This is a genomic window from Antarctobacter sp. (assembly GCF_048262615.1).
In the GTDB taxonomy this organism is placed as follows: Bacteria; Pseudomonadota; Alphaproteobacteria; order Rhodobacterales; family Rhodobacteraceae; genus Antarctobacter.
Genome location: NZ_JBLXFB010000011.1, coordinates 1 through 56021, shown reverse-complemented (window position 1 = coordinate 56021; position 56021 = coordinate 1). Strand labels below are relative to the sequence as shown.

Genomic DNA, 56021 nt, shown 5'->3' with positions numbered 1-56021 from the left:
GATCCCGACGATCTACAACGCAGATACGCTGGGCATCCGCCCCGACCTGATCGGCCGCCCGATCGAGACTTGGGCCGAACTGCTGAACCCCGAGTTCAAGGGCAAGGCCTCGATCCTCGATATTTCCTCAATCGGCATCATGGACATGGCCATGGTCTGCGAGGCGATGGGTGAGATCCAGTATGGCGACAAGGGCAATATGACCCGCGACGAGATCGACAAGACCATGGCGATCTTCACCGAGGCCAAACAGAACGGCCAGTTCCGCGCCTTCTGGAAAACATTCGACGAGTCGGTGAACCTGATGGCAAGCGGAGAGGTGGTGATCCAATCCATGTGGTCGCCTGCCATCACTGCCGTCAAATCACGCGGCATTCCTTGCGTCTACCAACCCCTGAAAGAGGGCTACCGCTCATGGGGCGGCGGCATCGGCCTGTCCTCGTCCCTGACGGGAATCGAGCTGGACGCCGCTTATGAGTACATCAACTGGTATCTCTCTGGCTGGGTCGGCGGCTACCTGATGCGTCAGGGCTACTATTCGGCTGTGCCGGAAACCTCCAAGGACTTCATGTCAGAAAACGAGTGGGGCTACTGGTTCGAGGGCAAGCCTGCCACCGGCGACATCACCTCGCCCGGCGGCGACGTGCTGGCCTCGGCCGGGGATGTCCGCGATGGCGGGTCGTTCGAGGACCGCATGGGCGCTGTGGCCTGCTGGAACGCGGTCATGGACGAGAACCAGTACATGGTTCGCAAGTGGAACGAGTTCATCGCAGCCTGATACCCGTTGCCTCGCGTCTTGCGAGGCGTCCCGGTGCGGGGGGAACTCTCTCCCCGCACCTCGAAAAGCCCGAAATGTAGCGCGAGACGTGCGGAGGCCCGATGGCGGCGAATTATCTGAAAAATCGGCATGTGCTGGGATGGGTGCAGGCCGCGCCGCTGACGCTGGTGCTGGTGGGTTTCCTGATCGCGCCGATCATCATGATCGTGATTGTCAGCTTTTGGGGCGCGACCGAATTTTCGATCTATCCCGCGTTCCTATGGGACAATTACGAATTCCTGTTCTCGTCCCCGGTGACATACAAGGTGTTTGGCGCGACGTTCCGATACGCCTTCATCACATGGGCGCTGACCCTGACCATCGGCTTTACCGTTGCCTATTTCCTCGCCTTCCACGTGCGCAGCCTGACAGTTCAGATCGCGCTGTTCCTGATCTGCACGATCCCGTTCTGGACCTCGAACATCATCAGGATGATCTCTTGGATTCCGTTTCTGGGGCGCAACGGCATCGCCAACCAGACGTTGATCGGTTGGGGCGTGATCGACGAGCCGCTGGATTGGCTGCTGTATTCCGATTTCTCGGTGATCCTTGCCTTTGTGCATCTTTATACGCTGTTCATGGTGGTTCCGATCTTCAACACCATGATGCGGATCGACAAATCCCTGCTGGAAGCCGCGCGGGACAATGGTGCGTCGGGCTTTCAGACGCTGGTACATGTGATCATTCCGCTGACCAAGCCGGGGATCATGATCGGCACGATCTTTGTGGTGACGCTGGTGATGGGCGATTTCATCACCGTGCGTTTCATGAGCGGATCGCAGCGCGCCAATGTGGGGCGCTTGATCTCGAACGATATTGCCTTGTTGCAATACCCCTCCGCCGCCGCCACCGCCGTTGTGCTGCTCTGCACTGTGCTGATCGTGATCGCGATCCTGCTGCGCTTCGTCAACATCCGAAAGGAGCTGTAAGATGGAACGCCGCCCCCGCAGTTTCTACGTGCTTGCCGCCTTCTTTGGCCTGTTTGTGCTGTTTCTCTATGGCCCGATCCTGACCATCGGCATCCTCAGCTTTCAGGGTCCGCAAGGTGGCCTCACCTTTCCGATGAACGGCGTTTCGCTGCACTGGTTCCGCGACCTGTTTCAGGAACAGGCGGTGGGCGATATCTGGGGCGCGTTCCGGCGCAGTTTGGGTCTTGGTCTGTTGGTCATGGTCACCACGGTTGTGGTCTCGGTCATGGCCGGGCTGGCATTTCGCAAACGCTTTGCCGGATCGGCCATCCTGTTTTACGCGGCCATCACATCCTTGGTGATCCCGTCGATCCTTGTGTCGCTGGGCGTCGGGCTGATCTTCAACCAGTTGGGGCTGAGGGTGCATTGGGCGACCTCCGGGTTCGGGTCACAACTGACGTGGACGCTGCCCTTTGGCCTGTTGATCATGTTCGCCGTCTTCAACCGCTTTGACAAAAGCTATGAAGAGGCCGCGCGCGATCAGGGCGCGAACGCGTGGCAGACAATCCGCCACGTTGTCCTGCCGATCATCGCGCCGTCGCTGATTGGGGTCGCCCTGTTTGGCTTTACCCTGTCCTATGACGAGTTTGCCCGGACATTGCTGACCGCGGGCAGCTACAACACCCTGCCGCTGGAAATCTTTGGCATGACCACAAATGTCACCACGCCGGTGATCTTTGCGCTGGGCACCCTGACCACCCTGTTTTCCTTCGGGATCATCGCGGTGTTTGTCCTGAGCGCATGGCTCATGAACAAGCGCCGCGCGCGTCAGGGGTCGGATGCGGGCAAAGGCGTATGAAGATCGTCTATATCAACCCCAATGCGACAGAAAGCATGACACGGGGGATCGTGGCGACGGCGCGGCAGGCGCTGCCCGGGATTGAGATTGTCGGGATGACAAACAGCGATGGTCCGGCCGCGATCCAAGGGGCCGAGGACGGTGATCTGGCGGTGCCAGGTGTCCTGTCCAGGCTGGCAATAGCCCGGTCCGCGGGCGCGGATGCGGTCGTCATCGCCTGTTTTGACGACACCGGCCTTGTCGAAGCGCAGGCGCAGGCCGATTGTCCGGTGCTGGGCATCGGGCAGGCGTCTTACGTGATGGCCGCGTTGCTGGGGATGCGCTTTTCCGTGGTCACCTCGCTTGCCGTTTCGATCCCGGTCATTCAGCAGAATATCGACAGGCTCGGGTTTTCAGGGCTGGCCGCCCCGGTCCGGGCAAGCGGCCTGCCGGTTCTGACCATCGACAAGGGCGCGCCGGAAACGATTGACAGGATCGCCGCCGAGGTCGATCTGGCCCGCAGTGAAGACGGGGCTGCCTGCGCGGTGCTGGGCTGCGCGGGCATGGCCCCGCTCAAGTCCGCATTGGCGGCGAGGACCGCCGTGCCACTGATCGACGGTGTTGCGGCGTCCGCCCATCTGGCGCGGGCAGCGGTCGCCTGTATCGGCGGGACGGCATAGCGGGCGTCTCGATTGCCAATCGCGCCCCTGATTGCCTGACGTCGCGCCCCTCCCACAGGTGCGCACACGGGGGTCATGGTGTTGCGGTCCGGCGTTCGCGTCCGCGATGAGATGCGCCCGATTCAAGAAACGCCTTCGCCGCAGATGGGCACGTCAGGCCCTGCGCGGCAAGCACGCCGGTGACATGTGCGGCGGCGATGCTGGGACCGGCGACACCCGGCCTGTGCCCAAGGTGCGGGCAGGCGCCGAAGTCCGCTGTGGGCAGGGCAAGGTGGGACCATTGGCCCGGCGCGCAACGGGCGTCGCCCTGAACCGCGATCACCGGCGGAAGGGCGGCGGGCCAGACCGGCCCGCCGCGCGCCACGGCAGAGGCAACCACAACCCGATCCGCCAGCGCGGCGATGGCCTCGGCGACCTCTGGCGCGTTCCGGCCCAGCCCCAGCGAGCAATGCACGATTGCGGCGTCGGTGTCGGCGGCCAGCCGCAGCGCCGCGACCAGATCGGCGACCGAGGCCGCAAGACGCCCCCGAAAAACCGGAATGCTGATGATTGCGGCGCCGGGGGCCTCTGACCGGATCGCGGCGGCGATGGCGACCGCATGTTGTCCAGCGGGGCTGCGCAATATTGCCCCCCCGGCAGGGTCGATCACCTCGGCGATGCCGGGGCTGTCAGGGGCCAGCGGCCCGTCGATCAGCGCGACACGCGTCATGATGCGGCCCAGCGTGACAGGTCAACCGTGGTATCGAACCGGCCATAGGCGGCCTCATTGCCGTGGGTGACAATGATCCGCGTCGCTTGGGCATGTCGGGTGTCGAGGGCGGCGATGGTCCCGGCGACAAGGGCGGCATCCACCTCTGACAGCGCCTCATCCAGAATCAGCACGCGGAACGGACGCAGCATCGCACGCGCCACACAGAGCCGTTGGCGTTCTCCCCCCGACAGGGTCAAGCCGTCTTCGCCCAGCCAAGCGTCCAGCCCGCCACGGGCGGCGAAACGGTCCGACAGACCGACAAGGGACAGGACCTCCTGCATCGCGGTCCGCGTGGCGTCGGGCGCGGACATGGCAAGGTTTTCGGCCACGGTGCCTTCGATCACAAAGGGGCGTTGCGGCACAAAGGCCACCGCGCCGCGCAAATCCTGACGCGACAGGCTGCGCAGGTCGCAACCGCCCAGCAGGATGTGGCCCTGTTCTGGGTCGGCATGGCGTTGGAACAGCGCAAGGAGCGTGGATTTTCCCACCCCGCTTGGCCCGGTCAGGCGCAGTTTGGTGCCCGCCGGAATGTCAAAGGTGATCCCGGCGGCGATCTCCCGCGCGCCGTGTGAGACGGCTACATCCTTCAGCCGTAGATCCAGCGGCCCCTTAGGCAGGGGCAAAGGCGTGTCGGGCCACAGCAGGGCGTCCTCGGCCACCATGATCCCCGACAGCCGGTCCAGCGCCGCCTTGGTCCGCGCCTGCGCATGCCAGAGACCCATCAGCGATTGCATCGGGCCGACGAGAAACCCGAGGTAGGCGATAAAGGCAATCAGCGAGCCAAGCGGCCAAGTCCCGTCGATCACCATCAACCCGCCGACAAGGAAAATCGCCGACCGCACCAGCGCCGCCAACCCGGTGGGGACGCCGCGCGTGACCTCTCCCCACAGTTGCGCGCGCATCAGGGCGGCGTTCAGGGTGGTCTGACGGCGGGCGATGCTGCGGGCGACCGGTGCCTCGGCCCGCGCCGCCTGAATGGCCCCGTGCCCGGCGATCATCTCGGCGACCTGCCCGGCGAACTGTCCGCGTTCGGCCCGTGTTTCCCGTGCAAGTTTTTCCGTCCGTGGGCGTGCGAAGGCGAAAAACGCCAGTTCCAGAGGGGCCAGAGACACCGCCAGCAACGCCAGTTTCCAGTTCAGCAGGAACAGCATCGCCGCCCCGCCGACCAGCCGCAACACACCGGAGGAGCCGGTCAGCAGCGCGTTGAAGGCGAATTGCTGCACCTCGCCCGCGTCGCCGTCGATCCGGGCAAGGATTTCCCCCGTCCGCCCCCGCGCGCGCCACGCGGCAGAGCGTTCCAGAACGGTACGTGTCAGCAGCCCGCGCAGATCGGCGAGCATCGCGATAGAGGCCCGCATGTGCAGGACCGAGTTGAAGGCCCCCATCGCAAGACTGGCAAAGCCCACCGCCAGCAACATCAGCGACCAAAAGACCAGCGCCTGCGGGTCACCGGCCATCAGGCCCTGATCAATCACCAGTTTGGTCAGGTAGGGCGGCGCCAGAGCGGCCAGCGCCGCTATCAGGCCAAGACCCAGCAGAACCCCCAGAATACGCAGCCGGGGCAGGAGGATCGGCAACAGCCAACCCGCCGCGCGATCATCGAAAAGGCGCGCCCCGGCCCAATGGCCGAGACGCGCGGACAGCGTGGTGTCACGCCGTTTGATCGGACGTGCCAGGGTCAATCGACCTGCACGACCTGTAGCGTCGCGGTGCCCATGTCGCCGCCCGAGGGCACCAGCATCTCGCCGATCCGCTCCAGCGTTTCGGCATCGTAGACGCCGATATCGTCATTGGTTCCGGCCACATAAAGCTCCTTGCCGTCGGTCGAGATATTGATGACGTAATAGGTATGGGGCAAGTCGACGCGCTTGATCAACTCGCGGGTGTCCACGTCATGTTTCGACAGTTGGGTATAGACGCCGTACAGCAGGTTCTCGGCGTTCGGGTCGCGCACGCCCGAGAACATCAGCACCTCAAGCGAGGCAAAATCCTGCACCGTGGTGTCGCCGGTTTCCAGATCGACAGAGGAAAAGCCCCAGACAAAATCCGCCAGTTCGGTCTGCGTCTCGTCGCTGAACACGGCGGCGGTATACATCAGCATGAACTCTGCGTTTTGGGTGCCGATGGGCCAAAAGGCCAGAACATCCGGCGGGCTGTGCAGGGGGCGGTCCCAGCTGGCGTTGGGAATGGCCACCTCCAGCGTGCCGCTGGCGGGGTCCATGCCATAGATCTCATGCCCGCCGATGTAGACCGTGCCGTCATCGCCGGTCTGCATCACGGTCGACCGGCGCGGGGCAGGGTAGGTGCGCAGCGGCTCTGCCTCCAGCCCGCCATCGGCGGCATAGACGGCAAACTCCGGTTCCATCACCTCGTAGCGATCGACCAGCTTTCGCGTGGGGTTGCGGACGGTGTAGATCTCGGAGCCGTCGGCGGCGACTGCCAGCGACGCGATCGAGCGGCGCGTGACCTCATCCGTCGATTGCGCCGCATAGAACACCTTTTCGCAGGTCTCGATGTCGATCCCGATCACGTCCTGCCAGCGGTTGACCAGCACATAGGCCGTCTTGCCGTCGGGGGACATCTGGATCACGCCGGGGCTCATCTCCGTTCCCATCGGGCAGTCCTTGACCAAGGCGCGTTCCGCCGCGTCATAGACATAGAGGTTGCCGGGCTTGGCGACGGTGACCAGCAGGTCCTTGGCGGCGGCGGGTGTGGCCGCCGCAAGGAGCGCGGTCAGAAGAAATGCGTTTTTCATCATGCGCCTCACGTGTTCGAGTCCTTGGGGAAAACCGTGCCAAGCGCGCGCCAGTCGTCGGCAGCATTGGGGGCGTCCGCGCTCCAGTCGGGGTAGGTGACCATGGTGTCGGGCACCTGCGCGGGCCACCAGCAGGGGTCGGAACAGCCGTAAAGATCGGCCTCCATCGGCTGGCACAGGGCGGCGACGCCACCAAAGGGATCGACCTCCCATCCGGGGTCAAAGGTGGTGGCGCAGCCTGCGGTCACGGTCTGCATGGCGCGGACCTCGTCCATCTTGTCTTCCGCCGCGGCCTGAAGCGTCCGCGCGGCTTTCTGGTTCAGCGGTTTCATTTGTGGTTCGCCTTTCTGGGGGCAATGTGGTCGTGGAAATACTGCGGGTTGGTGGCGATCAGGTCGCCGTAGACCTCGATGCCGAAATCGATCCAGTCCCGCATCAGGTCGCAATAGTGATACGCCGGTTTCAGCGGGTCGCTGAAATGCGCATAGCTTTCGTGGTAGCAGCCGCCCGAGCATAGGTTGCGAATCCGGCACGTGGCACAGCCCTTGTCGGTGCGGTCCAGACGGCTTTCGAGGAAGCCGGCCAGCTTGGGCTTTTCGATCCCTGTCGTCACGTCGCCGAATTTGAGGTCCGTGCCGGTGAACCGATGGCACAGGTTGATGGTGCCGGAATGGTCCACCGCCAGCATCCCGATGCCCGCACCACAGGGCAGCGCCTTGGAGCGGCCCTCCCACAGATCCTGCATCAGCTGGTGCATGTTGGAAAAGCCGATGTTGCTGCCCTCACGTGCCTCGCGGTGATAACGGCGGCCCAGCGATTTCATGCCCTCGAAGACCTCCAGCAGTTCATCGCCGCTGAGGTTGAAGGCGGTCATGTCGCCGGAGGTCACCGGGCTGAAACCAACCTCGGCAAAGCCGATGTCGTTTTTCAGGTGGTCCCAGATTTCCTCAACCTTGGTCACACCGGCTGTCAGCGTCACCCGCGCGCCCACGGGGCGCGATTTGTAGCGTGACAACAGCATCCGCGCCTTGGCGGCAACCGCATCGTAAGAGCCTTTGCCGCCAACGGTCTTGCGGTTGAGGTCATGCAGGGCCTTGGGCCCGTCCATCGACACGGTCAGGCCAAAGCGGTGTGCGTCCAGCCAGTCCACCAGCGTTTCCGTAAGCAGCGTCGCATTGGTGGTCAGGGTAAAGTTCACCTCCTTGCCCAAAGCGGCAAAGCGCGGCTCTGCATGGGCCACCACGTCGCGGATCAGCGGCATGTTGGACAGCGGCTCACCCCCGAAAAAGACGATGTTATAGGCCTCGCGGTCCGGGCTTTCCTTGAGCAGCAGGTCGATGGACTGCACCGCCGTGTCAAAGGCCATCTTGCGCCCGGCGTTGGGGGTATCAAGGTCCTCCTTGTAGCAGTAGGAACAGGCAAGGTTGCAGCCGGTGTTCACGTTCAGGATGATCGTGGACAGGGGAAAGTTCTCGATCTTGATGTCCGGGCGTTCGGCCGTCACCGGCCTGCCATCGGTCAGGATGTCGAGATCCAGCAGCCCTTGCAGCTTTTCGGCCAGTTGCGCGGGGTCTTGTCCCTTGAAACGGTCGCGCATGTCGGCCTCGGCGACATCACCCCGTTCGGCGAAGTAGCCCAGAACCTCTCCATCCAGCGCGTCGAGTTCAAACAACGAGGTGGTGGGGATGTGAAAGAGCAGGTTCCGCTCTTCCACGCGCACCATGTGGGCATTGTGTGGTTGAAAACGTAGGTATCCCATCTGTGTCTCCCTCAGCGGATCGGCGGATCGATGAAACGCTGCACGGTCACGATCAACTGTGCATCGCCGGTCAGACCCGCCGCCTTGGCGACGATCTTGAGGTCCCCCGCGTTGTTGGTCGAGAACGGGCGGTCCGGGTTGGGTCCGGCCACGGCGGGGGTAAAGATCCCGTCGGCGCCGATCTGTCCGGCAAAGGCCGCATCCTTCATCGCCTCGGCGATATCGTTGTGGTTTTCGACGCTCCATTCGGCATCGACGGCACCTAGGCGGATGTCGTCGTCCGTGTCGGGGGTGCCGTCCGGCCCGTTCCACCAGCCAATCGCCTTGAAGCGTGCGGGCACCGGCGCAGGACCCGTGTCAGAGCCACCGCCGACGCGGGCAATGGTAAAGCCGGGTTCGACCGTCAGGCGGTCAAGGGTGTCAAACAGCGCGGCCTTGGCCGTGTCATCGCCAGCGGTAAAGGTGAACCCGGCGCTTTCGCCAGCCAGATGCGCGGTCGCGCCAAAGGCATTTGTCGTGACCTGATCGGCAAGGCCGTTGCTGCCTTCGATCCGCATGTCGTCCAGCCCGGTGCCGACGACCTGAACCGTGGCATCCTGCCCGGCAATGGCCTCTGGCACCACGCCCAGCAGGGCGGGTCCGCTGCCGACCTTGGCCGCTTTCAGTGTCCCGCCAAGACTGTCGTCGTCGCGCAGGAACTGGCGGCCTGCAAGGGCGCTGCCGTCCTCGGACATGGCCAGCACCTGCCGGTAGGCGGTGCCGCCGATGGTCAGGTTGGCGCGCCATTCAAACCCTGTGTAAAGGTTCATCTGCCCGCCAACCGGCGCGGTGGTGCCGTCCGCCAGCGTCATTTCTCCGGTCACGGCGTAAGGCGCGGCGTCGCCCGCGACGGTCAGCGTGCCATAGGCCGGGCCGCTTCCCGGCAGATCGGTCAGCACAACCCAGTCACCGGCCACATCGGGTTTGTCCGCTGCCTGCCACGCGGCCCATGCATCGGTTTCCAGCGGATAGGTTTCGGCCAGCAGCGGCGCGATCTCTTCCGAGGCGATCTTGTACCACTCGCGGTCGCGGCCAAGCGCCTGATATTCGATTGTGGGGAACTGGCCGACGTGGAAATCCATGTGCAGGGACCACTCTTCGGCGGTCCGTCGCTGCAACGCGACCCGCGCGCCGGTATGGCAGCGCGCGCACATCGTTCCCAACGGCTCGTCTATGGCTTCGACGTGGGCGGGGTCCTTTTCAAGCGCATAGCGCCAATCGGCGGTTTCCGACGGGGCAAGGCCCTGTGTGTCGGCAAGGTAGGCAACCAGCTCCGCCTGTTCGTCGACAGAGATGTCCAGACCATGATACATGCGCATCCGGACAATGGTCATCAGCCAGCCCTCGGGTGATTTCCGTTGTCCGGAAATGCGCGTCAGCCCGGCATCGGTCATCGCGTGGCAGGTGCCGCAGGTGGTTTCCAGCAGGTCCTTGCCGTCCTGCGCTTGGGCGAAACCCCCGGCCACGGTGCAAATGGCGGCGAGCACCAGCGCGCCTCCTCGGTTCATCATGTTGTAACCTCCTTGTTGTTCGTTGCCGGTGCGGTCGGAATGCCGCGCTCGGTCAGCCAATCGTGAATGCGACATGCGGTTGCGGGCGGTGCGTCCGTCAGGATGTGACGGGCAAAGGTGTCCTTGTCGGGCAGCGCGCCGTGGCGCAGTCGGGCCAGAACCGGCCCGATCTCGACCCCGCCGACAAATGCGACGCCTTCCGGCTCCTGCGGCGTGATCAGGACGTCTGTCTCGGCCAGCCGACCGCCACGCACCACCACACGGCGGTCAAGAAAGGCGGCGGCGGGCGGGACCGGCTCTGCGGGGATGTCGTCGGGCCAGAGACGACGCGCCTGCCAGAAGGGGCCGTCAAGACCGGCAGCCCGGTAGAAATCGCGTCCGACGCGGGCTTGTCGGTCAAAGGTCGCGACAACGCGGCCTTTGTAAAACCGGCGGGCAAGGTCTGTTTGGCCGCTGAGCAGCGCCTCGGCCAGCGGTGCGGCCATCAAGGCAGAGGCCAGCGCCCAGAACAGCCCGTGTCCGGACAGCGGGTCCATTGCCACGGCGGCGTCGCCAAGGCGCGGCATGTCGGGGTCAAGATCGGGCGCGGACAGCCGCAATTCGGCACCGGTGACGCGTGCCGTGTCAGGCAGGTCAAACCCGGTCATGTCGCGCCAGACCTGTGCGGGATCACGCGCGGCATCGGCGTCAACGGTCACTTGGGTCCAGCCGCGCGCGCCATCGCTGATCCGCCAGATCCAGCCTTTGGCGTGGGCGATGACCTCTGCGCCGGGCGCGCAGGCCTTGGTGGCGGCGGACAGGCTGACAGTCGGCACCCCGCGTTTGCGGCCCGGCGCGGTGCGGGCGCGGCGTCCGCGTGCCTCAAACACCAGTCCCGCCGCGATGCGCCGCCCGTCGGCCAGCAGGATCGCGCCCGGTTGCACCTTGGCCACGGTGCCGTTGACCAGTGTCACGCCTTCCGCCTTGGCCTGTGTGCGCAGCCCGGCGTCAAAAGCGCGGCGCGACAGGATGTGTTCGCGGTTGGGAACCCCGGTCAGGTCGCCCCAGCGGACCCGGCGTTCGACCATCGGGCCCAGACCCTCCAGCGCCAGATCTTGGGCTTTCATGGCAGCCACCAGCCGCGCCCCGGCACCCTCGACCCAATCGGTCCGCGGCGCGCCGTCGACCAGCGTCACCCGCGCCCCGGCACGCGTCAGCAGAATAGCGGCAATCGCGCCCGCAGGACCGCCGCCCGCTATCGCCAAGTCCGGAACGCTGGGGGTGTACTTGTTGATCATGACGCCAGCGTAGAAACAGATTGATGCATTGCATCTGACATTTTCGGACAATTTGCGTGGCGCGTGGCGGCGACACCTTGCGCGCGCGCTATTTTGCGTTCCAATCAAGCGATGCTAAGCTCCCACAGGGGCCAGCCAACTCAAGCGTATCAAGCCGAAATGCCAGAAACCGCTCAAATCGTTGCCACCGCCATTCGCGATCCGATTCGGATTGTGCGCGACCTTGGTGGCGACGTCTCGCAACTGTGCGCCGCCGCGGCCGTTGAGATGCCGGACCTTTTGGCGCGGCCTTCTTCGCTGCCGCTCCGGCAGTTTGTCACGCTGAACCAGATCGCCGCCAGCCGCCTGCATGCCCCGCATTTTGGCCGCTTTGTGGGGGCCAATTTCGACGTCACCAATATCGGAGAGGTGGGCCGCGCGGCGATGGCGGCGCCGACATTGGGCGCGGCCCTGCGGCTGGTCGAACGGGCCTTCAACACGGTGCAGGACGAGACGGATTTTCGGCTGGAGGTCCGTGGCGGTGAGGCCTGCCTGTCCTACCGCATTCTGGATGCGAACATCTGGCCACGGGATCAGGACGCGGAGCTGACCATCGGGGTCTTTGCATCAATGATCGCCCGTGTGGCCGGGGCGGGCTGGTGCCCGACGGAGCTGTGCTTTGAACATCCCGACCAAGGGGCCGATCATCGCAGCGGAGCGGCGGCGTTCAGCCCGGTTATCTATCAGGCGGACACCAACGCGCTGACTTTCAGCGCGGGGCTTCTGGACAGGCCGATGCCCGGCGGGGATCTGCGGCGCTTTCAGATGCGGTCTACAGAGTTGACCGAAGTCGCCATCCGGCTGGAACGCGACTGCACTCTGGTAGAGCGGACAAGGCGACAGGTGATGCTGACAATGGGCAATGGCTGTGCGGATCAGACATTGGTCGCCCGGCAACTGGGGCTGTCACGGCGCAGCCTGCGGCGCAGGCTGGCCGATGAAGGCACCAGCTTTGCCGAGATCCTCGGCCAGTGCCGCGATCTCCGTGCAATGACCTTGCTTGCCAAAACCGGCCTGCCGATCCCTGAAATCGCGGACCGACTGGGCTATTCCGAGGCCAGCAGCTTTGAGCGCGCCTTCCGTCGCCGCACGGGGCAGACACCCGCAGCCTATCGCCGGTCCAGCGCCGATCAGGGGGCCTGAGGTCAACCACGCCCATCGACCAAGTGTTTGAACTTTGCGCAAACTGACCCATTCTTTCGACAGGGCATGGCGTGCGCCATGCGCAACACCGGGGGGAACGGAATGAGCCAGCCAGACAAAATCCGAAAGCTTCAGACGCAGGGCGTGCACCACATCACGCTGATCGGGGCCGACCGCCAGACCTCGATTGATTTCTGGGAGGGGGTGCTGGGCATGCCCTTCATTTTTGATCAACCGAACCTTGATGCCCCGGACGAGGGGCACCTGTACTTTGATCCGGGCGATGGCCGTTTGATCACGATATTCACCAATGAGACCCGCAAGCCCGATGCCACATCCGTGCCAGAGGCGACGGGATCGCTGCATCATCTGGCGCTGAACGTCAGTCAGGCCAGCTTTTGGCAGGCGGCGGCGCGGTTGGATGCGCGTGGCGTGTCGCATTCCGGTCCGGTGGACCGGGGGTTCATGGACTCGATCTATTTCCGCGATCCGCTGGGCCTGCGCATCGAATTGGCCAGCTACAGGTTTGAGCCGCCCGAGGGCTGTCGCCATGCGGATGTGATGATCGAGGCGCATCGCATCCGGGTTGCGCGCGGCGACCACCACATCGACCGAGAGCATCTGGCCGATGCCATCGAATTGCTGGTGGAACGGCGGCAACAGTCCTTGTCGACCGATCGCGGGGCGAAGAACCCGTATTAGGGCAGGGGGTCGCGCTCTGTGTCGGGCAGGCCGGTCCGATTGCCAATCGCGTCGGTCAGCGCATCCAGTCCCCGTTCCAGCGCGGCGCGATCTTCGGGCGACATGGCGCGCAAGATCTCACTCGACCGATGTTCGACTTGTGGCAGCGCCTCGGCGAACAAGGCACGCCCCTTTTTGGTGCAGGTGTAAACCCGCAAACGGCGGTCATCCGGCGCGACCTTCCGGGTGATCAGACCCTTGTCCTCCAGCCGCTGCGACGCGCGGCTGACCTGAACCCTGTCCAAAGTGGATCGGCGGCCCAGGTCGCGCGAGGTGACCTTTTCTTCGCCCGCCAGCAGAAACAGCAGCCGCCACTCCTCACGGCTGAGACCAAATTCGCGGCCATAAACCTCAACCAGATTTCGCGAGAACCCTTCTGCCGCCACCGCAAGGCGATAGGGAAAGAAAGACTCCAACTGTAGGGTCAGCTTATCCATCAGGGGCCTCAATGTTCATCTGTCCGGTTTCGCGGCGGCCTTCAGGGCCGCACCGATCACCTGCGCGTCGCCGATCTGGTTCGCAAGGATCAGGATCAGACGCGCGTTGAAGGCGGCGCTGTCGTCCTCGCTCAATCCGTCGTGGGCTGCGATCAACGCGGCGTAAAAATCGTCCGGACGGTCGAGGTTGGGGGTCAGTGTCAGGTCGGCCATCTGTTACTCCAATCCAACGGCAAGGCGCAGGGCCGCGCGGGTGGCGGCATCGTCAAAGGTGTGCCAGCGCGCGGCCACATGTTGATCCGGGCGGATCAGGTAGACGCCGGATGCGGCCTCGCCCAGATACCGCGCGGCCAGCAGGTCTTTCATGCCATCGGCGGCGGACAGCGCCACGCGGGTCAGCGGTATCCCACCCTCGTCAAGGCTATCCGGGGCCTCGGCATCGATGGTCAGCAGGACAAAGCCGCCGCCCAGCCGGTCCAGCAAGAACCCATCATCCAGAGGCACGTCGGGGCAGGGACTGCCGGGGCGCGTGCGTACGGGGCCACCGGGCAGCGCATCCGCGCTGTTCAGCGGGCCAGCATCATAGGTGCAGGGCACCGACAGGCGGCCGGAATTCACCAGCGGGCGCGCAAATTCATACTGTTCGGCAAGGTCCAGCACAGCGTTGCGGAACGTGTAGCTGATCTTGGACTTGGGGGTGATGAAATCGGTCGACCTTGTGGAGTTCAGGATGTTCTCATCCGCGCCAAAGACGCGTTCTGTATCGTAGCTGTCCAGCAGGCTCTCCGGTGCCTTGCCGCCGACCACCAGACCCAGTTTCCAGCCAAGGTTGTCGACGTCCTGCATTCCGGAATTCGCGCCGCGCGCCCCAAAAGGCGACACCTGATGCGCGGAGTCGCCTGCAAACAGCACGCGCCCGTGGCGAAATTTTTTCATCCGGCGGCATTGGAAGGTATAGATCGAGGTCCAGACGATCTCATAGTCGACCTCACCCAGCATGGCGTCCAGCCGGGCGCGGACGTTTTCCTCTTGCAGTTCTTTCTTGCGGTCCACGTCCCAGCCGATCTGGAAATCGACCCGCCAGACGCCATCGGGCTGTTTGTGCAGCAGGGTCGAGGCACCGGATTTGAAATAAGGTTCAAACCAGAACCAACGCTCGGTCGGGAAGGTGTCGTTCACCATCTTGATGTCAGCGATGAGAAAGCTGTCCTCAAAGACGCGGCCTTCGAAATCCAGCCCCATCATGCCGCGCAGCGGGCTGGAGGCGCCATCACATCCGATCAGCCAATCGGCCTCGATGGTGTACGGGCCGTCGGGCGTTGTGATCTCCAGCGTGACGTGATCGTCGTGGGGGGTGACATTGTCGACGCGGTTCTTGCCGCGCAACTTGATCGGCGCGCCATTGGCCTGCGCCTCACGCACACGCTCTACAAGGAAGCGTTCGAAATAGGGCTGTTGCAGGTTGATGAAGGCGGGGAACTTATGCCCTTCCTCTGGCAGCAGGTTGAACTCGAACACCTTGCGGTCGTCGTGGAACACCTTGCCAAGATTCCAGACCACGCCCTTGTCCAGCATCGGTTTGCCGCAGCCATAGCGGTCGGCAATCTCGAGGCTGCGCTTGGCGAAACAAATCGCGCGGCTGCCCATGCCGATGCCCTCGTGATCGTCCAGAACGACGACCGGAATGCCCTGAAGGCCAAGGTCCAGCGCCGTGGCGATGCCGATGGGACCACCGCCCATGACGACAACCGGATGCCGGACGGGTTGGTCCGTGTCCTGATCGCCGGAGCGTTCGTACGGATAGAGCTTGAAGGCAAGCTGGTATCGGTCGTGGATCATTGGATGGTCCTCTCAGAAGTCGCGCTGATTGCCGGGACGGATGTCGACTAGGGGCATCGGGCCGGGGTAACGGACCCATTGGGGATGATAGCTGTCGAGGCGGATGTCAGCGAAGTTCGTCAATTCGGACTGCACAACCCTGTCAAGATTCCCACCACCAAAGGCCTGTACTTGGTGTTTGCAAAACATTGATCCGTCGAAGGGAAAGAACTCTGGCAGGCCGTTGCTTCGCGAGATTTGGAAACTGGCGGTAAACGACTGGAAATCGCTCAATGTGTCGGTCTCTCTGGGAAGGTCGGCATACCAGCGCCAGGCATTCCAGCATGCGGTATTGGTGGCCTCAAAGGACATCGGCGGCACATCATACCCATATAGCTGAAGGCCATAGGCGTTGAGGTGATCAATCCGTTGGACGTAGTGGAAATCTTCGCCTGTGTGGTTGAACATCCGTGTCAGAACGTCTTGGGAAATCCGGAGTTTTCTGGCGTCCCGTGAAATCATGCCCACCGCCTGAATTGCGATGCCATATGCGGTCTGAACGTCGTCACGCGTGAATTGGCCCTCCGGCAGGACCAATGCAGGCGCGTGAAAACCAAGGCGCGATGTCGGATGCACATAGCGGCTGGACTTCCAGCCTTGGCCAGACCTCGTGTCAAGGTTGCCGCCCATGAAAGCCACTGCACAGGCTGACAGGCACTCAGCGCCCGGATCGACTCGGGTCGTCACTGCATTGTCGTAGATCACATGGGCCATCGCGATGGCCTCGGCAAAGGAACCGCCCGGGCTTTCCAAACATAAGACAACCTGACTGTCGGTTCGGGGGGACGGGAAGTTGTCCACTTTGGCGGTTTCGGATTGCAGGAGCGCCAATAGAGCGTCGGCATCGCCAGACTGGATTTGCCCACTTACCTTAAGGCTGCATCCCAAGGCAGGGTCCGTCTGGATCGGGCCAACTCTTTCAATGGTTGCCGCATGGGCCGTGCCTGCGGTCATCAGGCTGATCAGTGTTGCGCCGAAAATCTTGTACATACCGGCTCCTCCGTTCCGGTGGTGGGAAAGGTGCGCGGAATACGCGCACCTCAATGTGTTTATCCCTGCAACTGCGCCCACATGTCTTTGTCCCGTTGCGCCGTCCAGACGCGTGGCGTGTCGATGCCGCGGGCTTCGTCATAGGCGCGGGCGACATTGAAGGGCAGACAGTGTTCGTAGATCGCGTAATCGCTGAACTTGGGGTCGCATTCGGCGCGGCAGGCATCCCACGCCTCTTTCAGCGACCCGCCACGGGCGACGACCTTGGCCACCGGCTTGTATGTCGAGTTCACGAAATCGGCTGTTGCCGCGATGGCGCGTGCGACCATTTCCTCGCCGACCAGCGCGTCGCCGCGTCCCGGTGCGATGCTCTTGGGTTCGAACATGGCGATGTTGGACAGCGTGTCTTCCCAGTCGCCAAAATGCCCGTCGCCGCAGTAGCAGGCCGAGTGGTATTCGACGATGTCGCCGGTGAACATGACCTCCTGATCGGGCACCCAGACAACCGCGTCACCCGCCGTATGGGCGCGGCCCAGATGCATGATGTCGACGCGGCGGTTGCCAAGGTAGACGGTCATCGAGTCCGAAAACGTCGTGGTTGGCCACGTCAGGCCGGGGATTTCCTCATGCCCCTGAAACAGGCGCGGAAAGCGGTCGAATTCGCTGTCCCAGTCCTCCTGCCCGCGCTCGGCCACCATCGACCGGGCCACGTCGGACATGATGATTTCCCGCGCGCCATAGGCCGAGGCACCCAGAACGCGCACCGCATGGTAGTGAGTCAGCACCAGATGGCTGATCGGCTTATCCGTCACCGAACGCACATGCTCCATCACCTTGCGGGCAAGGCGCGGGGTGGCCTGCGCCTCGACGATCATCACGCTGTCGTCGCCGATGATGACGCCGGTGTTGGGGTCACCCTCTGCGGTGAAGGCGTACAGACCCTCACCCACCTGGGTAAAGCTGGTCTTCTTTTCTGCCATGTCTCCGGCGGATGCAAAGGCCTTTGTCATGTGATCCCTTTCAAGTCTCTGGACGCAAACGCGCCTTTGTGATTCCATCGCAAGTCATGACACATGGCCTGAAACCCGCGCTCATCTTTTTGTTCATCACCGCCGCGATGGCGGTGGTTCTGGTCCTCATGGGGCGCGATCTGATCTGCCCCTGCGGTCATGTCTCTTTCTGGACCGGCCCCGATGCCCCGCCGCGCGAAGGCAGCCAGCATCTGTTCGATCTCTATTCGCCCAGTCACCTGATCCACGGGCTGCTGTTTTTCGGCGTGCTTGCGCTGGTCGCCCGACGTCTGAGCCTGAACCTGCGGTTTGCCATCGCGCTGATTGTCGAGGCGGGCTGGGAGATCCTTGAGAATACGCCCTTGGTGATTGAACGCTATCGCGCGGTGACGGTCTCGCTCGACTACAACGGCGACAGCGTGATCAATTCTGTGTTCGACGTGATCGCGATGGTTGTCGGTTTCTACCTTGCCCGCGCCTTGCCGGTCTGGGTCAGCGTGGCCATCGTGATCGGCCTTGAGGTTCTGACCGCCTTCCTGATCCGCGACGGTCTGGCGCTGAATGTCCTGATGCTGTTCTGGCCGTTGGAGTCGGTCCTTCAGTGGCAGCAGGGCGGCTAGGGTCATTTCCGCCCACCATAGGGATCGTCCAGCGCGGGCAGCACCGTACCGGTGCAGTCGCCAAAACCGACGCGATAGCCATCGCCCTTGGCCGCGCCCCGCAAGGTCAGCGTATCGCCGTCCTCCAGAAAATTGCGCGTCTCGCCGCTGTCCAGCGTGACCGGTTCCTTGCCGCCCCAGGTGAGTTCCAGCAGCGCGCCGCGGCTGTCCTTGGTGGTGCCGGAGATCGTGCCGGAGCCCAGCAGATCACCCACCGACATCGGGCAGCCGCTGGAGGTGTGATGCGCCAGTTGCTGGGCCGAGGAATAGTACATCTCTTTGTAATTCGTCCGCGCGATCACCGTCTCGGGTTTGCCTTCGGGCGCAAGGCCCACCTCCAGCGCGATATCGTACAGCATCGGGCCGGGTTCCTTGAGGTAGTCCAGCAGCACGCGCTCGCGCTCTGGCGTGGAGACGCGGAACGGTTCCAGCGCGGCCTTGGGCACAATCCACGGACTGATCGTGGTGGCGGTCGCCTTGGACTGAAACGGCCCCAGCGGCTGGTACTCCCACGCCTGAATATCGCGCGCGGACCAGTCGTTCAGCAGCACATAGCCAAATAGCATCTCGTCAGCCTCGGTCACCGTGACCGGACCTTCGGAGGGGACGCCGACAATGGCCCCCATCTCCAGTTCCAGATCGAACCGGACACAGGGGGCAAAGCGCGGCAGGTCGTCGTTCGGGCCTTTCAACTGGCCCCAGGGGCGGCGCACATCGGTGCCCGACACCACAACCGAGGAGGCCCGACCGTTGTAGCCGATCGGGATCGACAACCAGTTCTGCGGCAGCGCGTTTTCCGCGCCCCGGAACATGGTGCCAACATTGGTGGCGTGGTTCTTGGAGGCATAGAAATCGGTGTATTCGGCCACCATGAAGGGCATCAGCATCCTGGCCCCGGCCTGCGGGACCAGATAGGCGGTCAGCGCCTCGGCGTCCGGCGCACCCTTGGCCAGCATCTCTGTCGCCGTCGCACGAAAGGCGGCCCATGCGGCGGGGCCCAGCGACATGAATTCTGTCCAGTCGCCAAAGGCAAAAACCGTGTCCTCATCGTCCATCTGGACCAGGCCATCGGCCTCCAGCGTGGTGACGTCAAGGATCATGTCGCCGATGGCGATGCCGCAATGGGCCTCGCCGTCCTCGGCGCGAAAGCTCCCGTAGGGCAGGTTGTTCAGCGGGAAATCCGTGTCGGGGGAGTTCGCACTCTCTACCCAAGATTTAAGAAGCGGCATTCAGAGGCTCCGGTCGTCTGGTGTTTCGATGTGTGGACAGGGGGCTGGCCCCCCTTGTCCCCTACTTTTTGCCCGGCGTGCCGTCGAATTTCTTCTCAAGGCTGTCCCAGCAGTCAATATAGTCGTCCTGCAACGGGGCCTCCTGTCCGGCGAATTGCGTCAGATGCTGCGGGAAACGGGTCTCGAACATAAAGGACATGGTGTTGTCCAGCTTGTCCGGCCCAAGATTGGCGTTGGACGCGCCTTCAAAGGCGTTTCGGTCCGGCCCGTGGGGTAGCATCATGTTGTGCAGGCTCATCCCGCCGGGGACAAAGCCCTGCGGCTTGGCATCGTACTGGCCATAGATGTTGCCCATCAGTTCGGACATGATGTTCTTGTGATACCACGGCGGGCGGAAGGTGTTTTCCGCCACCATCCAGCGTTCGCGGAACAGCACAAAGTCGATATTGGCCGTCCCCGGCACGCCAGAGGGCGCGGTCAGCACGGTAAAGATCGACGGGTCCGGGTGGTCGAACAGGATCGCGCCCACGGGGCAATAGGTGCGCAGGTCGTATTTGTAGGGGGCGTAATTGCCGTGCCATGCGACCACGTCCAGCGGGCTTTGCCCGATCCGGGTCTCATGAAACTGACCGCACCACTTGATCGTCAGGGTCGAGGGCACCTCGCGGTCCTCGAAGGCGGCGACGGGGGCCTTGAAATCGCGCGGGTTGGCCATGCAGTTCGCGCCGATGGGACCGCGCCCCGGCAATTCGAATTTCTGCCCGTAGTTTTCGCAGACAAAGCCGCGGCACGGCCCTTCCAACACCTCGACCCGGTACACCAGGCCGCGCGGCAGGATGGCGATTTCCTTTGGCTCGACGTCGATGATGCCCAGTTCGGTGCAAAAGCGCAGACGGCCCTCCTGCGGGACCACCAGCAACTCGCTGTCGGCGGAAAAGAAATAGGCGTCCTGCATCGACTCGGTGATCAGGTAGATATGGCTGGCCATGCCCACTTGGGTATTCACGTCGCCTGCGGTGGTCATGGTGCGCATGCCTGTCAGCCACGTCAGGCCCGCATCGGAATGCGGCACCGGATCCCAGCGGTACTGGCCAAGGCTGGTGACATCCGGGTCCACATTGGGCGCGGATTTCCAGTAAGGCAGGTCGATCTTGGTGTAGCGCGCGGAATGTTTGACCGAGGGGCGGATGCGATAACACCATGTGCGCTCTGGCCGCACATCGGTGAAGGCGGTGCCGGACAGTTGTTCGCCGTAAAGTCCATAGTTGCACTTTTGCGGGCTGTTCATCCCTTGCGGCAGCGCGTCAGGCAATGCCTCTGTCTCAAAGTCATTGGCCCAGCCCGGCATGTATCCCTCATGGGGGCCGGTGGTGTTGGTCGCGCGGATCATGCCCTGCGGCAGGTCGTGACGGGTCATGGTGTTCCTCCCAGATGTCGGTCTGAACCGGATTCGGACTTGCGGGTAATATTCATTGCATCTGCAATGAAGTCAAGGTTATCGTTGCAAGTGAAACAAGCGTGCTCTTTTCTTTTGGGGGCGCAGGGGGGACATGCCATGATCCGATTGTTTGACTATTGGCGGTCATCGGCCAGCTACCGGGTGCGTATCGCCTTGGGTCTGGCCGGGGTGGACTGGGAAAGCGTGCCGGTGGATCTGGTCGAGGGGGCGCAGCAATCGCCAGAGCATTTGGCGCGCAACCCGCAAGGTCTGGTCCCGGTGCTGGAGATCGACGGGCTGCGGCTGACGCAGTCGCTTGCGATTGTCGAGTATCTGGATGAGACACGGAACCTGGGGCTGTTGCCGAAGACGGCCGCCGGGAGGGCGCGGGTGCGGGCGCTGGCGCAGGCCACGGCGGTCGATATCCATCCGGTCTGCAACCTGAGGGTCGCGAAACACGCGGTCACGCAATCGGGCGGGGTGATTGCGATGGAGGGCTGGATGCGGGCCTTTATCGCTCCGGGTTTGGCGGCGGTCGAAACGTTGCTGGAAGGTGGCGATTTCTGCCACGGGAACCGGATCTCCCTTGCCGATCTCTGCCTTGTGCCGCAGGTGTACAACGCCCGAAGATGGGGGGTGGACATGGACGGAATGCCCAAGGTCCGGAGGGTCGACGCGGCGCTGGCCGAAATCCCGGCTTTTGCCGCCGCGCACCCGGACAGAACGCCAAGGTAAGGCCCGTTTCGGCAAGGGTCGGGGCCCGAGGCCCCGGATCAGGTCCGGGGCGGGTGGTCCGCCCTGAAGCAGTCCGCGTGTGTGGGACAAGGTCAACTCTGCGCCGTCAGGCCAGCATCCAGCGCGGACAGGATCGTCCGGACGTGTCCTTCGGTCAGGATCAGCGGCGGTGAGAAGATGATATTGGGGCCAGAGACCCGGACCATGGCGCCGTTTTCATAGGTCGTGCGGTGCACGTCGCCGATGGTCTTTTTGTCGATAGGCGTCTTGGTCGCGCGATCAGACACCAGCTCGATGGCGCACATCAACCCGTGCCCACCCCGCACGTCGCCAATCAGAGCGTGTTTCTCCTTGAGCGCCAGGAGACCGTCGTAAAGCTGTGCGCCGCGCGCGGCGGCGTTGTCCTTGACCTGCAACCTCTGGGTTTCCTGCAAACAGGCGATGGCCGCCGCTGCCCCAACCGGATGGCCGGAATAGGTGTAGCCCGATCCAATCGCGCCCTTGCCGCTGGTGTCGCCCTCAAAGACCTCGGCCACCGCGTCCGAGATCATGACCGCACCGAAAGGGAAATAACCGTTGGTGATGGCCTTGGCGGTACACATCAGGTCGGGTTGCACCCCCCAGTGACGTGAACCTGACCAACTGCCGGTGCGGCCAAAGGCGGTGATGACCTCATCGGCGATCAGCAGGATGCCGTGACGCGAACAGATCTCGCGCACGCCGGGCATAAAGCTGGGATGCGGCGGGATCACGCCGCCCGCGCCCAGCACCGGCTCCATGATCATGGCGGCGATGGTGTCGGCCCCCTGAAAGGCGATCTCATCCTCCAGCGCGGCAAGGCAAAGCTGGGCCAGCCGCGCGGGGTCTGTCTCATTGAACGGGTTGCGATAGGTATAGGGGGCCGGGATGTGATAGCAGCCGGGCATCATCGGTTCATACTGCGTGCGGAAATTGGCGTTGCCGTTGACGCTGGCCCCCAGCGTATGGGTGCCGTGGTAGCCCTTTTTCAGCGAAAGGTATTTCACCCGCCCGGCCTCGCCCCGGACCTTGTGATACTGGCGGGCAAGGCGCAGCGCGATCTCGACGCTGTCGGACCCGCCGGAGGTGAAAAAGGCGCGGCTGAGGCCATCGGGCGCAAAGAAATCGCGCAGCATGGTGCTGAGTTCGATCACCGCATCATTGGTGGTGCCGCGAAAGATCGAATAATAGGGCAGGCGCTCCAACTGGTCGGCAATGGCCGCCTTCACCGGGGCGCAGGAATAGCCCAGATTGACGTTCCACAGTCCGCCCACCGCATCGACCGTGCGGTGGCCGTCCACATCGGTGATCTCGACCCCGTCGCCGCCGACGATGATGTCGGGCGGATTGGCAAGGCTGTCGGCCGGATGCGCCATCGGGTGCCAGAGGTGGCGGGCGTTGTTTTCGATCAGAAAGTTCGAATCTTTCATGTCAGACCTCGTTCGGCTGGGTATGGCGGGGCAGGGGCGTTTCCCACAGCGCGGCATGGCCGCGGGGCAGGGTGCCCCCGGTTGAAATGGTGGCCTGCCGGATCGCTCCGCGCAGGGCGCTCAGGATTGCCGTCATCTTTTCGCGTGAGACGCGGACCGCAGGCACTGCCACGGCAAGCGCGCCGATCGGCGTCCCCTCGGGGCCAAAGATCGGCCCGCCGACAGAGGACACCTCGCGGTCAAACGCCTGATCGAGGCTGCACAGCCCGCTCTGCCGGATGTCATCCAGCACAGAGCGCAGAAAGGCGGGATCGGTCAGTGTCAGATCGGTATAGGCCTTCAGCGGTTGCGACAGGATGCGGTCGATCACGTCAGGCGGCGAAAACGCCAGCACGGACAGGCCGGAAGAGGTGGCGTGCAGCGGCAACATCTCACCTTCGTCGAAGTGGACCTGCGTGCCGTGCACCATCGGATCGGAATGAAACAGCGGTGAAAGCATATCGCCTTGCAAAAGCGAGGTGTGGCACAGTTCCCCGACGTCGGCGGCCAGACTTTCGATGATGGGGCGCAGGATGCGGCGGGTCGGATGGGTCGCCTCGCGCACCGCCGTCAACCGCAGGATGGCCGGTCCCAGCCGATAGGCGCGGGTCAGCGGGTGCTGTTCAACGAATCCATTTGCCTCAAGCTCGACCAGGTGCCGGTGCACCGTTGCCTTGTCCCGACCAACCATGCGCGCGAATTCGACCAGCCCGATCTCGGGCTTGGTACGTGAGAAATAGTTCAGCAATTCAAGGGCTTTTGTGACCGTTCCCATTGGTGCCGCGCGACCTTTCGAAACTCTTTCAGGGTATCCACGAAAGAAACGTTGACAGAAATTCATCGCAAGTGCAACAATTAATGCACCACAGGTTCATATAGTGAACCGATCAACAGGAGGATGACATGAAGGCTCTATTGAAAGCGAGCGCCGCGCTGCTGGCTCTTGCGCTGCCGCTGGCCGCTCAGGCCGAGTATCCCGAGAAACCGGTGGAGTTTGTTGTGCCCTGGCCGCCGGGCGACCTTGAGGATGTGCTGACCCGGCTCATTGCCGAGAAGTTTCAGGAGACCTACGGCGTGCCTGCGGCGGTGGTGAACAAGCCCGGCGGCGGTGGCGGCCCGTTCCCCGGTGCGGTTGAGGTCGCGCAGGCCCCGGCGGATGGCTATACGGTCGGCTCTTTCGTGATCGGCGTGCCGCTGATCGGTCCCGAAACCGGCATCCCGGCGCTGAACCCCAACCCGTTTGAGCCGGTCGGCATTTTCCTGACCTATCCCTTTGTCATCGCCGCTTCCGGCGACGCGCCATATGGCACGATGGAGGAACTGGCCGAATACGCGCAGGACAACGATGTGGCGCTGGGCCACTTCGGGTCGTTCCTGATCCCGACACAGGTGACATTCGCGCTCGCAAAGGAAATGGGTTTTGACTACGCGGCAGAGGCGGCGTTTGACGCGCTGGACTGCAACACGCTGGCCTCGGGCGACGTGGATGTGATCAACACCACGCTGCAACTGATCAAGCCCTGTCTGGACGATCTCACCGTGCTGGCCTCTATCGGGTCGCAGCGCACCGCGCTGACGCCGGACGCGCGCACAGTGGGTGAGATCGCGCCCAATCTGGACATCTCGCTGTGGAACGGGCTGTTTGTGCACAAGGACACCCCCGCCGATGTGCGCGAGAAAATCGCCGCCGTAGCACAGGAGGTCGTCACCTCGGACGCGGCGCAAATGCTGGCCGCAGAGACCGGCGCGCTGATCTACTGGCAGGACGCAAAGGCGTCCATGGCGCAGATGGACAAGGACGCGGTCACACTGGGCACCGTGTCCGAGCTGATCGGCGACTGATCCTGGCCGGACGCCCCCAACGTGGGGGCGTCCTATAACCTTGGGGGAGCGCAGATGCGCCGGTTCCAGACCTTTCAGGACCTTTTCAAACGCTACCGGCGACCCGGCGACCTTGTCTTTGCCGGTCTGTTTTGCCTCTTGGCGCTGTTTCTGTTCGTGATGCTGCCGCAGGAAACCCAATGGGTGAAGCGGACAAAACTGTTTGCCCAACCCGCCTTTTGGCCCGCCGTCTCTGTCGGGGCGATGCTGCTGTTCAGCCTGCTGCATCTTTTCGGCGCACTGGTGTCCGACCGTATCCCCGGCCGCGGGGCCGAGGTGCTGGCTTGGCTGAAGTCGGTGGAATACGCCGGCTGGTTCATGGCCTATGTTCTGATGGTGCCGGTGGTTGGCTACCTCGCCGGATCGGTGGTGTTTGCCTGCGTGCTGGCGTGGCGGCTGGGCTATCGGTCGGCGCGCTGGCTGCTGACGGCCACTGTGTTTGCCGTGACCGTGGTGGTGGTGTTCAAGTCGCTATTGCAGGTCAAGATCCCCGCCGGACAGGTCTATGAATTGCTGCCCGCCGGTGCCTTGCGCACCTTCCTCATGACATACCTCTGAAAGGGGCTGAGCGATGGACACCTTTCTGTCCGGACTGGAGATGCTGGCGCGTTTCGACGTGGTGCTGGCCTTGCTCATCGGCTCTATCGGCGGGGTCATCATCGGGGCAATTCCCGGCGTCGGCCCGCCGGTGGCCATCGCGATCCTGCTGCCCGCGACCTTTGCGCTGGACCCTTTGGTGGGGCTGACCATGTTGCTGGGCATCTACGGGTCGTCGATGTTCGGCGGTGCGCTGCCCGCCATCCTGATCAACACGCCCGGAACGGCGGTCAACGCGCTGACCACCTATGACGGCCACCCGATGACCCAAAAGGGCGAGGCGCTGCGCGCGCTGGGGCTGGCCTATGGCGCGTCCTTCGTGTCGGGCATCCTGTCGATTGTGGCGCTGATCCTGCTGTCACCGCTGCTGGCGAAAATCGCGCCGATGTTCGGCTCACGCGAGATATTCCTTGCCGCCCTGCTGGGGATCGTTCTGGTGATCCTTGCCCACCGTGGCCAGACCTTTGCCGCCGGGATGCTGGCCGCCTTTGGCATTTTCCTTGGCACCGTCGGGCTGGAGCCGGTCAAATACACCCAGCGCTACACCTTTGGGCAGGATTGGCTGGTCGGCGGTTTCGACCTGATCGTGGTGGTGCTTGGCCTGTTCGCCCTGTCACAGGCCTTTCAACTGCTCAGCGAAGCGGACAGCGCCCCCGATACCCAGCCCATCCGCGGCTCCATGCTCCGCGCCATCGGCGAGGTGTTCCGGTTCAAGCGTATCGCCGCTGTCGGCTCCGGCTTTGGCGTGCTGATGGGGATGATCCCCGGCGTGGGTGAGTTCACGGCGCAGTTCCTGAGCTATACCTACGCGCAGAAGACCTCGAAAACCCCCGAGGCGTTTGGCAAAGGCTCACCCGAGGGGCTGGTGGCCTCGGAGTCGGCCAACAACGCGGTTCCCGCCGCCGCGATGATCCCGCTGTTGGCGCTGGGCATCCCCGGCGAGGCGCTGACCGCCATGATGCTGTCGGTGTTTTACGTGCACAACGTGACACCCGGCCCGGCGCTGTTCCAGAACCAGTTGGACTTTGTCTATGCGCTGTACATCGCGATGATCCTGCTGAACGTGATTGTCATCGTCTTCATGATCTTCTCGTCGAACCTGCTGCTGCGCATCATCCGCATTCCCACCCGCTTTCTGGGTCTGACCATCCTGATCCTCAGCTTTGTCGGCGTCTATTCCCTGCGCAATTCCATGACCGATTGCGCGATTGCCGCCGGGTTCGGCCTGTTTGGTTTGATCCTGAAACGGCAGAACCTGCCGGTGGTGCCGATCATCCTTGGCATGGTTCTGGGCGGCATCATGGAGGTCAAGCTGCGCAGCGCCATGGCGCGGGTGAAAACGCCGCTGGATTTTGTCGACCGCCCCATCGCCGCCTGTATCGCCCTCGCCATTATCGCGCTCATCGTGCTGCACGTCTGGGGTGTCTGGCGGGAACGAAAGGCCGGGCTGAAAGACTCCGAACACGATCACGACATGCACGACACGCAAGGAAACTGAGACAATGCTGGATCTTTCGCGGATCGAAGAATTGCGCAGGGCGGATGTGCCGCCGGCCCGCCACCTGATCGACGGGGCTTTTGTCGCCGCTTCGGACGGGGCAGAGATGGAGGTGATCTCGCCTCTGGACGGCAAGGTGCTGACGTCCCTTGCGCGGGGCACAACGACCGACGCCGAGGCCGCGGTGGCAGCGGCGCGGCGCGCTTTTGACGATGGGCGCTGGGCGGGGCTGCCACCTGCCGCGCGCAAACAGGTGCTGTTGAAATGGGCTGACCTGATCGAGGAACAGGCGCTGGACCTTGCGGTGCTGGGCGTGCGCGACAACGGCACAGAGATCGGCATGGCGCTAAAGGCAGAGCCGCTGTCGGCGGCGGGCACGATCCGCTACTACGCCGAAGCCATCGACAAGATCTATGGTGAGATCGCGCCGACAGGGGATGGCAGCCTTGGCCTTGTTCACCGTGAGCCTGTCGGCGTGGTGGGGGCCATCGTGCCGTGGAACTTCCCGTTGATGATCGGCGCGTGGAAACTGGGCCCGGCGCTGGCGGCGGGCTGTTCGGTGGTATTGAAACCTGCGGAAACGGCCTCGCTTACCCTGCTGCGGATCGCGGAACTGGCGCAACAGGCGGGTTTGCCGGACGGTGTATTGAACGTGGTCACGGGCGAGGGCGCGGTGGTCGGCGCGGCCATCGCCGAGTCGATGGATGTGGATGTGCTGGTGTTCACCGGATCAGGGGCCACGGGGCGGCGTCTGCTGGAGGCCTCGGCCCGGTCGAACCTGAAACGGGTCTATCTGGAACTGGGGGGCAAGTCCCCGAACATCGTCTTTGCCGATGCGCCCGACCTGAAAGAGGCGGTCAAGGTTTCGGCCAACGGGATCTTCCGCAATGCGGGGCAGGTCTGCGTGGCCGGGTCGCGTCTGTTGGTCGAACGGTCGATCCACGATGCCTTTGTCGCGGACCTGACAGAATATGTGCGCGATATGAAGGTCGGTGATCCTCTGGACCCCGCAACCTCTGCCGGGGCGGTCAACAGCCTGCGCCAGTTGGAGCAGAACCTTGGGTTCGTGGCAGAGGCGCGGGCGCTGGGCCGGGACATCCGCATCGGCGGCGCGCGCACTCTGCAAGACACGGGCGGCTATTTCATGGAGCCGACCATCGTGACCGGCGTCGACCCCGCCGACCGGCTGGCACGCGAAGAGGTGTTCGGCCCGGTGCTGGCGGTGATCCCCTTCGATTCCGAGGAACAGGCGGTGGCGATTGCCAATGGCACCGATTACGGTCTGGCAGCGGCGGTCTGGACCTCAAACCTGTCGCGCGCGCACCGGATGATCCGACGCATCAAGGCGGGCATCGTGCATGTGAACACCTATGGCGGCTCCGACATGACGGTGCCGCTGGGCGGTGTGAAACAGTCAGGCAACGGGCACGACAAGTCGCTGCACGCCTTTGACAAATACCTCGACCTCAAGACCGCGTGGATCAAGCTATGAGCGCAGACCGCACCATCCTGATCGTCGGCACCTTTGACACCAAGGACGAGGAGCTGACTTACCTTGCCCAAGTGATCCGGGGGCAGGGCGGCGGCGTGCTGACGATGGACGTCAGCGTGCTGGGTGATCCATCGCAGCCAACGGATTTTTCCAAACAGGACGTCGCGCAAGCGGGCGGGCACACGATCCGTGAGGCTGTCGATGGCGGGGACGAAAACCTTGCGATGCAGATCATGGCCAAAGGGGCGGCACTGTTGACGGCGCGCCTGCACCGCGAGGGCCGGATTGACGGGGTGATCGCGCTGGGCGGGACGATGGGCACCGATCTGGCGCTGGATGTCTGCTCGGCGCTGCCCATCGGGGTGCCGAAATACATCGTTTCGACGGTTTCCTTTTCTGCGTTGATCCCGCCCGATCGTCTGCCTGCGGATGTGCAGATGATCCTCTGGGCGGGCGGGCTTTATGGTTTGAACTCTGTCTGCAAGGCGTCGCTGTCTCAGGCGGCGGGGGCGGTGCTGGGGGCGGCGCGCGCGGTTGAGCGGGGCGATCGCCGCCGCCCGCTGATCGGCATGACCAGCTTTGGCAAGACGGTGCTGCGCTACATGGTGGCGCTGAAACCGGCGCTGGAGGCGCGGGGCTTTGAGGTGGCGGTGTTCCACGCCACCGGCATGGGCGGCCGCGCGTTCGAGAGCCTTGCGGCTGAAGGGGCCTTTGCGGCGGTGATGGATTTCGCGCCGCAGGAGGTGGGCAATCACCTGATGGGATCGACCATCAGCGCCGGGGCCGACCGGATGACCGGCGCAGGCCGCAGCGGAACGCCGCAGATCGTGTCTATTGGCTGTTACGATCTGGTGGATTTTGTCGGCTGGCAAGAGGTGCCCGCCCGACTGGCGGGGCAAGAGGTACATGCCCACAATCGGCTGTTGTCGTCGGTGATGATGACTGCCGACCAGCGGCGCGAGATGGCGCGCGCGATCTGTGACAAGCTGGCTGGCGCGTCTGGACCCGTCGTCTTGTTGCTGCCTTTACAGGGGGGCAATGAATGGGACCGCCCCGGCGGACCGCTTAGCGATCCCGAGGGGCTGCGCGGGTTCCTTGAGGAAATACGCGCCTCATGCCCCGCGAATGTACAGCTTGTCGAACTGGACGCGCATATCAATGACCCGGCGTTTGCCGAGACGGCGCTGGCGGTCTTTGATGGTTGGGCCACAGGCGGACACCTGCGCGGGACCTGACCGCGCGGGTCGACGGTCAGGGAGAATCCCTCTAACGTCCTGACCGGAGAAGTTGTTTTGGACATTTCAGAGGGTTCGGTGATGACGCGGGTCCGACGCCTGCTCAGGTTGCGTTTCGGTCTTTTCGTGCTCGGGGCCGTGGCCTTTGGCGGCGGGGCTGCGGCACAGGGCCTGCCGGTCTTTGACGGGTCAGAGTTTGACCGTCTGGTGATGGAAGCCCCCGCCCGCGTGGTCGCGCGCAACCGCGCCCGGATCAAGGACAGCGCGGCCAAGCCTGTTATCCGCTACACGCCGCCCACCGTGGCCCGGCAGGCGGCGCGGGGTGTCGGGCAGGTTCGGGTAGAGGTGCAAACCGACGGCGGTACATTCATCGTGGCCTGCACCGGGTTCCTTGTTGCCGAGATGCTGCTTTTGACAGCGCATCGTTGCGGTCCGGGCGTGCTCGACGACCCCGCTCTGACCGCGCGGAAACCCACCGGCATCGCGCGCATCGACTTTATCACCGGCTATCACGCGCCACGCGAAAGCGATCAGGGCAACCGCTTTCCGGTCGACATCACGCCGGTCGAGATGGATGCACCTGCGGGCTATGCGGTGTTGCGGGCAACGACGGGGGCGGGCACGGCTTTGCCCCTTTCGACGGAAACGCCGACGCCGACAGGCACACCGCTGATGATCCTCGCGCATCCTTTCGGAGAGTCGCTGTTCGTGTGGCGCGAGGGCTGTGCCTTGCGCAGCGCTGGCGCACCCGGTGGACGGCTGTCGCTTGGTTGCGCCACCCTGCCCGGCAGCGCCGGTGCGCCAGTTCTGGACGACAAGGGTCAGGTCCTCGCCATGCACCTCGACACGCGCGGACAGGGAGGGCGCGCCGTGGCCATGGCCAGCCTGATAGAGCAGTCCCCCCTGCTACGGGCCTTGGCGCAGGGCGAGACCTGTGTGGGAGCGTCGGCGGTGCGGTGCGGTCTGGCACCCGCTGCGGATGCCCCCGATCCCGTGACCCCACCGCCTGCGCCAGAGGCCGCTGGTCCGGACCCCACACCGGACCTGAAAGACGCCGACATTGTGGTTCAGGACGCGGACCCGACAAAGGCGTTTCCGGTCGGGCGCGCAGACGGCAGGCCAGCGGTCTACGGGGTTGCCTTGCCCTATCTGCCGCCGGGCACAGGAATCGACCTGATGACGGGGCCGGTTGGCGATCTGACGGGGCCAGAGGCGCGATTGACCGCCGGGGCCACAGACTATGCCGTGACCGTCACCCGATTGGGACAGCGTCACGCGGTCCTGTCCCTTTGGCGGGTTGCCGACGGATCGCTGGCGGCGCGGCGCTACATTGCGCCCGGTACGGGGGCCATCGCGCTTGCTCCGGACGGCCAGCGGCTTGCCCTCGCCCGGTACAAGGGCGCGGAAAACGCGTGGTCAATCGAGATGTTCAAACTTCCCGCATTGGACCCGCTGCCGGCTCTTGCGCTGACCGGTGCCGGTCCAGTGAGCGCGCTCGCATTCTCCCCCGACGCAACGCAACTTGCTGTGGCGCAAGCGGGCAAACAGCCGGGTGTTTCGGTCTGGCAGGTCGAAACCGGGGCGCGCCAATGGCAGATGTCAGACACTGACTCTGTGACCCTGCTGAGGTACAGCCCGGACGGGCGTTTGTTGGCCCTTGCAAAGCCTGACAGCGTTGCGCTGCATGACGCAGGGACCGGGGCTTTGTTGCGCGGGATGGCGCAGGTGGACGGACCGGCTGTTGCGATCTCCGGGCTGGCTTTCACGGGCGACGGCAGGGTCTTGATCGCCGGGGCGGCGGATGTCATGGGCCTGCGCTGGGCGGTGGAGACTGGCACCTTTGCAGGACGGATCGGCCCGGCACAGGGGGGGCGGCTGCTTGGGATACATGCGACGGGCAATGCAGCGGTGTTCCTGTCGTCGGTGGGGGGTACGGTGCAGCTTTTCGGCCTCGACGACGGTGGCTTGATGCGTGACGTGGAGGGGCGCAGCTTTTCCGACGCGGCTCTGACAGCTGACGGCGCACACCTGATCGGATATGAGGCGGGTGCCGTTTCGGGACTGGTCTTTGCCGATCCGGTCACGGGTGCGGCACCCGCGATCCTGCATCCTGACGGCGATTTCGTATCCGCCCTTGCGTTCAGTCCTGACAGTTCGCGGCTTGCGCTGGGCGGGTCCGGTCGGCCCGGCGACAGCGCGACACAGCGGTTGCAGATCTGGTCGTGGCAAGACGGGAAGGTCACATTTGCCAGCGATGGCGACGGACCCGAAGGGCCGGTTGCGCTGGCATGGCGTCCGGACGGGGCGGCGTTGGCGGTTCAGGGCGACGGGATGCCGCTTCGCCAGTATGATTTTTCCAAAGGCGGGGATGTGCGTGAGATCGGCGGGGCCTCCTTGGCGGCCTCGCTGGACTTTGGGGAAACAGGGGATTTTCTGATCCGTGTCCCCAATGGGGGCCCTGTGGCGCTGTTGGACGCACAAACCGGCGCACAACGCCGCTCCTGGCCGGGAGAGGTCGCCGCTTTGTCGCCGGATGGTGCGGTGCTGGCGATCGGGCGCAATGCGCCTGCCCCCGAAGTCATCCTTGCGGACCCCGTCACGGGAGAGACGCAAGTGACACTGGAGATGCCTTTTTCCAGAATTGGCATGTTGGCCTATCGGGGCGAGGCGGCAGAAATCGTCGGGCTGGTTCAGGAACCGGATCAACCGGACACCTGGATGCTTGCCCTGTGGAATGCCGAAGACGGGCAACTGCTGCGCCGGTTCGGGGCACTGGATCATGCGCCGCGCGCGATGCGTGTCAGCCCTGACGGGCGCTTTGTCGCCGTGGCCGAAGAGGGCATGGCCCAGATCCTGCTGTGGGACATTGCGGTGGACAGGTTCTTGTGGCGGCTGGAGACCGGCGGCGCCGAGGCGCGCGCGCTGGCCTTTAGCCCGGACGGGCTGCGGATCGCGGCGGGGCTGGCCCCTGCGGGCGTGGTCCTCTGGGACATGATTGACGGGCAGGTCAAGGCACGTCTGGCACCATTTTCGCAAGGCACCGTGGCGCAGGTCGGGGCGACGCTGTTCCTGTCGGACCCGGCATTGCTGGACCGGGTGGCGGTCCGCCTGCCGGATGGGGTTTTGCTGCCCGCATCGAAGGTATTGCGCGAGGGGTTGCCGGATTTCGTTCCCGCCGACCTGCCGCTGGACAAGCAGGTTGCCGGTCTGTTGGAGCAGTTGCGCGCGGGGGAAGACGATGCGCGCCTCTTGCTGATCGAGGGGCGCGCATTGGCCTTTGACCTGGAATTTCGACGCGAGGTGCAGCGCCAGCTGAAGGCGGCGGAGTTTTACTCCGGCCCGATAGACGGTGACATAGGTCGCGGCAGTCGCCGCGCGCTGGAACTGTTCGCAGCAGAGGAGTGACCGGGCGAGACACCCCCCTGATCGGGAAACGGATGGAACCGCTGCGAAGACTGCGCCTCCGCAACGGCCAGGTCGGGTAAATCCGCTGCCGCGATGGTGTGCGTCTCCGCGACCGCGCGCGATATCCGCTTGTCCTTTTGCCAATTGGCAAAAGCGCCGGTGTCGTGCAGCAAACTCATGACTTCAGCATAAAGGTCGTCCATTTTCGCCCCCGAAGATCGTCCAGTGAGTGCTAACCCGCTGGCGTAAAGGCTGGATTAAGACCGCTGCTGAAATGCAGGAGCCGGACTGTCACAGAACCCCGGCGACATCATGGAGGTGTTGGCCACGAGACGAATTTCCTCGGCCAGGGCCCGCAGGGATTTTGCTGTCTCATGAAAGCCTTGCGCCTCGCAGCGCGATGCAGAGTGGACAGCGCGTTCAATCAGGTCATCAGTGTACATGTTGCTTCCTTACCGCTCGATTTTTTTCATCAAAATGACACTTTCTTCTTAACGGGGTCTTAATTCCGCACCCCTCAGGCCCGGTTTCTTTGATCTTGACGCCATTTCGAACGGTTTTTTGCCGACAGGCTCAGCGGGTGAGAGACGCCAGGGTTTTCCGGTCCAATGTCGATTTTTGCGCGAGTTCAAGGAACAGCCGTTTCTCGTCAGGGCTGAGACCGGGCAGGATGTCGGCCTGCAACGCCTGCACGACCGGCAGTGCCTTCGCGAAAATCCGTTTCCCGGCCTCGGTCAGTGTCACTTCGCGCGCGCGCCGGTCGCGCGGGCTAATGGTCCGGTGAACCCAGCCTTTCTGTTCCAGCCGGTCGATCACGCCGCCAATGGTCGCGCGGTCATAGGCGATGCGGGCGGCCAGACTGGCCTGATCGATGCCGGGGGTCTCACGGATCTCCTTCATCGCGGCGAACTGGACCGGCGTCAGGTCCAGACCGGCTGCCTTTGTCCGGCTGTGAAAGACCTGAGTCGAGGTCTGGTGCAGGCGCCGAATGAGATGCCCGGCAAGCGATTCGAGGGAACCAACCGCTTCGTTCTGCCCATCGTCCATGTTCTGTTTCCTGCGCGTCGTGCCCCTGCCGTCCTTGTAAAGTCCACGGCTCAAGAGGTTTTTCCTGGCTTTAGTATGTATACGCATCTTTTTCTTGACGCGCAATGATAAGCCTGCAAATGATATGTCTACATACAAAAGCGCGGCGCGTGGCGGCGCACATGGGCGGGGCCCGCCAAGCAAAGCGGCTGACCGCATTTGGAGAAGGACCAGAGCCATGAATGATCTGCCAATCATCATTGCGGGCGGCGGGATCGGCGGGCTGGCGGCGGCCTGCGGGCTGGCCCGCAAGGGCCATCGCAGCATTGTCGTCGAACAGGCGGCCCAACTGGGTGAGATCGGGGCAGGCATTCAGATCGGGCCGAACGCCTTTCACTGTTTCGATTATCTGGGGGTGGGGGATGAGGCGCGGGCCTGTGCGGTCTACATCGACCATTTGCGCCTGATGGATGCGCAGACCGCAGAGGACATCACCGCGATCCCGCTGGATGCGCCGTTTCGCGCGTTTTACGGCAACCCCTACGCCGTGGTGCATCGCGCCGATCTGCATGGCGTGCTGTTGAAATACTGTCAGGACAGCCCGCTGATCGATCTGCGGACGGATCACCGAGTTCTGGGCTACGCGCAGGACGGCAGCAGCGCCACCTTGTTGCTGGACGGACGCGACCCGATCAAGGGGCGGTTCCTGATTGCAGCCGAAGGGCTGCGGTCGCCCATCCGCGCGCAGATGGTGGGTGACGGAGAGCCGCGTATTTCCGGCCACACCACCTATCGCAGCGTCATTCCGACCGAGCAGATGCCAGAGGATCTGCGCTGGAACGCGGCGACACTCTGGGCGGGCCCCAAATGCCACATCGTGCATTACCCGCTGAAGGGCGGAAAGGTCTACAATCTGGTCGTCACCTATCACCGCGACGTGAAAGAGGCGATTGCGGGCCGCCCGGTGCCGCGCGAAGAGGTGGCGCAGGGGTTTGAACACATCCACCCCAAGGCGCGGCAGATCATCGAACACGGCGACAACTGGAAGCTCTGGGTGCTGTGCGACCGTGAGCCGATCTCGAACTGGGTGGATGGGCGCGTGGCGCTGTTGGGCGATGCGGCCCACCCGATGCTGCAATACTTCGCCCAAGGCGCCTGCATGGCGATGGAGGACGCGGTGGCGCTGTCCCATTGCGTCGCGCATTTTGGCGCAACGGCCGAGGATGCGCTGCAACGCTATCAGGACATGCGCAGGGTGCGCACCGCGCGGGTACAGATGAACTCGCGGTTGATCGGTGAATACATCTATCACCCCGACGACGCCAAGGCCGCGGTGCGCAACAGCATCATGCGCTCGATGAGCCCGGATGACTGGTACCGGCAATTGAACTGGCTCTACGGCTCCAACGGGCTGGACAGCGCTGCGCCCGCCGGGATCGCCGACACATAAACCTGCAAAAGGATCAGCCTCATGAGCTTTGTTTTCGAACCTGCCGCCACGCCAAGCGTCGCCGTCGCAGGCAGCGAGGACCGCATCCCCGTGCGCCGCATCTTTTGCGTGGGTCGCAACTATGCCGCCCATGCCCGCGAGATGGGCAAGGACCCAGATCGCGATCCGCCGTTCTTCTTTCTCAAGCCCGCCGATGCGGTGGTCGCGGATGGCGCGACGCTGCCCTATCCGCCGCAGACCGGGAACTTTCACTACGAGGCGGAACTGGTGGCCGTGATCGGCACCGGCGGCCGCAACCTCCCCGAGGACAAGGCGCTGGATCACGTCTGGGGCTATGCCGTCGGCAATGACCTGACCCGCCGGGACCTGCAACTGACAGCGCGGGAACAGGGGCGTCCTTGGGACATGGGCAAGGGGTTCGACCGCTCCGCCCCCATCGCCCCGGTGCATCCGGTGTCCAAGGTTGGCCATCCGTCCAAGGGCCGCATCCGCCTGACCGTGAATGGCGCGGTCAAACAGGACGCCGACCTGTCAGAGCTGATCTGGTCGGTGCCAGAGATCGTGTCGATCCTGTCGCATTCGATCGACCTGCAACCGGGCGACCTGATCATGACAGGGACCCCGGCAGGCGTGGGGCCGCTGGTCGAGGGCGACACCTGTGTCGTGTCCATCGAGGGGCTGGGCGATCTGACCACAACCATCGGGCCACGGGAATGACACTGCGGCTGCACAACTTCTTTCGGTCATCGACCTCGACCCGGCTGCGCGCGGCGCTGAACCTCAAGGGGTTGGACTACGGATACGTTCCCTACGCCCTCAGAGCAGGGGAAACGCGGCGGCCGGGGTATCTGGCAAAGCACCCGCAGGGGTTGGTTCCTGCACTGGAACTGGACGATGGAACGGTCCTGATCCAGTCGCTTGCCATCATCGAGTGGCTGGAAGAGACCCACCCCACACCCGCGCTGCTGCCCGCCGATCCGCTGGGCCGGGCGCGGGTGCGTGGGCTGGCGCAGATGATCTCCTGCGAAATCCATCCACTTAACAACCTGCGCGTGCTGGTCCGTCTGCGCGACCAGTTCGGCGCGGACGAGGCGGCGCAAGGCGACTGGTTCATCCATTGGGTGCGCACCACCTTCGACGCGCTGGAGCAGGCATTGCAGGACCCGCAAACCGGGCGCTACTGTCATGGCGACACGCCGGGGCTGGCCGATCTTTGTCTTTATGCGCAGGTCTGGAACAACCGGCGCTTCGATATTCCGCTGGCCGACTGGCCGACCATCGCGCGGGTTTTTGCGGCGCTGGACGAATTGCCCGCCTTTACCCGTGCAGCGCCGCCTGCGCAGCCGGATGCAGCCTGACGAGGGAGAGGAGACCCATGACACAGGAACTCGATCACGACAACGTCGCCCACGGGATGTCGCCCGAGGATACGCCGGAGTTGCGCGCGCTTTATCAGGGGTTCAAGGACAACCACCTGAACCCGCTGTGGACCCAGACCGGCGACCTGATGCCAATGCATCCCAAACCGCAGGCGGTGCCGCACGTCTGGAAATGGGCGGACCTGCTGCCTCTGGCCGAGAAATCGGGGGAGTTGGTGCCGGTGGGTCGCGGCGGCGAACGCCGTGCCATCGGGCTGGCCAATCCGGGTCTGGGGGGTAAGGCTTATGTTTCGCCGACGCTTTGGGCGGCGATCCAGTATCTTGGCCCGCGTGAGACCGCGCCCGAACACCGCCATGCGCAGAACGCCTTTCGGTTCGTGGTCGAGGGGGAGGGCGTCTGGACCGTGGTTGACGGCGACCCGGTGCGCATGTCGCGGGGCGACCTGCTGCTGACGCCCGGCTGGCGGTTCCACGGCCACCACAACGACCGCGATGCGCCGATGGCATGGATCGACGGGCTGGACATTCCATTCAGCCAGCAGATGGATGTGGGCTTTTTCGAGTTCGGCTCGGACCGGGTGACGGACTATGCGACGCCCAATTATTCGCGCGGGGAACGGCTGTGGTGCCACCCCGGCCTGCGCCCGCTGTCCCAGTTGCAGAACACCGTGGCCTCCCCCATCGGGGCCTATCGCTGGGAGCACACCGACCGCGCGCTGACGGAGCAGTTGTTGCTGGAGGATGAGGGCCAGCCCGCCACGGTCGAACAGGGCCACGCGGCGATCCGCTATGTGAACCCGACTACGGGTGGCGACGTGATGCCGACCATCCGGTGCGAGTTCCATCGTTTGCGTGCGGGCACCCAGACGCCCGAACGGCGCGAGGTCGGCTCTACCGTCTTTCAGGTCTTTGAGGGCCGGGGGGCCGTGGTGATGGGCGGGCAAAGCCACACGCTGGAGACGGGCGATATGTTCGTGATCCCGTCCTGGGTGCCGTGGTCCTTGCAGGCAGAGACCCAGTTTGACCTGTTCCGCTTTTCCGATGCCCCGATCATGGAGCGGCTGAACTTCATGCGCACGATGGTCGAAGGCGGATGAACCCGTCGGACGATGCGGCGCGCGCGGCCCTGCGGGCGCGGCAGGGGGCGGGGGCGCGCTATGATGCGCCTTCGGCCCCGGCGGCGGACCTGCTGTTGGCGCGTCGCGGCACCGCCTATTTTGCCCGCAAGCTGGGGGAATTGCCGGATACGGCGCTGTCAGAGCCGTCGCTGCGCGCCGGACGCAGCCGGGCCGAGGTGATCGCCGAAGTCGGCCATCACGCGAGGGCGCTGGCGGTTCTTGTCGCGGGCATTCGAAACGCGACAGAGCCAAACCCGATCCCGCCAGAGGCGGCGCGACTGGCGGACATCGCGCTGGCCGCGACCCTGCCCGCGCGGGCCTTGCGCAGCCTTGTGCACCATGCGGCCATCCATCTGGACGTGGAATGGCGCGATCTTGAGGATGCGGATTGGGACATGTCCGTGCGGCTGGCGCATGGGGCGCTGACCCCGGTCAGCGCAACGCCGCGTCTGCGGGCGCACCTTGTCTGGCAGGCGGCGCTGGATCTGGGGAACGGCGGGCGGCTCGTGGATGTTCCGACGGAACTGCACGCGGGGATCACGACCCGCGCCTAGCCCGCGTCGGCAAGTGGCAGGTGCACCGTGAAACGCGCACCGTGATCGTCGGAGGCTGTAACCGTACCGCCATGCAGACGCGCCACCTCTTGCACGAAGGACAGGCCAAGGCCGCTGCCTTCGCTGGGTTTTAACTGTCCGAACCGGCGGAAAATGACCGCCTCGGCGTCGGGCGGCAGGCCTATGCCGTCGTCCGCCACGGTGATGCATCCGGTCGATCCCTCCCGTGACAGCCGCACGGTGACCTTGCTCAGGTCCGGACCGGCATGACGCAGGGTATTGTCGATAAGGTTTCGCACGGCTTCGCCGATCAGCACCGGATCGCCTCGCAGAGGCAGGGGCTGTGACGACGGATCAAAGGAAAACGCCAGATCGCGGCCAAGGAAATCCGGCGCCACATCCGCGCAAACCGCCTCGACCATCGTGTTCAGTTCAAAGCTGTGGACTTCGCCCATGCCTCCGTGGCGCAGGCGTTCGAGGGACAAAAGCTGTTCCGCCAGACGGGCAGATGTGCGGGCGGCGTGGATCAGGTCCTGCTCCCGGCGGCGTTTCTCATCGGGATCCGAGACATGGGGAAGCGCCTCTGCCAGCACCAGCAGCGCCGAGGCCGGATTGCGCAATTGGTGCGCCGCGTCCGAGATAAAGGCCTGATGTGTCTGGATGCTTTGGTCCACTTGGCCGAACAGCCGGTTCAGCGTGGCGACAATACCGGTGACTTCGGTCGGGACGGGGCGTTGTATCCGGCTCAGGTCATCCGGAGAGCGGCGTTCAATTGCATCCTGCAATCCGCGCAACGGGCGCAACCCGAAATCAACGCCGAACCAGACCAGAACCGCGATCGTGGCGGTCAGGCCCGCGATCATCGCAAAGGCCCGCCGGGCAAGACCGGCGGCGAATGCGTTGCGATCGCTCATACGCTGCCAGACGGTGACAATTGTCTTGCCGGTCAGATTGCCGATTGTGGTCGTCTCGGCCATGCGCAAGACCCGCACCGGCTCTGCCCGGTATTCCGCGAACTTGTAGCGTGGCTCATCCGTCTCTTCCGGCGACCGCCACGCGGGCGGATAGGCGTATCCGGTGACGTAGATGCCGCCCGGTCCGGTGACGTGATAGAACACCTCTCCGCCGCCCGCGTTCGAAATCAGCGTCCGGGTGCGCGGCGACAGCGCGTCGCCCTCTGAAATCGCCACATCGCGGGAAATGGCCAGCGCGGCGGCCAAGAGGCCCCGGTCAAAGAGATCTTCGGCGGTGGCCTGCGCCACGGCAAACCGCCAGATCCCCAGCAAAACGGCAACCAGCAACAGGGGCGACAGGATCAACAGGAACAGCCGCAAGCGCAGGGACATCGCGCCTTTGGTCATGTTCCGTCGGCTTCCAGCATGTAGCCAAGGCCGCGCGCGGTCTTGATGCGCACATCATAGCCGCTCAGCCTGCGGCGCAGGCGTGAGACATGCGGCTCTATCGCGCTGTCGTCCACATCCGCGCCGGTGCCATAGACATGCGCCAGCAGCTGCGCCTTTGACACGATGCGCCCGCGCCGTTCCAACAGGCATTCCAGCGTGGCAATTTCCTTGCGCGGCACGTCAAGGGGCTGATCGCCGTCCATCAGTTGGCGACTGACCCGGTCAAAGACCAATCGCCCCAGCGTATCGCGTTCCGAATAGACAAGGTTCTTGCGGCGCGACAGCGCGCGCAGGCGGGCCTCCAGCTCGTCCATCTCAAAGGGTTTGGTCAGATAGTCGTCCGCACCCGCATCCAGTCCGTCGACCCGCTCGCGGGTGTCGCTGCGCGCGGTCAGCAGGATCACCGGGGTGCCATCGCCCCGGCGGCGCATGGCGCGCAGCACATCCAGTCCACCCATCCCCGGCAGATTGATGTCCAGAACCACAAGGTCCGCGCCTTCCTGCGCGAGAAAGGCATCCGCTTCGGCCCCGTCGTGCAGCACATCGACGGAATGCCCGCGGTCCCGCAGGCTGTAGGCCAAACCGTTGGCCAGATCTGTATTGTCTTCGATGACTGCTATCCGCATGGGCACTTTATTGTCACGTTGCGCAAGTTTCGTGCAAGGTTGAGGCCGCATTTTGCCCGCGTTGGAGGAGGGATTCGGTCCCTGCACGTCAGACAGCATCGCCGGGCGCCTGCCCGAACGACAATAAACCGTCCATGGGAGGACACCAATGACCATCAAGAATTTCGCAAGCACAGTCGCCGCAGCCGCCCTTTTGGCCGCCTCGCCCGCACTGGCCGAAGTCGATTTCTCGGGCAAGACCATCGAATGGGTGATCCCGTTCTCGGAAACAGGTGGTTCGGCCAAATGGGCCAACTTCTTTGGGCCGCTGCTGTCCGCACAACTGCCGGGCAATCCGACCGTGGTGGTCAAGTTCATGCCGGGTGCGGGTTCGACCAAGGGCGCGAACTGGTTCCAGACCCAGAAACATGATGACGGCACCCTGCTGTTCGGCACCTCCGGCTCTACCCAGTTCCCCTATTTGCTGGGCGATCCCCGCGTCCGGTATGAGTACAGCGACTGGATTCCGGTCATGGCCTCTGGCACCGGTGGCGTGGCCTATCTGAACGCCGAGGATGGTGCCAAGTTCGACGGGTCGGCCAACGGGCTGAAAGACATCGATTTCATCTATGGCTCGCAGGGGGCAACCCGGCTTGATCTGGTGCCGCTGCTGGCATGGGAAATGCTGGGCATGAACGTCGAGCCGGTCTTTGGCATCAAGGGTCGTGGCGACGGTCGTCTGATGTTCGAGCGTGGCGAAGCCACCATCGACTACCAGACATCCTCGGCGTATCTGGGCGCGTCCGCCGATCTGGTCGCCGCTGGCACCGCCGTTCCGATGATGAGCTGGGGCGCGCTGGACGACGACGGCAACATCGTGCGTGATCCGACCTTCCCGGACATCCCGACCTTCAAGGAAGTCTGCGAAGCGACCGATGGTTGCGAAACCAGCGGCGAGTCGTGGGACGCATGGAAAGCGTTCTTTGTCTCGGGTTTCCCGGTGCAAAAGATCGCTTTCCTGCCCGGCGACACGCCGCAGGATGTTGTCGATGCCTATACCACCGCATTCGACGCGGTCCGCAAGGCAGACGGTTTCGCGGCATTGGCCGCCAAGCAGGTCGGCAAGTACCCGGTCTTTGTGGGTGAAGGCGCCAAAAAGGCCACCGTGGCCGGCACCACCGTTTCGCCCGAGGCCAAGGCATTTGTCACCAACTGGCTGGAAGAAGCCTACGGCGTCTCGCTGAAGTAAGCCTGACCATCAACGGCCTCGGGATAGCCCCGAGGCCGTTTTCCCTTTTCACATTTTGATAATTGAGGGGCTGCGATGGACGCGTTCGCAACCGCCCTGCCGGCTCTGGCCGATGCATGGGCCCTGATCTTACAACCGACGGTGCTTGGGTATCTTGTCCTTGGTGTTGTCATGGGCCTTGCCGTGGGGGTTTTCCCCGGTCTTGGCGGCATTGCGGGCCTGTCCTTGCTGTTGCCCTTCATGTTCGGCATGGACCCGATACTGGGTCTTGCCCTGATGATCGGCATGGTCGCGGTGGTGCCAACCTCAGACACCTTCGCCTCTGTGCTTATGGGCATTCCGGGCTCTTCGGCCTCTCAGGCGACGGTTCTGGACGGCTTTCCGATGGCCAAGAAGGGGCAGGCGGCGCGGGCGCTGTCGGCGGCCTTTACCTCGTCGCTATTTGGCGGGCTTGTCGGCGCGCTGTTCCTGACGCTCTTTATCCTGATCGCGCGTCCCATCGTGCTGGCCTTTGGTCTGCCGGAAATGCTGATGATCTCGGTTCTGGGCCTGTCGATGGTGGCGGTGCTGGCCGGGCGAGTTGCGCTCAAGGGTGTGGCGGCGGCTGGCTTGGGCATGCTGATTGGGACGATCGGTGAGGCGGACGCCGGCGGCAGCCTGCGGATGGCTTCCTATGACATCCCCTATCTGACCGACGGATTGAAGCTGGTGATCGTGGGTTTGGGTATCTTTGCCATCCCGGAGATCGTTTCGCTTTTGCGGCAGGACCGGTCCATCGCCAAAGACGCCTCGCTTGGCTCTGGCTGGATGGACGGCGTGCGCGACTGGGTCGACAACAAATGGCTGTCGGTGCGCTGCTCGCTGATCGGCGTGCTGGTTGGCGTCATTCCGGGTCTTGGCGGGTCGGTCGTTGACTGGATCGCCTATGGCCACGCGGTGCAGACCACCAAGGACAAGTCGAATTTCGGCAAGGGTGAAATCCGCGGCGTGATCGGGCCGGAAAGCTCCAATAACGCCAAGGAAGGCGGCGGCCTTGTGCCGACCCTGCTGTTCGGCATCCCCGGCTCTGGATCTATGGCGATCTTCATCGGGGCCATCGCGCTGCTGGGATCCGGCGACATCGAGGTCGGCCCGTCGATGCTGCGCGACAACCTCGACATCACCTATTCGATTGTCTGGCTGCTGGCGCTGGCGAACGTGGTGGGCACCCTGCTGTGCATCGCGGCCTCTGGCGGCATCGCCAAGCTGACGACCATCCGCTTTACCTACCTCGCGCCGTTCCTGTTCATGCTGATCTCCTTCGCGGCGTTCCAGTCCGGTCAGAACTTCGAAGACCTGCTGGCGCTCTTGGCCATCGGCATGATCGGCATCTTCCTGCGCCGCTTCGACTGGTCGCGCCCGGCCTTCCTGATCGGTTTCGTGCTGTCGAACCCGGTCGAGAAATTCTCGAACCAGGCGTTCCAGATTGCGTCCTTCCGCTTTCGCAAGTCGTTCGAAGAGGGCATGGACTATATCTTTTCGCCCATCGTGATCATCCTGATCATCGTGACGGTGGTGTCGGTTGTGCTGGGCATCCGTCAGGCCAAATCCATCATGGCCGAAGGCGACGTCAAGTCCGGTTCCAAGCGCGCGCCCATCGTCTTTCTGATGGTCATCACCGCCTATGCCGTTGCCGCGCTGATCAACGCCAACATGATCCCTGACTACAACATGACCGACAAGATCATACCCTTGGTCATCGGGGGGATTACGCTGACGTGCAGCCTGATCTTGATGGTGCAGATGATCCTGCGGCCGGAGACGGACTCTATCTTTGCCGACAAGGAAGTGGCCGGAGAAGACGCCGATGCGCCGTATGGCCTGTGGTCGACGCTGGCGTGGTTCGTTGGCCTGATCGCCGCGACATGGCTTGTCGGCTTTATCCTCGCGCTGGTGGGCTTTCTGGTTGCCTTCCTGCGGGTGCGCGCGCAATCGGGGTGGGCGCGGACGTTGATTCTGACGGCGGCGGGCATCGCGTTGATGTGTGTGATGGCCGGGGCGTTGAACCGCGACTTCCCGCCGGGGCTGTTGCAGTCCTACGCGGACCTTCCATGGCCGCTGAAATGATCGGAGGATTGTCATGACGCAAACCGGTATTCCCTATATCTTCATGCGCGGCGGCACGTCGCGCGGGCCGTACTTTCGCCGCGCGGACCTGCCCAAGGACCGTGCAACTCTGGCCGAGGTGCTGATTGCCGCCGTGGGGTCGGGGCACCCGCTGAACATCGACGGCATCGGCGGCGGCGCGGCGGTCACGACCAAGGTCGCCATGCTGTCGGTGTCCGAGGACGACTGGGCCGATGTGGACTATTTCTTTGCACAGGTTTCGGTCGAGGACCGGCTGGTGGACTTCAAACCCACCTGCGGCAATATCCTGTCCGGGGTTGGCCCCGCAGCCATCGAAATGGGTCTGATCACGCCAACTGGCGATGAGACAGAGGTCAGAATCCGCGCCGTGAACACCGGCGCCAAGGTGCTGGCACGTGTGCAAACCCCCGGTGGCGCCCTGACCTATGACGGGCAGACTGAAATTGCCGGTGTGCCGGGGGCCGCGGCCCCGGTTGCGCTGAACTTCATGGGGGTGGTCGGGTCCTCGACGGGCAAATTCCTGCCGACCGGCAACCTGCGCGATGTGATCGACGGTATTGAAGTGACCTGCATGGATGTGGCCATGCCGATCGCCATTGCGCGGGCGCAGGATTTCGGTCTGACCGGTTATGAAACCGCCGCCGATCTGGATGCGAACACCGAATTCTTTGCCCGGTTCGAGGCGATCCGTATCGAGGCGGGCAAGAGGATGGGATTGGGGGATGTGACCAAATCGGTCATTCCCAAGTTTGCGCTTCTTGCCCCGGCCAAGGACGGCGGCACGATTGCCGCACGGTATTTCATGCCGTGGAACACGCATCCCAGCATGGCGGTCACAGGCTCTCAGTGCCTCGCCTCCTGCGCCCTGACACCGGGGACCGTGGCCGACGGGATGCTGGACCGTCCCACCCAAAGCCCCGCGAACGTGGTGCTGGAGCATCCTTCCGGCACGATCGAGGTGCTGGTGGACTTCAATACCGCCGATGGTTTCTCGCTCAACTCCGCCGGTCTTTTGCGCACCGCGCGCAAGCTGGCCGACGGGAACGTCTTTGTGCCCTCCCGCATTTGGAAGGGCGCGTGATATGCCGATCATGAACCTTCTTGTGGCCTTCAACGGGTCCGAAACCTCGGAGGCGGCCTTGCGCTATGCCGCGTCGCTGGCCCGCGAACGCGGTGCCCATGTCACCGCGATGCTGGCGCATTCGACGCATGAGACCTTTGACACGCGGTCACGCTGGATTCCGCAGGAGGCCCGCAATCTGCTGGCCGAAGCCAAGCTTGGCATCCTGACAGCCATAGAGGATCGCCTGAATGCGCTACGCCCGGAGCTGGGCCTTGGCGAGGCGCTCAGCTTTGAGGCGCGCCCCGGTCGCGTCGACAAGACCCTGTCCGAGGCGGCGCGGTCCTATGACATGATCCTTGTCGGACGCCAGATGGATGACGATGACGAACACGTTCGCCTGCATCCCGACAAGATTGCGCTGCTGTCCGGGCGGCCGGTTGTTGTGGTCCCCGAAGGTTACGACGCCGAAGCCCGCCACAGCCACGCCGCGCTGGCATGGGACGGCAGCCGCGCCGCCGCCCGCGCATTGTCCGACAGCCTGCGCCTGCTGGAGGCACAGGGAAAGGTCAGTGTGCTGACCGTGGGCGAGGTGTCCGGACTGGAGGCATTGATGCTGCATCTGTCGCGCCATGATGTTGAGGCGGTCCATCACGGATGGCCTGATGGGCACGCCGTGGCCGCGTCGATCCTGTCCTATTGTGACCGCCACGATCCTTCGCTGCTGGTCATGGGGGCCTACGAACATTCCAAGTTCCGCGAGGATCTGCTGGGCGGCTTGACGGTCAGCATCCTGCGCGACATCCGCATTCCGGTTCTGCTGTCCCACTGAAGGGACAGTTGATTTGGCCTCCGGCAATGTATACCGTTGTATGCGGAGCAATTGATCAGGGGTGTCCGAATGTCCGATCTCACAGAAATTGAACAGGCGGCAGCGCTGCTTCGCACGGCCATTGATATATTGACCGATGATCTGGCGACCTATCCCGGTCCTGTTTCGGGGTGCGATGCGCAATACACGCATCTTCTGGCCACGCGGACCCGCGTGCGCAAGGCGCTGACCGCATTGGATGCGGATGTCTTTATTGCCACGCCGCGCACGTTGCGGCCCGGCGCAGGGGTGGAAAGCCGATGAAGGTGCATGTTCTGGACGACTGGTTCGATACGCTGCGCGGGCTGCCTTGTTTCCGATTGCTTGACGGCCATGAGGTGACGGTCTGGACCGATCACCTTTCCGATGAGGCGGCCTTGGCGGAGCGACTGGCCGAGGCAGAGGCCTTGGTGCTTTTTCGCGAACGCACACCCGTCACCCGCAGCTTGATCGAGCGCCTGCCCAACCTGAAACTGGTGTCGCAGCGCGGGGCGTATCCGCATGTCGACGTGTCGGCCTGCACCGACAGCGGCGTGTTGTTCTGCTCCAAAACCGGGGCTGACGGCGCGAATTACGCCGCGGCCGAGCTGACCTTTGGACTGATGATCGCGGGCATGCGTCAGATCCCGCAACAGATGGCCGCGACCAAGGCGGGACACTGGCAGATCGGCGTGGGCAAGACGCTGCGCGGTCGACGGCTGGGCCTGTACGGTTATGGCAGGATCGCGCGCGCCGTGGCCGACTATGCCCGCGCCTTCGGGATGGACGTGATCTGGTGGGGGTCGGACGCGGGCCGCGCTCGGGCTCTGGCGGACGGACAGACGGTTGCCCCCAGCCGCAAGGCGTTTTTCGCCGACAGCGACGTGGTGTCGGTTCATGTCCGGCTGACACCCGAAACCCGCGGAATCGTCACCGCCGAGGATCTTGCCCTGATGCAACCGGGGGCGCTGTTCGTGAATACCTCACGCGCGGGGCTGGTGGCGCCGGGTGCGCTTTTGCAAGCGCTGAACGCCGGACGGCCCGGACAGGCGGCGGTGGATGTCTTTGACACCGAACCGATGACCGATCCCGCCGATCCCCTGCTGGCGCATCCCAACCTGATCTGCACGCCGCACATCGGGTTTGTCACAGAGGATGAGTTCGACACCCAGTTCACGGATATCTTCGAACAGGTGCGCGCCTATGCGCAGGGGGCCCCAATACACATGGTCAATCCCGAAGTCTGGACCGGCGCATGATCCCCGCCACCACCGGCGCGCCGACAATCACCAGCACGATGCGCGTCAGGTGGTGGGTGATCACAAACCCCAGGTCGGCTCCGGTGACGATGGCAAGCACCGTCATTTCGGCCTGACCGCCCGGCGCAAAGGCCAGAAAGGCGTCGATCGGTCGTCCAAGGCCAAGGCCGGTCACCAGACCTGAAAAGCCCGCCGCCAGCACCGCCAGCAAGAGCACATAAGCGAGCCCTGCCGATACGACGCGGGTCAGCTCTCGCCATGTGACCCCGGTAAATTGCACGCCGATCCCTGCGCCGATAAAGAATTGCGCCAGGAGGATCGCCTCTGCCGGGGGGCGCGAGTGGATGAAGCCCGACAGCGACAGCACCGCTGTCACGATCAGCGGCCCAAGGATCGACGCGCCGAACAGCTTGATCCTTTCGCCGCCTTTCCAGCCGACCCATGCCGCCGCAACCATCAGCGCCAGTTCATGGAGCGGAATCTCTGTCGCGGGTGCGCCAATCGGGTTTGTCAGGGCCGCGCCATAGAAATGGGACAGAAAGAAGGGCGCCAGCGTCACGATGATCAGGACACGCGTGCCGTGAATCAGGGACAAGGCGCGCGGATTGCCGCCGGCCTCTGTCCCGAAGATCACCATATCCTGCAATCCGCCGGGCATGGCGGCGTAATAGGCGGTGGGCGCATCAAACCCCCAGAGCCTGCGAAAGAACGGCACCCCGACCAGCCCGATCAAGGCGATAAAGACCGGGATCAGTGCGATCGACAACCCCATGCGCGGCAATTCCCCGAACAGTTCCGGTGTGATCGAGGCCCCGACCGCAACGCCAAGGATGGTGCGCGCGCCGACCGACACCTGTCCGAAACCCTTGAGCGGCAGATGCGCCAGAGCCGCAAACAGGCAAAAAGCCATCGGTCCAAAGAGGAAAGGAAGCGGCAGCCCGAGCAACCAGAACACCCCGGTTCCCAAGGCTGCAAGAACGAAGGTCAGGGCGCGGCGACCGGTGAGGCCAGGATCGGACAGGGCAGGGGGCAATAAATGGCTCCTAGGCAGGATTGACTCGCTTTGTGCCCAACTGTATCCATCTGCATACAATTTGCAAGGGGGTGCGTATGAACGCGGAAGACGAGGCGCAAAACGGCGGGGCTTCGCAGGGCAATGCGACCTACCAGCGACTGCTGGACGAGATTCGCGAAGGCCGGTTGATGCCGGGCGAACGCTTGCGCGAAACAGAACTTGCCGAGCGTCTGGGTGTCAGCCGCACACCGGTGCGCGAGGCGATCCGCCAGCTTGAGGCGGATGGGTTGGTGGCCCATGTGCCGCGCATCGGTGCCAGTGTCCGAAAACTTGACTACGCCGAGGTCATGGAACTGTATGAAATGCGCGCCGTTCTGGAAGGCACCGCTGCGCGGCTGGCGGCGCGCGCGGCGTCCGAAGTCGAACTGCTGGAACTGGCTGCCCTGAATGAGCAACTGGCCGGGGCCGGAACCGGGCCAGATGCCTCGCGCCTCAATCGTATCTTCCATGCCACGCTGCTGGATGCCGCCAAGAACCGTTTCCTCGCCCGGTCGATGTTGTCGTTGCAACGGGCGCTGATGATCCTCGGGACATCACAGATGTATGACAGCGCCCGTGCGGTTGAGGCCGTCGAGGAACATCGCCGCCTGTTGGAGGGTCTCATGGCGCGGGACGGGGCAGCGGCGGAAACGGCCATGCGCGCCCATATCGAGGCCGCGCAACGCATGCGCATACGCACCCTGCGGGAACGTGACCGCGGCATGGATGACTTCTGAAAGGACAAGCTATGACAGCCACTCCGGAGGATTGGACAGAGGAGAATTGGGATGTGGCGGTGATCGGCGGCGGCAATGCCGCGCTGTGCGCCGCAATGACCGCCGCAGAGGCCGGTGCCCGTGTTCTCATCCTTGAAACCGCACCGAAACCCTATCGCGGCGGCAACTCGCGCCATACGCGCAACTTTCGCTGCATGCACCATGGGCCGCTTGGCCCGCTGGTCGACAGTTATACAGAGGACGAATACCTCGCCGATCTGATGAAAGTCACGGACGGCAAGACCGACGAGGGGCTGGCGCGACTTGCCATCCGCACCTCCGAGGAGTGCCTGCCGTGGATGCAACAGCACGGCGTGCGGTTTCAACCGTCGCTGTCGGGAACGCTGTCGCTGGCGCGAACAAATGCGTTCTTTCTTGGCGGCGGCAAAGGTCTGGTGAACGCCTACTATCGCACGGCTGAAAAACTGGGGGTGGAAGTGCGCTATGAGGCCGCCGTCACCCATTTGGAACTGGATGGCGACCGGATTGCATGGCTGGAGGTGACGCAGAACGGGCAGACCCAGCGGATTGTCGCGAAATCCGTGGTTGTCGCCGCTGGCGGCTTTCAGGCGGATACCGATTGGCTGGCCCGCGCGTGGGGACCGGCGGCCAAGAATTTTCTCATTCGCGGCACACCTTACAATCGGGGCGTCGTGCTGGCCGATCTGCTGGATCAAGGCGTAGCGCAGGTGGGCGACCCGACCCAATGTCACGCGGTCGCCATCGACGGGCGCGCGCCGAAATTCGACGGCGGCATCGTCACGCGGCTGGACTGCGTGCCCTTTTCCATCGTGGTGAACAAGGATGCGCAGCGGTTCTACGATGAGGGTGAGGACGTCTGGCCCAAACGCTACGCGATCTGGGGGCGCCTTGTCGCGGCACAGCCCGATCAGGTTGGCTATGTGATCATCGACGCGAAATCGCTGGAACTGTTCATGCCTTCGGTCTTTCCACCAATCAAGGCGGACACGCTGGAAGACCTGGCCGACAAGATGGGCCTGCCGCCTGAGGCCCTGCGCGCAACCGTCGAAGAGTTCAACAACGCCTGCGGGGACACGGCCAATTTCCACCCGACGGAACTGGATGGGGTATCCACCCAAGGGCTGAACCCACCCAAGACCAACTGGGCCCGCCCCATCACCGAAGCGCCGTTCTATGGCTATTCGCTGCGCACCGGTGTCACCTTTACCTATTTGGGTCTGAAGGTGGACGACCATGCGCAATGCTCGGTCGGCAATGCGCCGATCAGCAATCTTTGGGCTGCCGGGGAAACCATGGCCGGATCGATCCTTGGCCAAGGCTATCTTGCCGGGTTCGGCATGACCATCGGAACCGTCTTTGGACGCATCGCAGGCAAGGAGGCCGCGACCCATGCAAATGCAACCTGACCTGATCGCCGAGGCGCGCCGTCAATCGGAAATCTGCAATGCCTGCCGCTATTGCGAAGGCTATTGCAGCGTCTTTCCCGCGCTGCATCGTGAGCGCGCCTTCAGCGATGGCGACATCACGCAACTGGCGAACCTCTGCCACAACTGCCGGGGGTGTTACTACGCCTGCCAATACACCGCCCCGCATGAGTTCGATCTGAACTTGCCCAAGGCGCTGGCCGAGGTGCGGCAAGACAGCTGGAAATCCCACGCATGGCCCGCCGGTTTTGGCACTCTTTTTGACCGAAGCGGCGTGTTGATCGCCGCCGGGCTGGTTCTGGGCTTTGCGCTGATCTTTGCGCTGGCGCAGGGGCTGCGGCCCGCCAGTGGCGAAGGGTTTTATGCGTACATGTCCCACGGATTGATGGTCGCGATCTTTGCGCCTGCTTTTTTGCTGCCACTGGCTGCGCTGGCCGTGTCGTTGCGGACCTATTGGCGCACGGTGGGGGGGCAGGGGCTGGTCCTGTCAGATATCATGCAGGCTGTGCGTTCGGCCGGGCGGATGAAAAACCTCGACGGCGGGCACGGCGATGGTTGCAATTTCGAGGATGAAGACCGGTTCAGTCAGGCGCGGCGGCACTTTCATCAGGCGGTGCTCTACGGCTTTCTGCTGTGTTTCGCGTCAACCTCCAGCGGGACGCTGCTCCACTATGTCTTGGGGATGGAGGCCCCTTACGGGTTCCTCAGCTTGCCCAAACTGCTGGGCGTGCCGGGCGGGGTGCTGTTGTGCCTTGGAACGGCGGGGCTGGCGTGGCTCAAGACCAAGGCCGATCCGAACCTTGGGGCCCCCTCGGCTTGGGGCGGTGAGATGGCCTTTGTCGTTTTGCTCTTTGTCGTGGCGGCGTCGGGTCTGGTGCTCTACGCGGCGTCCGGGACCGTATCGGTTGGCTGGCTTTTGCAATTGCACCTTGGGGCTGTGCTGACCTTTTTCCTGCTGACGCCATATTCCAAGATGGCGCATGGGTTCTACCGGATGGCTGCGCTGGCCAAGGATGCATCTGATCAACGCCTGCGGCAGGGATAACTCCCTGCAAACGGGGCGGGATGTGCCTCAGTGGCGGTCTTGGTCTTTGCGCCAAGGGGCGACGCCTCTGCTGGCCGGAAACGGTGCGAGCGGTGGTGAATAGGCAGGCCCGTCAAAGGGCCGGGACGCCGATCACCACCGGATGCATCCATAGCAGCACGGCAAAGCCCGCCACGCCCAATGCAAGGCGGATGGCCAAGCGCCCCCAAGAGGCGGGCGCATGAAAGCGCGGCCCGGCGGCCACGCGGTTGCGCAGATCCTCCCAGACCTGCGGACCCATCAGGCGGCGGTTGCGGCGGTCGATGATCGCGCGCCCCGCGACGGCAAAGGCCCCCAGAACGCCGAACAGGATCACATGGGCAAGGTCGCCATTCGGCAGCAGGTGCAACCCGGCCCAGAGCGCCAGAGACAGCAGGATCGGGTGGCGGACCCAACGCACGATGCCGGGGCGCGCGGGGTCAAATTCGGCGTTTCGCGCGCCGCCGAAGGAAAACGGATTGGGCCGCGCGATGGACAGCGCAAGGATCAGGCAGACCGCCAGCATTCCTATGTGAACGACGTGACGCTGCCATTCCATCTGTGGCCATAGCTGGACATAGGGGGCCAGTGACGCCGCCCGGATTAGCAGCGCCAGCATTGCCAGCGACAACAGGGAGTAGCCAATCGTGAACCCGCGCGCGCCCAATGCGCCAACAACCCGCGATTTCACGGCTGGGCGCACCGGGACGGAATGGGTCAGGAAAAACGCCACGAAGACGGCGGCAAATCCGGTCCAGGTCATGCGTTACTCCTTAGCTCTTTTGCGCAACAGCAGGCGACCATAGACCATGGCGAACCCGCCAAAGGCAATGAGCCACAACAGCCCCGAGACATGGATGAGGACCGGCAGGGCGTCGGCCCCGACCCGCGCCGCCACAGAGCCGAAAAACGACAGGTAGATCAACACCGTCCAGCGGTCGGCCAGCAGCGGTTGCCCGGAATGGCCCAGCGTTGCCCGCGTCATCACCGCCAGCGTCATCGAGCCGATGGCCCCGGCCATCCACAGATGCTGCGCGGCGGCGGCTCCGGTGCCGGTCAGCCCCGCCAGCCCCAGCGAAATCGCCCCCAGCGGGACAAAGGCGTAGGCGACGTGCAGCACCCAGACCAGCGGCTCCGCCCCGGTTCGGTGCCCTTGCCAGCGCGCCAAGCGCATGACGTGCAGCGCGCCCATTGCCAACAGCGCCACCGCCGTGACCGGGTCTGACGGGACCGCCACCCACAGCAGCAGACCCGCAAGGCTGGCCAGCAGCACGGCCTTGTCGAACCGCTGCATCGGCGGTGCAGGTCGCGCGTTTTGCCCCTCTTTGACCAGCCAGTTGCGGGTAAAGGACGGGATGATGCGACCGCCGATCACGCCAATCATCATGATCGCGGTGGCCAGACCAAGGCGCAGACCGATCCCTTGCGCGGCATAATCGCCGCGCGCCGCCTCAAGGTGAAACAGCGCATTGGCAAGGGTGAAGACGGTCAGCAATCCCAGCACCATCAGGTTGCGCCAGTTCTTGCCCGCCACGATCTCGCGCAGGATCACCGCGCCAAGGACCAGCGGAAAGCCAAGGTCGATGACAGCCGCGACGCCCATCGGCAAAAGGGCGGAGAACAGAACCGCGACTCGCCCCGCGCACCAGAGGGCAAAAAGCGCGGCCAAGGGCCAGCCCACCAGCGGCAGCCGTCCGGTCCAGTTCGGCACGGCGGTCAGCAGAAAGCCCGCCAGAACCGCGCCGAGATAGCCAAACAGGAATTCATGCGCATGCCACGACACCGGATCGAACCGGGTGGGCAGGTCCAGCGCGCCCGACAGCGCCGTGATCCAAAGGACCATGGCAAACGCCGCCCAGATCGCGCCGAACAGAAAGAAGGGGCGAAAGCCGAAACTGAACAGCGCCGGCCCCCGCCACGCGCGCATCTGCTCTGCGGAACTGAGTGCCATAATGGGCTCCTTTTCAATCTGCCGCCTGTGCGTCAGCCTCGTCCATCAGGTGCCGGATATGGCGCGCAAAGGCCCATGTGGCCGGAACGCCGATCACGCAACCGATGGCGATGGCCCAGCCGGTCGTCAGGACCGGGCCGCCGACCCAGCTAAAGATCAGCGCGGCAAAGAACACATTCACGCCCATCGCGCCCGCCCCGAACGGGTACAGGACCAGAGCAATCCACCGTGTTGACCAGCCGTGTCTGTTCATCGCCGGGACACCAGCCGCTGCACCGCGACCATGGACAGGACCAGCGCGAGGCAGGCCACGGCATACCAGAATTCGGCGGTGGCGGATTGTGCCTGCGGGATCGGGCGGTCGAATGCTTCGGCCCATGCGGGGGCGGCGAAAAAGGCGGGGAAGATGGCAAGTTTGTGCATATCAGGTCTCCTGAGTGAGTCTGCGATAGATGTCGGGCAGGGCGCGGGTCAGGCGTTCCGGGTTGGGCAGCAGGGTGAAGCCGCCGCGCCCGAAGATGCGGGCGAACCAGTCCTGCCCGTCTTCGTCGATGATGACGCCGTGCAGGGCGTGGCCTGCAAGGCGGGCCTCGCGTACGGCCATGTGGCAGTCCTCGATGCCGTGCTGGCCCTCGTAGTGGTCCAGGTCGTTGGGTTTGCCGTCGGTCAGCACGATCAGCAGCTTGTGCTGGGACGGTTCTGCCGCCAGTTGCGCGCTGACGTGGCGGATGGCCGCGCCAAGTCGCGTGTAGTGGCCGGGTTTCAGTGCACCGATATTGGCGGTGATCTCGGCGTTCATCGGCGCGTCGAAGTCTTTGCAGCGGGTCAGGAACACCCGGTCGCGGCGGAGCGAGGAAAAGCCCCAGATCCCCAGCCGATCCCCGGCGGCGTCGATGCCTGCGGCCAGCGCGGCCATCGCCTCGCGCGCGACCTCGATCACCGAGGTGTCGCCGATGGCCGCCTCGGTCGAGCGCGAGGTGTCGATCAGGAAGGCGACCGACAGGTCGCGTTCGGTCTGCCGCGCGGCCTGCCAGATCCGGTCCGATCCGCGCCCGGTGGCGACCAGATCGGCCCGCGCGGTCAGCAGCGCGTCAAGATCCAGTTCGCTGCCGTCCACCTGACGCGGTTGCAGGATGCGGCGCGGGCGCAGCGCCTCGAACTGGCGACGCACTTCGCGGATGCGGCGCGCGTCGGCGCGGTAGGGATGGGCGGCGTCGGGTTGCGCGGGGGCGTCCAGCACCCGGCAATGGCCCTCCATGTAACTGCGCGAACGGTGGTTCCATTCCGGATAGGTGTGTTCGCCTGCCAGCGCCTCATGGTCGGCATCGGCGGGCGACAGATCAAGGTGCAGGCGCAGCCGGGTGGCGGCCTTTCGGTCGTGTTTCGACAGGGTGATGTTGTCCTGATCGTCGGCGGCCTTTTGGGCGTTTTCGTCGTCGTCATCGTCGACGCTGCGGTTGATGTTCATCGACTCGACCCATGACAGGATCGACTCGAACCGGTGAATGATAAAGCTGTCCTTGCGGTTCTGCTGGTCCTGATCCTTGCGCATGCCCAGTTTGCGACTGGTCAGCGCGGCGGTGGGGGGCGGCGCCGCAGGATCGGCCTGTTCCTCGGTCGCGGCGCTGCCCGATCCGGGGCGCGCAAAGCGCAGCCAGATCGGCACCGGCGCAAAGGGTTTGTAGCCGCGCGGTGTGTCAGGTGACGCGATGACGGGCGAGCCGCCGCAGAGTTGATCCCGGATCGCGGTCTCAAAGATGGCTTCCTGCGCGGGGCGCGTCAGATCGGGGCGGGCGGCGGCGCAAAACTCGGCCATGTCCGCATAGTACCCCCGCAAACCGGGGCAGAGCGCATAGGCGGCGTCGGCGGCGGCGGCATTGGCGCGGATCTGCACGCAGTCGAATGCCGGACCATCACAGGCGAGATCCAGTTCGGCGGGATCGCTGACAGTGGCAAGGGCCGTCAGCCAGAAATAGGCGGCGCGGTTCAGCCGCGCCTCTGGAAAACTGGCGATGAAGGGCGGCAGCGACAGCCGCTCGCCATCGTATTGCGCCACCCATTCGCGGTCGCGCTCCGCGCCCAGCTTGCGGCGCATCGGCTGGCGGTGGCGGACGAGGGTCGGCGCGGCCTCGGCCAGCTCGACCCCGGCGGCCCCGCCCAGCGCGCGAAACAGCACGGACAGGCTGGGCCGGACAGAGGCGAGCGTCACGCCCGCCTCTGGATAGGTGACGGCCTGTCCGATTCCGCTGGCCATGTCGTGCCAGAGGTTCCCGACGGTCTCTTCCGGTTCCATGAGATCGGATAGGCGCATCTTTTTCACCCGTAGATTGTCGAGATCAGATCCCGCAGCGCCACGCCCACGTCGGGCTCATCGCTGAGGGGTTGCACGATAGCGGCCTCAAGCGCCTGATCGACGCCCATGCCACCGGCCATCAGCGTGGCGGCATAGATCAACAGACGGG

At 64.1% G+C, this 56021-nt stretch carries 54 protein-coding genes (1 of these 54 running past the window's edge); 28 read left to right on the top strand and 26 right to left on the bottom strand.

Annotated elements, in window-relative coordinates; all coding sequences use genetic code 11:
* The 4 genes from ACN0S5_RS13535 to ACN0S5_RS13520 all read left to right on the top strand — a co-directional run.
* Positions 1–778, top strand: the 3' portion of a protein-coding gene (locus ACN0S5_RS13535) for an ABC transporter substrate-binding protein (RefSeq protein WP_417209037.1). It extends 494 nt beyond the left edge of the window; the window shows 778 of its 1272 coding nt (coding positions 495–1272); the start codon falls outside the window, past its left edge; it ends in the stop codon at positions 776–778.
* A gap of 101 nt (positions 779–879) precedes the next feature.
* Positions 880–1746: an ABC transporter permease gene (locus ACN0S5_RS13530; RefSeq protein WP_417209035.1), complete on the top strand. Its 867-nt coding sequence runs from the start codon at positions 880–882 to the stop codon at positions 1744–1746.
* Between the two features lies 1 nt (position 1747).
* Entirely contained in the window at positions 1748–2584 is an 837-nt protein-coding gene (locus ACN0S5_RS13525) for an ABC transporter permease (RefSeq protein ID WP_417209033.1), read from the top strand.
* Positions 2581–3243, top strand: a complete 663-nt coding sequence (locus ACN0S5_RS13520) for an aspartate/glutamate racemase family protein (protein ID WP_417209031.1) — start codon at positions 2581–2583, stop codon at positions 3241–3243. The genes ACN0S5_RS13525 and ACN0S5_RS13520 overlap by 4 nt, the downstream gene beginning before the upstream one ends.
* A gap of 73 nt (positions 3244–3316) precedes the next feature.
* Here ACN0S5_RS13520 and ACN0S5_RS13515 read toward each other — a convergent pair whose 3' ends face one another.
* Genes ACN0S5_RS13515 through ACN0S5_RS13485 form a run of 7 tightly spaced genes read right to left on the bottom strand, consistent with a single transcriptional unit; the run spans position 3317 to position 11335 of the window.
* On the bottom strand, positions 3317–3952 hold the full coding sequence (locus tag ACN0S5_RS13515; RefSeq protein WP_417209029.1) for a hypothetical protein: 636 nt from the start codon (positions 3950–3952) through the stop codon (positions 3317–3319).
* Positions 3949–5676 (bottom strand): ABC transporter ATP-binding protein, encoded by a 1728-nt coding sequence (locus ACN0S5_RS13510; RefSeq protein WP_417209027.1) that lies wholly within the window; start codon positions 5674–5676, stop codon positions 3949–3951. The genes ACN0S5_RS13515 and ACN0S5_RS13510 overlap by 4 nt, the downstream gene beginning before the upstream one ends.
* Complete coding sequence (peaD, locus tag ACN0S5_RS13505) at positions 5673–6749, bottom strand: quinohemoprotein amine dehydrogenase subunit beta (RefSeq protein ID WP_417209024.1); 1077 nt, start codon at positions 6747–6749, stop codon at positions 5673–5675. The genes ACN0S5_RS13510 and peaD overlap by 4 nt, the downstream gene beginning before the upstream one ends.
* Before the next feature lie 8 nt (positions 6750–6757).
* Entirely contained in the window at positions 6758–7081 is a 324-nt protein-coding gene (qhpC, locus tag ACN0S5_RS13500) for a quinohemoprotein amine dehydrogenase subunit gamma (RefSeq protein WP_323771805.1), read from the bottom strand.
* Entirely contained in the window at positions 7078–8508 is a 1431-nt protein-coding gene (gene peaB, locus ACN0S5_RS13495; protein WP_417209021.1) for a quinohemoprotein amine dehydrogenase maturation protein, read from the bottom strand. Before peaB ends, qhpC begins: the two co-directional genes overlap by 4 nt.
* A gap of 11 nt (positions 8509–8519) precedes the next feature.
* Complete coding sequence (gene peaA, locus ACN0S5_RS13490; RefSeq protein ID WP_417209019.1) at positions 8520–10058, bottom strand: quinohemoprotein amine dehydrogenase subunit alpha; 1539 nt, start codon at positions 10056–10058, stop codon at positions 8520–8522.
* Entirely contained in the window at positions 10055–11335 is a 1281-nt protein-coding gene (locus ACN0S5_RS13485) for an NAD(P)/FAD-dependent oxidoreductase (protein WP_417209016.1), read from the bottom strand. The genes peaA and ACN0S5_RS13485 overlap by 4 nt, the downstream gene beginning before the upstream one ends.
* 159 nt (positions 11336–11494) lie before the next feature.
* Between ACN0S5_RS13485 and ACN0S5_RS13480 the strand changes: the two genes are divergently transcribed.
* Together ACN0S5_RS13480 and ACN0S5_RS13475 are read left to right on the top strand one after the other, a co-directional pair.
* On the top strand, positions 11495–12517 hold the full coding sequence (locus tag ACN0S5_RS13480) for an AraC family transcriptional regulator (protein WP_417209015.1): 1023 nt from the start codon (positions 11495–11497) through the stop codon (positions 12515–12517).
* 120 nt (positions 12518–12637) lie between these two features.
* On the top strand, positions 12638–13219 hold the full coding sequence (locus tag ACN0S5_RS13475; protein WP_323771855.1) for a VOC family protein: 582 nt from the start codon (positions 12638–12640) through the stop codon (positions 13217–13219).
* On the opposite strand, the gene ACN0S5_RS13470 is transcribed toward ACN0S5_RS13475, so the two are convergent.
* From ACN0S5_RS13470 to ACN0S5_RS13450, 5 genes are read right to left on the bottom strand one after another with little or no spacing between them, the layout of a single operon-like run.
* Positions 13216–13695 carry a MarR family winged helix-turn-helix transcriptional regulator gene (locus ACN0S5_RS13470; protein ID WP_417209012.1) on the bottom strand — a complete coding sequence of 160 codons (480 nt, stop codon included), beginning with the start codon at positions 13693–13695 and terminating at the stop codon, positions 13216–13218. The genes ACN0S5_RS13475 and ACN0S5_RS13470 overlap by 4 nt on opposite strands.
* 15 nt (positions 13696–13710) lie before the next feature.
* The gene (locus ACN0S5_RS13465) at positions 13711–13908 is read right to left on the bottom strand and encodes a DUF2783 domain-containing protein (protein WP_417209009.1); all 198 of its coding nucleotides are present in this window, start codon (positions 13906–13908) and stop codon (positions 13711–13713) included.
* A gap of 3 nt (positions 13909–13911) precedes the next feature.
* Entirely contained in the window at positions 13912–15534 is a 1623-nt protein-coding gene (locus ACN0S5_RS13460) for an FAD-dependent oxidoreductase (protein WP_417209006.1), read from the bottom strand.
* A gap of 12 nt (positions 15535–15546) precedes the next feature.
* Positions 15547–16563: a hypothetical protein gene (locus ACN0S5_RS13455; RefSeq protein WP_417209003.1), complete on the bottom strand. Its 1017-nt coding sequence runs from the start codon at positions 16561–16563 to the stop codon at positions 15547–15549.
* Positions 16564–16622: 59 nt separating this feature from the next.
* The gene (locus ACN0S5_RS13450; protein ID WP_417209002.1) at positions 16623–17573 is read right to left on the bottom strand and encodes an MBL fold metallo-hydrolase; all 951 of its coding nucleotides are present in this window, start codon (positions 17571–17573) and stop codon (positions 16623–16625) included.
* A 56-nt stretch (positions 17574–17629) separates the two neighbouring features.
* Between ACN0S5_RS13450 and ACN0S5_RS13445 the strand changes: the two genes are divergently transcribed.
* On the top strand, positions 17630–18193 hold the full coding sequence (locus ACN0S5_RS13445) for a DUF2585 family protein (RefSeq protein WP_417208999.1): 564 nt from the start codon (positions 17630–17632) through the stop codon (positions 18191–18193).
* 2 nt (positions 18194–18195) lie between these two features.
* On the opposite strand, the gene fahA is transcribed toward ACN0S5_RS13445, so the two are convergent.
* Positions 18196–19461, bottom strand: coding sequence for a fumarylacetoacetase (fahA, locus tag ACN0S5_RS13440; protein WP_417208997.1), 1266 nt, complete (start codon positions 19459–19461; stop codon positions 18196–18198).
* A gap of 61 nt (positions 19462–19522) precedes the next feature.
* Positions 19523–20878, bottom strand: a complete 1356-nt coding sequence (hmgA, locus tag ACN0S5_RS13435; protein ID WP_417208995.1) for a homogentisate 1,2-dioxygenase — start codon at positions 20876–20878, stop codon at positions 19523–19525.
* 138 nt (positions 20879–21016) lie between these two features.
* Between hmgA and maiA (ACN0S5_RS13430) the strand changes: the two genes are divergently transcribed.
* Entirely contained in the window at positions 21017–21634 is a 618-nt protein-coding gene (gene maiA, locus ACN0S5_RS13430; protein ID WP_417208992.1) for a maleylacetoacetate isomerase, read from the top strand.
* Positions 21635–21726: 92 nt separating this feature from the next.
* On the opposite strand, the gene ACN0S5_RS13425 is transcribed toward maiA (ACN0S5_RS13430), so the two are convergent.
* On the bottom strand, positions 21727–23082 hold the full coding sequence (locus ACN0S5_RS13425; protein WP_417208990.1) for an aspartate aminotransferase family protein: 1356 nt from the start codon (positions 23080–23082) through the stop codon (positions 21727–21729).
* 1 nt (position 23083) lies between these two features.
* A complete protein-coding gene (locus tag ACN0S5_RS13420) occupies positions 23084–23896 on the bottom strand; it encodes an IclR family transcriptional regulator (RefSeq protein ID WP_417208989.1) in 813 nt (270 codons plus the stop codon).
* 128 nt (positions 23897–24024) lie between these two features.
* On the opposite strand from ACN0S5_RS13420, the gene ACN0S5_RS13415 reads away from it, so the two are divergent.
* The 6 genes from ACN0S5_RS13415 (at position 24025) to ACN0S5_RS13390 (ending at position 33229) form a co-directional block, all read left to right on the top strand.
* Complete coding sequence (locus ACN0S5_RS13415; protein WP_417208988.1) at positions 24025–24963, top strand: tripartite tricarboxylate transporter substrate-binding protein; 939 nt, start codon at positions 24025–24027, stop codon at positions 24961–24963.
* A gap of 54 nt (positions 24964–25017) precedes the next feature.
* Positions 25018–25560 carry a tripartite tricarboxylate transporter TctB family protein gene (locus ACN0S5_RS13410; RefSeq protein WP_417208986.1) on the top strand — a complete coding sequence of 181 codons (543 nt, stop codon included), beginning with the start codon at positions 25018–25020 and terminating at the stop codon, positions 25558–25560.
* A gap of 13 nt (positions 25561–25573) precedes the next feature.
* Positions 25574–27097 carry a tripartite tricarboxylate transporter permease gene (locus ACN0S5_RS13405; RefSeq protein WP_417208985.1) on the top strand — a complete coding sequence of 508 codons (1524 nt, stop codon included), beginning with the start codon at positions 25574–25576 and terminating at the stop codon, positions 27095–27097.
* Between the two features lie 4 nt (positions 27098–27101).
* Positions 27102–28589, top strand: a complete 1488-nt coding sequence (locus ACN0S5_RS13400) for an aldehyde dehydrogenase (protein ID WP_417208984.1) — start codon at positions 27102–27104, stop codon at positions 28587–28589.
* Positions 28586–29824, top strand: coding sequence for a Tm-1-like ATP-binding domain-containing protein (locus tag ACN0S5_RS13395; RefSeq protein ID WP_417208982.1), 1239 nt, complete (start codon positions 28586–28588; stop codon positions 29822–29824). Before ACN0S5_RS13400 ends, ACN0S5_RS13395 begins: the two co-directional genes overlap by 4 nt.
* Positions 29825–29905: 81 nt before the next feature.
* Positions 29906–33229 (top strand): trypsin-like peptidase domain-containing protein, encoded by a 3324-nt coding sequence (locus ACN0S5_RS13390; protein WP_417208979.1) that lies wholly within the window; start codon positions 29906–29908, stop codon positions 33227–33229.
* Positions 33230–33802: 573 nt separating this feature from the next.
* Here the strand turns inward: ACN0S5_RS13390 and ACN0S5_RS13385 are convergent.
* The gene (locus ACN0S5_RS13385; protein WP_417208978.1) at positions 33803–34276 is read right to left on the bottom strand and encodes a MarR family winged helix-turn-helix transcriptional regulator; all 474 of its coding nucleotides are present in this window, start codon (positions 34274–34276) and stop codon (positions 33803–33805) included.
* 217 nt (positions 34277–34493) lie between these two features.
* Here ACN0S5_RS13385 and ACN0S5_RS13380 point away from each other — a divergent pair, with 217 nt between their 5' ends.
* The 5 genes from ACN0S5_RS13380 to ACN0S5_RS13360 are packed head-to-tail and all read left to right on the top strand — an operon-like array spanning position 34494 to position 38756.
* Positions 34494–35705: a 3-hydroxybenzoate 6-monooxygenase gene (locus ACN0S5_RS13380; RefSeq protein WP_417208976.1), complete on the top strand. Its 1212-nt coding sequence runs from the start codon at positions 34494–34496 to the stop codon at positions 35703–35705.
* Between the two features lie 21 nt (positions 35706–35726).
* Positions 35727–36422, top strand: coding sequence for a fumarylacetoacetate hydrolase family protein (locus tag ACN0S5_RS13375; protein WP_417208975.1), 696 nt, complete (start codon positions 35727–35729; stop codon positions 36420–36422).
* Positions 36419–37063, top strand: coding sequence for a maleylacetoacetate isomerase (gene maiA, locus ACN0S5_RS13370; RefSeq protein WP_417208973.1), 645 nt, complete (start codon positions 36419–36421; stop codon positions 37061–37063). Before ACN0S5_RS13375 ends, maiA (ACN0S5_RS13370) begins: the two co-directional genes overlap by 4 nt.
* Before the next feature lie 17 nt (positions 37064–37080).
* Positions 37081–38181, top strand: coding sequence for a cupin domain-containing protein (locus tag ACN0S5_RS13365; RefSeq protein WP_417208970.1), 1101 nt, complete (start codon positions 37081–37083; stop codon positions 38179–38181).
* Positions 38178–38756 carry a maleylpyruvate isomerase N-terminal domain-containing protein gene (locus ACN0S5_RS13360; RefSeq protein WP_417208969.1) on the top strand — a complete coding sequence of 193 codons (579 nt, stop codon included), beginning with the start codon at positions 38178–38180 and terminating at the stop codon, positions 38754–38756. Before ACN0S5_RS13365 ends, ACN0S5_RS13360 begins: the two co-directional genes overlap by 4 nt.
* Here ACN0S5_RS13360 and ACN0S5_RS13355 read toward each other — a convergent pair.
* Entirely contained in the window at positions 38753–40117 is a 1365-nt protein-coding gene (locus tag ACN0S5_RS13355) for a sensor histidine kinase (RefSeq protein ID WP_417208965.1), read from the bottom strand. The genes ACN0S5_RS13360 and ACN0S5_RS13355 overlap by 4 nt on opposite strands.
* Positions 40114–40785: a response regulator transcription factor gene (locus tag ACN0S5_RS13350; RefSeq protein WP_417208963.1), complete on the bottom strand. Its 672-nt coding sequence runs from the start codon at positions 40783–40785 to the stop codon at positions 40114–40116. Before ACN0S5_RS13350 ends, ACN0S5_RS13355 begins: the two co-directional genes overlap by 4 nt.
* 148 nt (positions 40786–40933) lie before the next feature.
* On the opposite strand from ACN0S5_RS13350, the gene ACN0S5_RS13345 reads away from it, so the two are divergent.
* The 6 genes from ACN0S5_RS13345 (at position 40934) to ACN0S5_RS13320 (ending at position 47309) form a co-directional block, all read left to right on the top strand.
* Positions 40934–42013, top strand: coding sequence for a tricarboxylate transporter (locus ACN0S5_RS13345; RefSeq protein WP_417208961.1), 1080 nt, complete (start codon positions 40934–40936; stop codon positions 42011–42013).
* A gap of 75 nt (positions 42014–42088) precedes the next feature.
* Positions 42089–44119, top strand: a complete 2031-nt coding sequence (locus ACN0S5_RS13340; protein WP_417208959.1) for a tripartite tricarboxylate transporter permease — start codon at positions 42089–42091, stop codon at positions 44117–44119.
* A gap of 13 nt (positions 44120–44132) precedes the next feature.
* Positions 44133–45221, top strand: a complete 1089-nt coding sequence (locus ACN0S5_RS13335) for a 4-oxalomesaconate tautomerase (RefSeq protein ID WP_417208956.1) — start codon at positions 44133–44135, stop codon at positions 45219–45221.
* A 10-nt stretch (positions 45222–45231) separates the two neighbouring features.
* A complete protein-coding gene (locus ACN0S5_RS13330; RefSeq protein WP_417208954.1) occupies positions 45232–46032 on the top strand; it encodes a universal stress protein in 801 nt (266 codons plus the stop codon).
* A gap of 69 nt (positions 46033–46101) precedes the next feature.
* The gene (locus tag ACN0S5_RS13325) at positions 46102–46335 is read left to right on the top strand and encodes a hypothetical protein (protein WP_417208951.1); all 234 of its coding nucleotides are present in this window, start codon (positions 46102–46104) and stop codon (positions 46333–46335) included.
* Entirely contained in the window at positions 46332–47309 is a 978-nt protein-coding gene (locus ACN0S5_RS13320; RefSeq protein WP_417208950.1) for a D-2-hydroxyacid dehydrogenase family protein, read from the top strand. The genes ACN0S5_RS13325 and ACN0S5_RS13320 overlap by 4 nt, the downstream gene beginning before the upstream one ends.
* Here the strand turns inward: ACN0S5_RS13320 and ACN0S5_RS13315 are convergent.
* Positions 47281–48342, bottom strand: a complete 1062-nt coding sequence (locus ACN0S5_RS13315) for an AbrB family transcriptional regulator (RefSeq protein ID WP_417208948.1) — start codon at positions 48340–48342, stop codon at positions 47281–47283. The two genes, ACN0S5_RS13320 and ACN0S5_RS13315, sit on opposite strands and share 29 nt — an antisense overlap.
* A 77-nt stretch (positions 48343–48419) precedes the next feature.
* Between ACN0S5_RS13315 and ACN0S5_RS13310 the strand changes: the two genes are divergently transcribed.
* From ACN0S5_RS13310 to tcuB, 3 genes are read left to right on the top strand one after another with little or no spacing between them, the layout of a single operon-like run.
* Entirely contained in the window at positions 48420–49100 is a 681-nt protein-coding gene (locus ACN0S5_RS13310) for a GntR family transcriptional regulator (protein WP_417208945.1), read from the top strand.
* Between the two features lie 11 nt (positions 49101–49111).
* Positions 49112–50527 carry an FAD-dependent tricarballylate dehydrogenase TcuA gene (gene tcuA, locus ACN0S5_RS13305; RefSeq protein ID WP_417208944.1) on the top strand — a complete coding sequence of 472 codons (1416 nt, stop codon included), beginning with the start codon at positions 49112–49114 and terminating at the stop codon, positions 50525–50527.
* Positions 50511–51590 carry a tricarballylate utilization 4Fe-4S protein TcuB gene (tcuB, locus tag ACN0S5_RS13300; RefSeq protein WP_417208941.1) on the top strand — a complete coding sequence of 360 codons (1080 nt, stop codon included), beginning with the start codon at positions 50511–50513 and terminating at the stop codon, positions 51588–51590. Before tcuA ends, tcuB begins: the two co-directional genes overlap by 17 nt.
* A 112-nt stretch (positions 51591–51702) precedes the next feature.
* On the opposite strand, the gene ACN0S5_RS13295 is transcribed toward tcuB, so the two are convergent.
* From ACN0S5_RS13295 to ACN0S5_RS13270, 6 genes are all read right to left on the bottom strand, one after another.
* Positions 51703–52371 (bottom strand): NnrU family protein, encoded by a 669-nt coding sequence (locus ACN0S5_RS13295; RefSeq protein WP_417208938.1) that lies wholly within the window; start codon positions 52369–52371, stop codon positions 51703–51705.
* A 3-nt stretch (positions 52372–52374) separates the two neighbouring features.
* A complete protein-coding gene (locus tag ACN0S5_RS13290; protein ID WP_417208937.1) occupies positions 52375–53559 on the bottom strand; it encodes an NnrS family protein in 1185 nt (394 codons plus the stop codon).
* Between the two features lie 13 nt (positions 53560–53572).
* On the bottom strand, positions 53573–53812 hold the full coding sequence (locus tag ACN0S5_RS13285) for an NnrT protein (RefSeq protein ID WP_417208936.1): 240 nt from the start codon (positions 53810–53812) through the stop codon (positions 53573–53575).
* Positions 53809–53982, bottom strand: coding sequence for a protein NnrT (locus ACN0S5_RS13280; RefSeq protein WP_417208934.1), 174 nt, complete (start codon positions 53980–53982; stop codon positions 53809–53811). Before ACN0S5_RS13280 ends, ACN0S5_RS13285 begins: the two co-directional genes overlap by 4 nt.
* Position 53983: 1 nt before the next feature.
* On the bottom strand, positions 53984–55870 hold the full coding sequence (locus ACN0S5_RS13275; RefSeq protein ID WP_417208932.1) for a nitric oxide reductase activation protein NorD: 1887 nt from the start codon (positions 55868–55870) through the stop codon (positions 53984–53986).
* 5 nt (positions 55871–55875) lie between these two features.
* Positions 55876–56021: CbbQ/NirQ/NorQ C-terminal domain-containing protein (locus ACN0S5_RS13270; protein WP_417209230.1), on the bottom strand; the 146-nt coding region annotated here is incomplete at its 5' end.

Excerpts from the sequence above, each read along its gene's own strand:
- ACN0S5_RS13390 (WP_417208979.1), top strand. The coding sequence starts at position 29,906 with ATGACGCGGGTCCGACGCCTGCTCAGGTTGCGTTTCGGTCTTTTCGTG.
- ACN0S5_RS13400 (WP_417208984.1), top strand. The coding sequence starts at position 27,102 with ATGCTGGATCTTTCGCGGATCGAAGAATTGCGCAGGGCGGATGTGCCG.
- ACN0S5_RS13520 (WP_417209031.1), top strand. The coding sequence starts at position 2,581 with ATGAAGATCGTCTATATCAACCCCAATGCGACAGAAAGCATGACACGG.
- ACN0S5_RS13275 (WP_417208932.1), bottom strand. The coding sequence starts at position 55,870 with ATGCGCCTATCCGATCTCATGGAACCGGAAGAGACCGTCGGGAACCTC.
- ACN0S5_RS13355 (WP_417208965.1), bottom strand. The coding sequence starts at position 40,117 with ATGACCAAAGGCGCGATGTCCCTGCGCTTGCGGCTGTTCCTGTTGATC.
- qhpC (WP_323771805.1), bottom strand. The coding sequence starts at position 7,081 with ATGAAACCGCTGAACCAGAAAGCCGCGCGGACGCTTCAGGCCGCGGCG.
- ACN0S5_RS13335 (WP_417208956.1), top strand. The coding sequence starts at position 44,133 with ATGACGCAAACCGGTATTCCCTATATCTTCATGCGCGGCGGCACGTCG.
- peaD (WP_417209024.1), bottom strand. The coding sequence starts at position 6,749 with ATGAAAAACGCATTTCTTCTGACCGCGCTCCTTGCGGCGGCCACACCC.
- ACN0S5_RS13420 (WP_417208989.1), bottom strand. The coding sequence starts at position 23,896 with ATGGGAACGGTCACAAAAGCCCTTGAATTGCTGAACTATTTCTCACGT.
- ACN0S5_RS13515 (WP_417209029.1), bottom strand. The coding sequence starts at position 3,952 with ATGACGCGTGTCGCGCTGATCGACGGGCCGCTGGCCCCTGACAGCCCC.
- ACN0S5_RS13530 (WP_417209035.1), top strand. The coding sequence starts at position 880 with ATGGCGGCGAATTATCTGAAAAATCGGCATGTGCTGGGATGGGTGCAG.
- ACN0S5_RS13310 (WP_417208945.1), top strand. The coding sequence starts at position 48,420 with ATGAACGCGGAAGACGAGGCGCAAAACGGCGGGGCTTCGCAGGGCAAT.
- ACN0S5_RS13280 (WP_417208934.1), bottom strand. The coding sequence starts at position 53,982 with ATGCACAAACTTGCCATCTTCCCCGCCTTTTTCGCCGCCCCCGCATGG.
- ACN0S5_RS13480 (WP_417209015.1), top strand. The coding sequence starts at position 11,495 with ATGCCAGAAACCGCTCAAATCGTTGCCACCGCCATTCGCGATCCGATT.
- ACN0S5_RS13425 (WP_417208990.1), bottom strand. The coding sequence starts at position 23,082 with ATGAAAGATTCGAACTTTCTGATCGAAAACAACGCCCGCCACCTCTGG.
- ACN0S5_RS13410 (WP_417208986.1), top strand. The coding sequence starts at position 25,018 with ATGCGCCGGTTCCAGACCTTTCAGGACCTTTTCAAACGCTACCGGCGA.
- ACN0S5_RS13320 (WP_417208950.1), top strand. The coding sequence starts at position 46,332 with ATGAAGGTGCATGTTCTGGACGACTGGTTCGATACGCTGCGCGGGCTG.
- ACN0S5_RS13450 (WP_417209002.1), bottom strand. The coding sequence starts at position 17,573 with ATGACAAAGGCCTTTGCATCCGCCGGAGACATGGCAGAAAAGAAGACC.
- ACN0S5_RS13455 (WP_417209003.1), bottom strand. The coding sequence starts at position 16,563 with ATGTACAAGATTTTCGGCGCAACACTGATCAGCCTGATGACCGCAGGC.
- ACN0S5_RS13325 (WP_417208951.1), top strand. The coding sequence starts at position 46,102 with ATGTCCGATCTCACAGAAATTGAACAGGCGGCAGCGCTGCTTCGCACG.
- ACN0S5_RS13360 (WP_417208969.1), top strand. The coding sequence starts at position 38,178 with ATGAACCCGTCGGACGATGCGGCGCGCGCGGCCCTGCGGGCGCGGCAG.
- ACN0S5_RS13465 (WP_417209009.1), bottom strand. The coding sequence starts at position 13,908 with ATGGCCGACCTGACACTGACCCCCAACCTCGACCGTCCGGACGATTTT.
- ACN0S5_RS13285 (WP_417208936.1), bottom strand. The coding sequence starts at position 53,812 with ATGAACAGACACGGCTGGTCAACACGGTGGATTGCTCTGGTCCTGTAC.
- peaB (WP_417209021.1), bottom strand. The coding sequence starts at position 8,508 with ATGGGATACCTACGTTTTCAACCACACAATGCCCACATGGTGCGCGTG.
- maiA (WP_417208992.1), top strand. The coding sequence starts at position 21,017 with ATGATCCGATTGTTTGACTATTGGCGGTCATCGGCCAGCTACCGGGTG.
- hmgA (WP_417208995.1), bottom strand. The coding sequence starts at position 20,878 with ATGACCCGTCACGACCTGCCGCAGGGCATGATCCGCGCGACCAACACC.
- peaA (WP_417209019.1), bottom strand. The coding sequence starts at position 10,058 with ATGATGAACCGAGGAGGCGCGCTGGTGCTCGCCGCCATTTGCACCGTG.
- ACN0S5_RS13295 (WP_417208938.1), bottom strand. The coding sequence starts at position 52,371 with ATGACCTGGACCGGATTTGCCGCCGTCTTCGTGGCGTTTTTCCTGACC.
- ACN0S5_RS13350 (WP_417208963.1), bottom strand. The coding sequence starts at position 40,785 with ATGCGGATAGCAGTCATCGAAGACAATACAGATCTGGCCAACGGTTTG.
- tcuA (WP_417208944.1), top strand. The coding sequence starts at position 49,112 with ATGACAGCCACTCCGGAGGATTGGACAGAGGAGAATTGGGATGTGGCG.
- ACN0S5_RS13330 (WP_417208954.1), top strand. The coding sequence starts at position 45,232 with ATGAACCTTCTTGTGGCCTTCAACGGGTCCGAAACCTCGGAGGCGGCC.
- ACN0S5_RS13485 (WP_417209016.1), bottom strand. The coding sequence starts at position 11,335 with ATGATCAACAAGTACACCCCCAGCGTTCCGGACTTGGCGATAGCGGGC.
- ACN0S5_RS13525 (WP_417209033.1), top strand. The coding sequence starts at position 1,748 with ATGGAACGCCGCCCCCGCAGTTTCTACGTGCTTGCCGCCTTCTTTGGC.
- ACN0S5_RS13340 (WP_417208959.1), top strand. The coding sequence starts at position 42,089 with ATGGACGCGTTCGCAACCGCCCTGCCGGCTCTGGCCGATGCATGGGCC.
- ACN0S5_RS13290 (WP_417208937.1), bottom strand. The coding sequence starts at position 53,559 with ATGGCACTCAGTTCCGCAGAGCAGATGCGCGCGTGGCGGGGGCCGGCG.
- tcuB (WP_417208941.1), top strand. The coding sequence starts at position 50,511 with ATGCAAATGCAACCTGACCTGATCGCCGAGGCGCGCCGTCAATCGGAA.
- ACN0S5_RS13380 (WP_417208976.1), top strand. The coding sequence starts at position 34,494 with ATGAATGATCTGCCAATCATCATTGCGGGCGGCGGGATCGGCGGGCTG.
- ACN0S5_RS13365 (WP_417208970.1), top strand. The coding sequence starts at position 37,081 with ATGACACAGGAACTCGATCACGACAACGTCGCCCACGGGATGTCGCCC.
- maiA (WP_417208973.1), top strand. The coding sequence starts at position 36,419 with ATGACACTGCGGCTGCACAACTTCTTTCGGTCATCGACCTCGACCCGG.
- ACN0S5_RS13405 (WP_417208985.1), top strand. The coding sequence starts at position 25,574 with ATGGACACCTTTCTGTCCGGACTGGAGATGCTGGCGCGTTTCGACGTG.
- ACN0S5_RS13460 (WP_417209006.1), bottom strand. The coding sequence starts at position 15,534 with ATGATCCACGACCGATACCAGCTTGCCTTCAAGCTCTATCCGTACGAA.
- ACN0S5_RS13375 (WP_417208975.1), top strand. The coding sequence starts at position 35,727 with ATGAGCTTTGTTTTCGAACCTGCCGCCACGCCAAGCGTCGCCGTCGCA.
- ACN0S5_RS13470 (WP_417209012.1), bottom strand. The coding sequence starts at position 13,695 with ATGGATAAGCTGACCCTACAGTTGGAGTCTTTCTTTCCCTATCGCCTT.
- ACN0S5_RS13395 (WP_417208982.1), top strand. The coding sequence starts at position 28,586 with ATGAGCGCAGACCGCACCATCCTGATCGTCGGCACCTTTGACACCAAG.
- ACN0S5_RS13415 (WP_417208988.1), top strand. The coding sequence starts at position 24,025 with ATGAAGGCTCTATTGAAAGCGAGCGCCGCGCTGCTGGCTCTTGCGCTG.
- ACN0S5_RS13345 (WP_417208961.1), top strand. The coding sequence starts at position 40,934 with ATGACCATCAAGAATTTCGCAAGCACAGTCGCCGCAGCCGCCCTTTTG.
- ACN0S5_RS13445 (WP_417208999.1), top strand. The coding sequence starts at position 17,630 with ATGACACATGGCCTGAAACCCGCGCTCATCTTTTTGTTCATCACCGCC.
- fahA (WP_417208997.1), bottom strand. The coding sequence starts at position 19,461 with ATGCCGCTTCTTAAATCTTGGGTAGAGAGTGCGAACTCCCCCGACACG.
- ACN0S5_RS13385 (WP_417208978.1), bottom strand. The coding sequence starts at position 34,276 with ATGGACGATGGGCAGAACGAAGCGGTTGGTTCCCTCGAATCGCTTGCC.